The organism is Acinetobacter pullicarnis (genome assembly GCF_006352475.1).
GTDB lineage: Bacteria > Pseudomonadota > Gammaproteobacteria > Pseudomonadales > Moraxellaceae > Acinetobacter > Acinetobacter pullicarnis.
The window spans coordinates 1,557,129-1,614,799 of sequence record NZ_VCMZ01000001.1 but is presented as its reverse complement, the minus strand read 5'-3'; the positions used below and the strand labels follow the sequence as shown (position 1 = coordinate 1,614,799).

53 protein-coding genes and 1 pseudogene (2 of these 54 cut by a window edge) are annotated in these 57,671 nt (G+C 42.3%); 12 read left to right on the top strand and 42 right to left on the bottom strand.

The annotated features are described in order from the left end of the window. A protein-coding gene (gene mdlC, locus FD716_RS07130; protein WP_139851648.1) for a benzoylformate decarboxylase crosses the window boundary here: on the top strand, positions 1-1,351 show its 3' portion. Its footprint begins 278 nt before the window's first position; 1,351 of the gene's 1,629 nt are visible here — the last part of the coding sequence; its start codon lies off the left edge, out of view; its stop codon occupies positions 1,349-1,351. Positions 1,352-1,499: 148 nt separating this feature from the next. Here the strand turns inward: mdlC and FD716_RS07125 are convergent. Next, positions 1,500-1,637: pseudogene (locus FD716_RS07125) on the bottom strand (transcriptional regulator); the annotation flags it as partial. Between the two features lie 211 nt (positions 1,638-1,848). On the opposite strand from FD716_RS07125, the gene alr reads away from it, so the two are divergent. Beyond that, positions 1,849-2,913, top strand: coding sequence for an alanine racemase (gene alr, locus FD716_RS07120; protein ID WP_139851646.1), 1,065 nt, complete (start codon positions 1,849-1,851; stop codon positions 2,911-2,913). Between the two features lie 240 nt (positions 2,914-3,153). Further along, on the top strand, positions 3,154-4,149 hold the full coding sequence (locus FD716_RS07115; RefSeq protein WP_139851645.1) for a helix-turn-helix transcriptional regulator: 996 nt from the start codon (positions 3,154-3,156) through the stop codon (positions 4,147-4,149). A 496-nt stretch (positions 4,150-4,645) separates the two neighbouring features. Here the strand turns inward: FD716_RS07115 and FD716_RS07110 are convergent, their stop codons facing one another. From FD716_RS07110 to FD716_RS07085, 6 genes are all read right to left on the bottom strand, one after another. Further along, the gene (locus FD716_RS07110) at positions 4,646-7,717 is read right to left on the bottom strand and encodes a MexW/MexI family multidrug efflux RND transporter permease subunit (protein ID WP_139851644.1); all 3,072 of its coding nucleotides are present in this window, start codon (positions 7,715-7,717) and stop codon (positions 4,646-4,648) included. Further along, positions 7,714-8,838, bottom strand: coding sequence for an efflux RND transporter periplasmic adaptor subunit (locus FD716_RS07105; RefSeq protein ID WP_139851643.1), 1,125 nt, complete (start codon positions 8,836-8,838; stop codon positions 7,714-7,716). The genes FD716_RS07110 and FD716_RS07105 overlap by 4 nt, the downstream gene beginning before the upstream one ends. Continuing rightward, positions 8,838-9,272, bottom strand: a complete 435-nt coding sequence (locus FD716_RS07100) for a DoxX family membrane protein (protein ID WP_139851642.1) — start codon at positions 9,270-9,272, stop codon at positions 8,838-8,840. Before FD716_RS07100 ends, FD716_RS07105 begins: the two co-directional genes overlap by 1 nt. A gap of 240 nt (positions 9,273-9,512) precedes the next feature. Next, a complete protein-coding gene (locus FD716_RS07095; RefSeq protein WP_139851641.1) occupies positions 9,513-11,678 on the bottom strand; it encodes a malate synthase G in 2,166 nt (721 codons plus the stop codon). 299 nt (positions 11,679-11,977) lie between these two features. Then, positions 11,978-13,126 (bottom strand): cell division protein ZapE, encoded by a 1,149-nt coding sequence (gene zapE, locus FD716_RS07090; protein WP_139851640.1) that lies wholly within the window; start codon positions 13,124-13,126, stop codon positions 11,978-11,980. Positions 13,127-13,227: 101 nt separating this feature from the next. Continuing rightward, the gene (locus tag FD716_RS07085) at positions 13,228-14,235 is read right to left on the bottom strand and encodes a helix-turn-helix transcriptional regulator (RefSeq protein WP_139853634.1); all 1,008 of its coding nucleotides are present in this window, start codon (positions 14,233-14,235) and stop codon (positions 13,228-13,230) included. 155 nt (positions 14,236-14,390) lie between these two features. Between FD716_RS07085 and FD716_RS07080 the strand changes: the two genes are divergently transcribed. Together FD716_RS07080 and FD716_RS07075 are read left to right on the top strand one after the other, a co-directional pair. Continuing rightward, on the top strand, positions 14,391-15,905 hold the full coding sequence (locus FD716_RS07080; protein ID WP_139851639.1) for a flavin-containing monooxygenase: 1,515 nt from the start codon (positions 14,391-14,393) through the stop codon (positions 15,903-15,905). A gap of 48 nt (positions 15,906-15,953) precedes the next feature. After that, positions 15,954-16,862, top strand: coding sequence for a lysine exporter LysO family protein (locus FD716_RS07075; protein WP_139851638.1), 909 nt, complete (start codon positions 15,954-15,956; stop codon positions 16,860-16,862). 101 nt (positions 16,863-16,963) lie between these two features. On the opposite strand, the gene pyrF is transcribed toward FD716_RS07075, so the two are convergent. From pyrF to FD716_RS06940, 27 genes are all read right to left on the bottom strand, one after another. After that, on the bottom strand, positions 16,964-17,644 hold the full coding sequence (gene pyrF, locus FD716_RS07070; RefSeq protein ID WP_139851637.1) for an orotidine-5'-phosphate decarboxylase: 681 nt from the start codon (positions 17,642-17,644) through the stop codon (positions 16,964-16,966). A gap of 98 nt (positions 17,645-17,742) precedes the next feature. After that, positions 17,743-18,096 carry a hypothetical protein gene (locus FD716_RS07065; protein ID WP_139851636.1) on the bottom strand — a complete coding sequence of 118 codons (354 nt, stop codon included), beginning with the start codon at positions 18,094-18,096 and terminating at the stop codon, positions 17,743-17,745. 312 nt (positions 18,097-18,408) lie between these two features. Then, entirely contained in the window at positions 18,409-18,771 is a 363-nt protein-coding gene (locus tag FD716_RS07060) for a lipopolysaccharide assembly protein LapA domain-containing protein (protein ID WP_139851635.1), read from the bottom strand. Between the two features lie 22 nt (positions 18,772-18,793). Next, a complete protein-coding gene (locus FD716_RS07055; protein WP_139851634.1) occupies positions 18,794-19,099 on the bottom strand; it encodes an integration host factor subunit beta in 306 nt (101 codons plus the stop codon). Between the two features lie 162 nt (positions 19,100-19,261). Further along, entirely contained in the window at positions 19,262-20,938 is a 1,677-nt protein-coding gene (gene rpsA, locus FD716_RS07050) for a 30S ribosomal protein S1 (RefSeq protein ID WP_139851633.1), read from the bottom strand. A 106-nt stretch (positions 20,939-21,044) separates the two neighbouring features. Continuing rightward, a complete protein-coding gene (gene cmk / locus FD716_RS07045; protein ID WP_139851632.1) occupies positions 21,045-21,737 on the bottom strand; it encodes a (d)CMP kinase in 693 nt (230 codons plus the stop codon). A 12-nt stretch (positions 21,738-21,749) separates the two neighbouring features. Further along, the gene (locus FD716_RS07040; RefSeq protein ID WP_139851631.1) at positions 21,750-22,184 is read right to left on the bottom strand and encodes an SRPBCC family protein; all 435 of its coding nucleotides are present in this window, start codon (positions 22,182-22,184) and stop codon (positions 21,750-21,752) included. Positions 22,185-22,254: 70 nt separating this feature from the next. Then, positions 22,255-22,812 carry a tRNA adenosine(34) deaminase TadA gene (gene tadA / locus FD716_RS07035; protein ID WP_139851630.1) on the bottom strand — a complete coding sequence of 186 codons (558 nt, stop codon included), beginning with the start codon at positions 22,810-22,812 and terminating at the stop codon, positions 22,255-22,257. Positions 22,813-22,818: 6 nt separating this feature from the next. Next, a complete protein-coding gene (locus tag FD716_RS07030; protein WP_139851629.1) occupies positions 22,819-23,940 on the bottom strand; it encodes an enoyl-CoA hydratase/isomerase family protein in 1,122 nt (373 codons plus the stop codon). Then, a complete protein-coding gene (gene ung, locus FD716_RS07025; RefSeq protein ID WP_139851628.1) occupies positions 23,937-24,650 on the bottom strand; it encodes a uracil-DNA glycosylase in 714 nt (237 codons plus the stop codon). The genes FD716_RS07030 and ung overlap by 4 nt, the downstream gene beginning before the upstream one ends. 45 nt (positions 24,651-24,695) lie before the next feature. Continuing rightward, on the bottom strand, positions 24,696-25,292 hold the full coding sequence (locus FD716_RS07020) for a 6-pyruvoyl trahydropterin synthase family protein (protein WP_139851627.1): 597 nt from the start codon (positions 25,290-25,292) through the stop codon (positions 24,696-24,698). Between the two features lie 152 nt (positions 25,293-25,444). Then, on the bottom strand, positions 25,445-26,392 hold the full coding sequence (gene gspK / locus FD716_RS07015) for a type II secretion system minor pseudopilin GspK (protein WP_139851626.1): 948 nt from the start codon (positions 26,390-26,392) through the stop codon (positions 25,445-25,447). Positions 26,393-26,424: 32 nt separating this feature from the next. Beyond that, positions 26,425-27,057 carry a type II secretion system minor pseudopilin GspJ gene (gspJ, locus tag FD716_RS07010; RefSeq protein ID WP_139851625.1) on the bottom strand — a complete coding sequence of 211 codons (633 nt, stop codon included), beginning with the start codon at positions 27,055-27,057 and terminating at the stop codon, positions 26,425-26,427. Then, on the bottom strand, positions 27,054-27,443 hold the full coding sequence (gene gspI / locus FD716_RS07005) for a type II secretion system minor pseudopilin GspI (RefSeq protein ID WP_139851624.1): 390 nt from the start codon (positions 27,441-27,443) through the stop codon (positions 27,054-27,056). The genes gspJ and gspI overlap by 4 nt, the downstream gene beginning before the upstream one ends. Beyond that, a complete protein-coding gene (locus FD716_RS07000) occupies positions 27,430-28,008 on the bottom strand; it encodes a prepilin-type N-terminal cleavage/methylation domain-containing protein (RefSeq protein ID WP_139851623.1) in 579 nt (192 codons plus the stop codon). Before FD716_RS07000 ends, gspI begins: the two co-directional genes overlap by 14 nt. Positions 28,009-28,018: 10 nt before the next feature. Next, a complete protein-coding gene (locus FD716_RS06995; RefSeq protein WP_139851622.1) occupies positions 28,019-28,633 on the bottom strand; it encodes a TetR/AcrR family transcriptional regulator in 615 nt (204 codons plus the stop codon). Positions 28,634-28,677: 44 nt separating this feature from the next. Beyond that, positions 28,678-29,451, bottom strand: a complete 774-nt coding sequence (locus FD716_RS06990; RefSeq protein WP_139851621.1) for a TatD family hydrolase — start codon at positions 29,449-29,451, stop codon at positions 28,678-28,680. 24 nt (positions 29,452-29,475) lie between these two features. Beyond that, the gene (locus tag FD716_RS06985) at positions 29,476-29,820 is read right to left on the bottom strand and encodes a PilZ domain-containing protein (protein WP_407641924.1); all 345 of its coding nucleotides are present in this window, start codon (positions 29,818-29,820) and stop codon (positions 29,476-29,478) included. Between the two features lie 12 nt (positions 29,821-29,832). Further along, positions 29,833-30,813 carry a DNA polymerase III subunit delta' gene (locus FD716_RS06980; protein ID WP_139851620.1) on the bottom strand — a complete coding sequence of 327 codons (981 nt, stop codon included), beginning with the start codon at positions 30,811-30,813 and terminating at the stop codon, positions 29,833-29,835. 21 nt (positions 30,814-30,834) lie between these two features. Continuing rightward, entirely contained in the window at positions 30,835-31,596 is a 762-nt protein-coding gene (kdsB, locus tag FD716_RS06975) for a 3-deoxy-manno-octulosonate cytidylyltransferase (RefSeq protein ID WP_139851619.1), read from the bottom strand. Between the two features lie 84 nt (positions 31,597-31,680). Beyond that, positions 31,681-32,691, bottom strand: coding sequence for a tetraacyldisaccharide 4'-kinase (lpxK, locus tag FD716_RS06970; RefSeq protein WP_139851618.1), 1,011 nt, complete (start codon positions 32,689-32,691; stop codon positions 31,681-31,683). Between the two features lie 3 nt (positions 32,692-32,694). Beyond that, positions 32,695-34,425: a lipid A export permease/ATP-binding protein MsbA gene (msbA, locus tag FD716_RS06965; protein ID WP_139851617.1), complete on the bottom strand. Its 1,731-nt coding sequence runs from the start codon at positions 34,423-34,425 to the stop codon at positions 32,695-32,697. 254 nt (positions 34,426-34,679) lie between these two features. Then, positions 34,680-35,570: a ParB/RepB/Spo0J family partition protein gene (locus tag FD716_RS06960; protein ID WP_139851616.1), complete on the bottom strand. Its 891-nt coding sequence runs from the start codon at positions 35,568-35,570 to the stop codon at positions 34,680-34,682. 3 nt (positions 35,571-35,573) lie between these two features. After that, positions 35,574-36,347 (bottom strand): ParA family protein, encoded by a 774-nt coding sequence (locus tag FD716_RS06955; RefSeq protein ID WP_139851615.1) that lies wholly within the window; start codon positions 36,345-36,347, stop codon positions 35,574-35,576. Between the two features lie 24 nt (positions 36,348-36,371). After that, positions 36,372-37,004 (bottom strand): 16S rRNA (guanine(527)-N(7))-methyltransferase RsmG, encoded by a 633-nt coding sequence (gene rsmG / locus FD716_RS06950; protein ID WP_139851614.1) that lies wholly within the window; start codon positions 37,002-37,004, stop codon positions 36,372-36,374. A gap of 91 nt (positions 37,005-37,095) precedes the next feature. Continuing rightward, positions 37,096-37,779 (bottom strand): N-acetylmuramate alpha-1-phosphate uridylyltransferase MurU, encoded by a 684-nt coding sequence (gene murU, locus FD716_RS06945; protein ID WP_139851613.1) that lies wholly within the window; start codon positions 37,777-37,779, stop codon positions 37,096-37,098. Next, entirely contained in the window at positions 37,776-38,792 is a 1,017-nt protein-coding gene (locus tag FD716_RS06940) for an aminoglycoside phosphotransferase family protein (RefSeq protein WP_139851612.1), read from the bottom strand. Before FD716_RS06940 ends, murU begins: the two co-directional genes overlap by 4 nt. A 119-nt stretch (positions 38,793-38,911) precedes the next feature. On the opposite strand from FD716_RS06940, the gene FD716_RS06935 reads away from it, so the two are divergent. Both FD716_RS06935 and FD716_RS06930 read left to right on the top strand, forming a co-directional pair. Beyond that, positions 38,912-41,371 (top strand): LPS-assembly protein LptD, encoded by a 2,460-nt coding sequence (locus FD716_RS06935; protein ID WP_139851611.1) that lies wholly within the window; start codon positions 38,912-38,914, stop codon positions 41,369-41,371. Continuing rightward, on the top strand, positions 41,371-42,690 hold the full coding sequence (locus tag FD716_RS06930) for a peptidylprolyl isomerase (protein ID WP_139851610.1): 1,320 nt from the start codon (positions 41,371-41,373) through the stop codon (positions 42,688-42,690). The genes FD716_RS06935 and FD716_RS06930 overlap by 1 nt, the downstream gene beginning before the upstream one ends. 101 nt (positions 42,691-42,791) lie before the next feature. Here FD716_RS06930 and FD716_RS06925 read toward each other — a convergent pair whose 3' ends face one another. Both FD716_RS06925 and sppA read right to left on the bottom strand, forming a co-directional pair. Then, positions 42,792-43,622 carry an alpha/beta fold hydrolase gene (locus tag FD716_RS06925; protein WP_139851609.1) on the bottom strand — a complete coding sequence of 277 codons (831 nt, stop codon included), beginning with the start codon at positions 43,620-43,622 and terminating at the stop codon, positions 42,792-42,794. Between the two features lie 22 nt (positions 43,623-43,644). Next, on the bottom strand, positions 43,645-44,661 hold the full coding sequence (gene sppA, locus FD716_RS06920) for a signal peptide peptidase SppA (RefSeq protein WP_139851608.1): 1,017 nt from the start codon (positions 44,659-44,661) through the stop codon (positions 43,645-43,647). A gap of 135 nt (positions 44,662-44,796) precedes the next feature. Here sppA and FD716_RS06915 point away from each other — a divergent pair, with 135 nt between their 5' ends. Beyond that, complete coding sequence (locus FD716_RS06915) at positions 44,797-45,825, top strand: lysophospholipid acyltransferase family protein (protein ID WP_139851607.1); 1,029 nt, start codon at positions 44,797-44,799, stop codon at positions 45,823-45,825. Positions 45,826-45,871: 46 nt separating this feature from the next. Here FD716_RS06915 and FD716_RS06910 read toward each other — a convergent pair whose 3' ends face one another. The 5 genes from FD716_RS06910 to FD716_RS06890 form a co-directional block, all read right to left on the bottom strand. Further along, positions 45,872-48,253, bottom strand: coding sequence for a DNA internalization-related competence protein ComEC/Rec2 (locus tag FD716_RS06910; protein WP_323808199.1), 2,382 nt, complete (start codon positions 48,251-48,253; stop codon positions 45,872-45,874). A 258-nt stretch (positions 48,254-48,511) separates the two neighbouring features. Continuing rightward, complete coding sequence (gene lolD, locus FD716_RS06905; RefSeq protein ID WP_139851605.1) at positions 48,512-49,195, bottom strand: lipoprotein-releasing ABC transporter ATP-binding protein LolD; 684 nt, start codon at positions 49,193-49,195, stop codon at positions 48,512-48,514. After that, a complete protein-coding gene (locus FD716_RS06900) occupies positions 49,188-50,423 on the bottom strand; it encodes a lipoprotein-releasing ABC transporter permease subunit (RefSeq protein ID WP_139851604.1) in 1,236 nt (411 codons plus the stop codon). Before FD716_RS06900 ends, lolD begins: the two co-directional genes overlap by 8 nt. Before the next feature lie 275 nt (positions 50,424-50,698). Next, complete coding sequence (locus FD716_RS06895; protein WP_139851603.1) at positions 50,699-51,613, bottom strand: DMT family transporter; 915 nt, start codon at positions 51,611-51,613, stop codon at positions 50,699-50,701. Positions 51,614-51,646: 33 nt separating this feature from the next. Further along, positions 51,647-52,117, bottom strand: a complete 471-nt coding sequence (locus FD716_RS06890) for a YaiI/YqxD family protein (protein WP_139851602.1) — start codon at positions 52,115-52,117, stop codon at positions 51,647-51,649. 131 nt (positions 52,118-52,248) lie between these two features. Between FD716_RS06890 and FD716_RS06885 the strand changes: the two genes are divergently transcribed. After that, a complete protein-coding gene (locus FD716_RS06885; protein ID WP_139851601.1) occupies positions 52,249-53,187 on the top strand; it encodes a hypothetical protein in 939 nt (312 codons plus the stop codon). A 744-nt stretch (positions 53,188-53,931) separates the two neighbouring features. Continuing rightward, entirely contained in the window at positions 53,932-54,084 is a 153-nt protein-coding gene (locus tag FD716_RS18845; protein ID WP_171477000.1) for a hypothetical protein, read from the top strand. A gap of 111 nt (positions 54,085-54,195) precedes the next feature. Here FD716_RS18845 and serC read toward each other — a convergent pair whose 3' ends face one another. Continuing rightward, positions 54,196-55,275, bottom strand: a complete 1,080-nt coding sequence (serC, locus tag FD716_RS06880; RefSeq protein WP_139851600.1) for a 3-phosphoserine/phosphohydroxythreonine transaminase — start codon at positions 55,273-55,275, stop codon at positions 54,196-54,198. Positions 55,276-55,722: 447 nt separating this feature from the next. Here serC and FD716_RS06875 point away from each other — a divergent pair, with 447 nt between their 5' ends. Next, entirely contained in the window at positions 55,723-57,219 is a 1,497-nt protein-coding gene (locus FD716_RS06875) for a TolC family protein (RefSeq protein WP_139851599.1), read from the top strand. 18 nt (positions 57,220-57,237) lie between these two features. Continuing rightward, positions 57,238-57,671: the 5' end (the start) of an HlyD family secretion protein gene (locus FD716_RS06870; protein WP_139851598.1), read on the top strand. Its footprint extends 769 nt past the window's final position; the window shows 434 of its 1,203 coding nt (coding positions 1-434); the start codon lies at positions 57,238-57,240; the stop codon falls past the right edge of the window.

The window sequence follows — 57,671 nt, the reverse complement described above, 5'->3', positions numbered from 1 at the left end:
CATCACTGCGGGTAACCAAACCCGTGAAATGTTATTGATGGAGCCTTGGTTAACCAACACGCATCCAGAAGAACTGCCTAAACCCTTTGTAAAGTGGAGCTATGAACCCAAACGTGCGGAAGATGTACCGGCGGCCTTTATGCGCGCCTATGCAATGGCAATCCAAGAACCTGCTGGACCCGTCTTTTTATCAATTCCTTTAGATGATTGGAATCAAGAATTTACAGGTGAATTAGTGGTACGTAGCGTTGCTCATAAAGTTGCAGCCGACCCTGAACGCCTCAAACAGTTTGCAGACAAATTATCTCAAGCGAAAAACCCAGTGTTGATTTATGGCGCTGACATTAGCAAGCACGATGGCTGGAAAGAAGCAATTGCGCTGGCGGAAAAAATGCAAGTTCCAGTATGGGCTGCACCCGCTTCAGAAAGAACCCCTTTTCCTGAGAACCATCCACTTTATGCTGGTGGATTACCCTTTGCCACGCAGCCATTATCAGAAAAACTTCAAGGCCATGATGTGGCTTTAATCATTGGGGCACCTGTCTTTAGATATTACCCTTATGTTGCTGGTGACTATTTACCCGAAGGTTTAGCCTTATTACATATTACCAATGACCCAGCAGAAGCGGCACGCGCACCTGTAGGAGATAGTCTAATCAGTAATCCGGTTTTGGCATTATCATCTTTAATTGAAATGGTCACCGTACCTGAAAACCGTCAACAACCCGCTATTCATAAACTACCACATCATATGGCACCCCATGCTGTCGCAGAAAATACCCAAACGACGGATACGGTATTAACCGCTTTGGATGTTTTTAAAACAGTCCGAAAAGCGGTACCAGAAAATGCAATTTTAATGGAAGAGTCGCCATCTAATATTGCCGAGCTACATACCGCATGGCCTGTTACGTTTCATGATGGCTTTTATACGGCCGCAAGTGGTTCATTAGGTTGGAATGTCCCGGCTGCAGTAGGGATCGCTTTGGCTGAACGCGATAATGGAAAAAATCGTCCAGTGGTCGCGATGATTGGTGATGGTTCATTACAATATGCCATTCAAGGCATGTGGACCGCGAACCAACAACGTTTACCCATTATTTATATTGTTCCGGTGAACCGAGAATATGCCATTTTAAAAGCATTTTCAGAATGCCAAGACACACCGAATGTGCCTGGCTTAGATATTCCAGATTTAGATATTGTGTCTTTGGCCAAAGGTTATGGTTGTATTGGCAAGCGTGCAGAAACCACGGATCAATTATTTAATTTCTGTCTAGAAGCACTCAAACAAAATCGACCGACAGTGATTGAAGTCCCCATTAGCAAAGTGATTCCCTCACTGATCTAAGTGGGATCGCGCTAAAGCGAGTTTCAAGCCATTAAGTTTAATTTAAAACGCCTGATGCACTGCATTGGGCGTTTTGCTCAGATAGCGCTTTGCACATATAAAACCCCCTTATTTAAAAGAAGCGATATGACGAGGATATGTGCCGCTCTCAAACCTTAAAGCCAATATGTTTTCCTGTGGGAAGTTCAACATCAATGCGGAGTTCTCCTCCCATTGCTTCAACATATTTTTTCATCGTTGATATTTTCAGATCATTGCAACGACGCTCAATTGCTGAAAGTGAGGGCAGCCCCCATCGCCCACTTTTCAAATAAACCCCATCCTCCAATGTTCATTTCTACATGATGGGTCTACAATAGTGCTGTTTCCAAAAACATGTATAAATTCAAGCTTAGATCCGCATTTTAAGCAGGCATTTGGTACTTTGAATTTAGCATTCATCTTGGGAATCGTTCTATTTTTTAGGTTAATTTATTATTCTCTAAGGAGTCGTCAGGGTGCGCCAAGCAACAGTGTCTATTGATCGTGAAGCACTGCAATCGAATCTCAACCGTGTCAAACAACTTGCCCCACAAGCTAAAATCGTCAGCATGGTGAAAGCCAATGCCTATGGACACGGGCTGCATGACTGCCTCGCAGCCTTAAATGCAACCGATGCCTTTGGTGTCGCCTGCTTAGCCGAAGCCTTGCAAATTCGCGACGTTGGCGATCAACACGATGTCACCTTAATTGAAGGTGTATTTGCGCTAGACGAAATGCCAATTGCCATTGCCAATCGCTTTGAAGTTGTGATTCATCAGCAACAACAATTAGATTGGTTAATCCAGCACCAAGACGCCTATCAGGCACAAGGGCTTAAAGTTTGGGTCAAGCTCAACAGTGGGATGAATCGCTTAGGTTTCAAACATCTTGAAATTATCGCGATTATTCAAGATCTGCAAAGCCGCGGCTTTAACTGTGTACTGACCATGCATTTTGCCAATGCTGATCGTGATTACCCACTCAATGATCTGCAAGTCCAACAGTTCTTAGAGGTTAAAACAGCTTGTGCCCCGATTTTAGCTTCGTGCTGTAACTCTGCCGCGATTTATAAATGGCCAGAATTACATTTTGATTATGTCCGCCCTGGCATTATGTTATACGGCGCTTCGCCTTTTGCGGATCAATCGGTAGATCAATTAAAACTCACCCCGGTGATGAGTTTTAATGCAGCGATTATTGCCACCAATCAAATTCAAGCCGGTGAATATGTCGGCTATGGTTCAACCTTTCAAGCTGAACATGATATGCAAATTGCCATTGTTTCGATTGGCTATGGCGATGGTTATCCACGGGCCTATTCCAAACAAAACTATGTCAGTATCAATGGCCAAGCCGTTGCACTGGTGGGTCGCGTTTCCATGGATATGATCGCCATTGATATTACGGGCTTAAACGTTGAGATTGGACAGCCAGTTGAATTGTGGGGTAAACAGCGTTTGGTTGATGATGTTGCTGCAGCCAATGGAACGATTGGCTATGAATTACTGTGTAGACTCAGCCAGCGCCCACAGCGTTATTAAAATAGATCCGCTGCCTATAAATGAATAAAAATCTAATCAGATTAAAATTATTCAACTTAAATCTATTCTTCCATCATTGGCCAATTGCATTTGGCCAATGATGCTGATTCAATTTCAATGGCTTTATTTAAATCCTCAAAAAGCTTTTTAAGGATAACCCTTGCTAAAATAGCGGATATTTTCTATTGTATCGCTGTAGATCTCACCCCTCCCTTTTTGATTAATTAATTTAGTTTTATTATGTCTTCACAAGAAAAAGAAACCTCGAACAGTTTATATCGCCAGTGGCAAATCCTTTCTCGACTTGGTACGGGAAAATGGTTAGGCACGCGTGAAATACAAGAAACCTTGCAACGTGAAGGCATTGATATTAGCCTGCGCACGATTCAACGTGATTTAAATCAAATTTCACAGCGTTTTCCAATTGAAAATAATAAAGCAGTTCCCCAAGGTTGGCGCTGGCAGTCCGATGCGCCAATTCAAAGTTTGCCACATATGACCAGTTCGCAAGCCGTCACCTTTATGATGGTTGAAGAACACTTAAAACATTTATTACCGCCAAGTTTGGTCGAGGAAATGAATCCTTGGTTTGATTTGGCACGTCGCAATCTTTCAACTCACAATAATGTTCGCCAATGGATTAATCGGGTTCGTATCGTGCCTGCTACTCAACCTCTGATTCCACCTACCGTTGAGCGTGATGCACAGCAAGCCATTTATGAAGGACTCCTTCAGGACAAACAAATTGAATGTAGCTATCGCTCTCGCGGTGCGCACGGCGAAGACCGCCAATACACGCTCAATCCACTGGCCTTGGTTCAAAAAGGTCCGATTATTTATTTGATCTGTACCCGTCATGACAAATCAGATGTACAAACCTTTGCACTACATCGTTTTAAATCCGCCAAAGTTTTAGAATTACGCGCCATGCACCCTGTCGATTTTGAAATTGATGAATATATCGATTCTGGGGCACTTGGTTTTAGAGTTGACTTTAATCAGCCCACCCGCAATATCGATCTACAGCTGTATATGCAAGAAGCGGATGCTTTATATTTTAGTGAAAGCCAACTAAGCAAAGAGCAAACCATCGAAAAGATCAGTGAGGATTTATATAAAGTTAGCGCCACCGTACCATTCACCTCACAGTTGATTTGGTGGTTACGCAGTTTTGGTAAAAAGATGATCCGAATTGAACCGATTGAAGTCTTTAATGCAGTGCATGAAATCGAATAAATACGATTTCACCAATCCAATCTAAGTCAGCGCTTTAGGCTACGCAACTCAGCAGCCTAAAGCCTAACCTGCAATACAAAAAAGAGAGCCCGCAGGCTCCCATCATCTTGTTGTTTTCAATATCGTTTAATATTGTGTATTTGTCTTTTTAATCTTCATCCTATATCGCTCCAATATATAGAATGAAGGCTTTGGAGTAGATGCCACGTTTACTGACAATAAGTGCGGTCAACACCATTATCATTCATCATTTTCATCGTCATTGTTTTACCTCTGCTATAGAACATGCACTCAATATAACCCACCACTATTCATTTAATTAATAATTAGAATTGCAGAGAACTGCGAAAATTAAACTAAGTCAAATTTATGCAAAGCTCTTCAAATCAGCTTGAATTTTAAGCTTTAAATCACAACCAACAATGCTGCAATCTAAAAAGTCAGCAACATCACCACGATGTTACTGACTTTATACCTTCATCTCAAGCAAGCCAGATCAATCGAGCTTCGCCAGTTCCTTATAGCGTTTGGTTTCTGACAAAGCCGCATGTTGTCTGGCCAATACGCTATAAATGGTCGGTAATATAAATAAAGTGAATAATGTCCCAATCAACATGCCGCAAACAATCACCACACCCAGCCCAAAACGACTATTCGCACCGGCACCCGTGGCAAATAACAATGGAATTAAACCAAAGACCATTGCGGCGGTGGTCATCAAAATTGGACGTAACCGAATTTTTGCTGCTTGCAAAATAGCTTCACGGCGGTCTAAGTGATCGCTGACTTGTAGTTCATTGGCAAACTCAACCATCAAAATACCATGTTTACTAATCAGCCCGATCAAGGTCACCAAACCAATTTGGGTATAGATATTCACACTAGAAAGATCAAATACCAAGGGAATCAGTGCCCCACAAATCGACAATGGCACAGTAATTAAAATAATCAGTGGATCGAGCAGACTTTCATACTGCGCTGCCAAGACCAAATAAATCACCACCAGTGCTGCGAGAAATGCCAGCATCAGACTATTGCCTTCTTGCATATACTGTCTGGCATCGGCTTGCCAATCAAAGCTAAAGCCCGCGGGTAAATCTGCAATCGCCTGTTCTAAAAAGCTGAGCGCTTCACCCAGCGAGACACCCGGTGCCGGAATGGCTTGAAAGGTTGCTGCATTTTGCTGATTAAACTGTGTCAGTTTATTCGGTTCAACCTGCATCGACATCGAGACCACAGTCGACAATGGAATCAATTGTCCTGCTTCAGTCCGTACAAACTGCTGGGCCAATGCCTCAGGACTCATCCGTTGTTTTTGAATACTTTGTGGAATCACATCATAGGCTCGGCCTTGCATCGCAAAACGATTGATATAGTTTTCCCCCACCAAGGTCGATAAGGACTCCGCAATATCTTGCATCCGAATACCAAGACTGTTGGCTTTTTCACGATCAACCTTAATCTGTACCACGGGATTGTTATAGTCGAGATCACTATCGACTACGACAAATAAGCCACTTTCACGTGCTTTCTGCTTAATCTCCTCCATGGTCTGATACAGCACCGAATAATCCTGCGAAGTCCGTAGCACCATTTGTACCGGTAAGCCGCCCGTTGAACCGGGCAATGCTGGTAATTGAAAGACAAAAACACTGCTGCCCTCAACCTCTCCCACTTTGGCTTGCAAATCTTGTTGAATCGCAGTGCCATCACGCTCACGTTCGGACCACGCCGTTAAAGTGGTTCCCCCAAAACTAGCAGCGGGTCCATCTGTACCATTAATAATCCACGTATTTGCAGTTTCAGGTAAGGTCCAAAAAATCTGATCTAACTTTAAGCCAAATTTTTCGGCATAGTTGAGATTGGCATGTTGTGGCGATTTAATTGCAGTCAATACACTGGCCTGATCTTCTGCAGGCGACAATTCTTTTTTTGGCATCTGATAGAGAAATGGCAAACTGATTAAAATCACCGCTGCAATCGATCCGCTCATCCAACGATGGTGTAGTGAGTAATTTAGCACCTTGCCATAACTGGTTGTTAAAGCATTGAAGAAACGCTCTGCTAAGCGTGCCATTTTGCCTTCATTTTGCTTGGCATCGAGCAAATAAGAACTCATCACCGGTGATAAGGTTAATGCGACGACTCCTGAAACCACCACTGCACCAGCAAGGGTAAAGGCAAATTCTTTAAATAAAGAACCCGTTAAGCCCCCCATTAAGCCAATCGGTGCATATACCGCAGCTAAGCTAATGGTCATGGCAATCACTGGCCCAGCCACCTCCCTCGCACCAATCAATGCGGCTGCAACCGGTGACTTCCCTGCTTCGATATGTCGGTGTACATTTTCGACCACCACAATGGCATCATCAACCACCAAACCAATCGCCAGAACCATCGCCAACAACGTCAGTAAGTTAATACTAAAACCGAACAGCAGCATCATTCCCATTCCACCCAGCAACGATAGTGGAATCGTCACAATTGGAATAATCACACTGCGGAATGAACCAAGACACAGATAAATCACCAAAACCACAATGATCAAAGCTTCAATAAAGGTATGTACCACTTCATTAATTGAGGCATCAATAAAACGTGCGGTCTCATAAGCCAAATCGACACTGACACCAGGCGGCAAGGTTTTTCTAATTTCAGGTAAATGTTGTTTAATTCCATCCACAATCACCAAGGGATTTCCACGTGGTGTTGCTTGTAAACCCAAGAAAACCGCAGGCTTACCATTCATAATCGCACTGGTTTCTGTGGATGCCGCTCCAAGCTCAACCGTTGCGACATCTTTTAAATGCACGATGCCATTGGCATCATTGCGTATCACCAAGGCTTTAAACTCAGCCACACTGGTCAAATCAGTAGAAACATTAACATTCGACACCACATATTCGCCTTTGACTTGGCCCGGTGCCGCTTGATAGTTATTGCTTTGAATTGCTTGCGCAATATCGGCAGCATTGATGCCACGTCCTGCCATCCGATCGGCATCTAGCCAAATGCGCATTGACAGGCGTTGCGCACCATAGCTTTGTACTTTGGCCACCCCCTCAATGCTCGATAACATTGGCTCGACCACGCGTGATAAATAATCGGTCAGCTCAGCCAAACTAGCGGTTTCACTGGAAAAACCAATATAGGCCACATCGGTAGATTCACCTGAGGAGCGCTCAATCACTGGGTCAAAAGCACGCTGTGGAAGCTTATATCGGACTTGATTGACCTTGGCCATCACTTCGGTCAGTGCCTGCGTTGAATCACGATTCAACTCCATACGCAGCGTTACCGTACTGCGACCTTGTACTGTAGATGAAGATAAATAATCCACCCCTTCTACCGCTGAAACCGCTTGTGCAATCGGTTGTGTCACAAAGCCTTGCATTAATTCTGCACTGGCACCTGGATATTCAGTACTGATGCGAATGGTTGAGCTTTCAAGTAAGGGATATTGCCGAATCGGTAATTTATCAAACGCATAAAATCCAAACAGTAAAATTAAAGTACTGACTACCAAGGCCAATACAGGTCGCCTTACAAATAAATCGGTGAACCTCATACATTCGGCTCCTGTATCGGTGCAGCTTTTGCAGTCTGATTTAAAGTATCCGTCGCCAACGCCTCGATTGGCATCTGATCACTCAGTTTTAACTGCCCAGAAGTAATGACTTTATCGCCTTGTTTCAGACCCTGCTTAATTTCTACCCAACCATCTGCACGTTCTCCAACTTTCACGGCAATCTTATGTGCAAGCAATTTGCCATCGGTCATTGTGGCAACAAAGACCGTCTCACCATAAGCGGTATAGGTTACTGCCGTTTCAGGAATCATCAGCGCCGTTTCGGCCTGATCTTGATTTAAGATGACGCTGGCAAACATACCGGCTTTAAAACGGTTTTCACTATTTGGCAATTGCGCTTGAATCTGTACCGTTCTGGATTTTGAAATGAGTGGATCAATGGCCGTCACATGCGCATTAAACGACTGATTCGGAAAGGCATCTAGCGCTACTTTTAATGCTTGCCCTTGGCGTATTTGTGGTGCAATTCGCTCATCTAAATTGAAGTTGACCAACAAGTTTTGCGTGTCGACCAGACTGACGATCGGCTCGCCAATATTGATGTACTGCCCTTGATGGACTTTGCGAATCCCGATCATTCCTGCAAATGGTGCGCGAATTACTTTTTGCTGAATTTTGGCATTTAACTGTTTAATCTGCCCCAAAGTCACATCACGATTCGACAAGGCATTTTCAACTTCTTCTTTGGCCACGGCATTCATCTCAGCCAATTCGTGCCCGCGCTTATAGATGGCTTGGTGCAGTTTCAATTTGGCCTTCAGTTGCTCAATTTCACCTTGTTCAACCGCATCATTGAGCTTTAAAAGTATTTGCCCAGCATGAACATATTGTCCCGATTGAAAATAGATTTTTTCTACACGTCCAGATGCTTCAGATGCGACTTGAATTTGACGCACTGCTTCCAGCTCCCCCACAGCGGTCAAACTGCGTGGTGCTTCACGGGATTCAACCGTGGCAACCGCTACTTTAACCGGTGGGTATGCATAGGCCGCAACCGCTGGCTGATCCGGCTTGAAAAAGAAATAGAGCAGCAGCGCACTCAATAATAATCCGCTGAGAATGAGGGCAATATTGCGTTTTTTTCGAGTGATCATGTTCATTAGGCAATCACTCCTGTCTCAAGTTGCTGCAAAAGTTTGCGAGAATGACTGAGCATGGCTGCCATAATTAAGCCTGCAATCACAGCCAGATGCTCTAAGGCGAAGTACAACGAGATCACCGCCTGCATCCCCGACATCTCCCAAAAACGATGCACAATGACAATGGTCAGCAATAAAAATACAGACAGTAGTCCAGCACCGAACCAGACTGCTTTGTTGAACAAGATAAAATAACTACCTGATAATAAAATTAATGCACTGGCGTAGTTAAACAGCCATGCCGGTGACAAGCCGACCGCTTGCATTTCTGCAAAGCTTGCTTCGACGTTAATCACTTTGGCAAAACCAGAAAAAAGGAATAACAAAGCCATTAAGCAACGGCAAAATAACCATAACTTGGAGCTTTGCAGCAGTGTCTGAACAAAAAGTGGCATGATAATTCCCAATATGACGTTGACGCTTCACCTGATTTTTTTACTGACTATTTCAATAAAAATGAGGTGGGCAACAGCAAGTGGCACCACTATAAAACCTCAGGTTAACCTTAGGTCAAGCTGAAATATTCAAATAAAATTTATATTTTTTAGCTGCTTAATCAGTGGATCACATTTATTTTTGGACATAAAAAAGGCCTCTCATCTAGAGAAGCCCTTTTTAGAATACATGCTTAAAGCTTAGTCACCTTGATAGCCTTTCAGTTTTAAACGTGCAGCATGTAACAACGGCTCTGTATAACCAGAAGGTTGTTCAGCACCTTTAAAAATCAAGTCTGAAGCAGCTTGGAAAGCAATGTTGTTGTCAAAATCAAGTGACATTGCGGTATACAGCGGATCGTTGGCATTTTGCTGATCAACAATTTTCGCCATACGCTGCATCACTTGCTCAACTTGTTCACGGCTTACGATGCCATGACGTAACCAGTTGGCAACGTGCTGAGAAGAAATACGTAAGGTTGCACGGTCTTCCATCAAACCAACATCGTTGATATCGGGTACTTTAGAACAACCAACGCCCAAGTCGACCCAACGAACCACATAACCCAAGATTCCTTGGCAGTTATTTTCAAGTTCTTTGGTTTTCTCTTCTTCAGTCCAGTTGGTATTTGCTGCCAATGGTGGCGTTAACAAATCATCCAAAGGAAGTGCTTTGGTGTTTAACAACTCTTGCTGACGCTGCGCCACATTAATTTGGTGATAATGAATCGCGTGAATCACCGCACCTGCTGGTGAAGGTACCCATGCACAGCTTGCGCCTGCATCAGGATGTTCAGTTTTGCTGTTATACATGTCAAGTAACATATCTGGTTTTGGCCACATGCCTTTACCAATCTGTGCTTTACCACGTAGACCTGCTTGTAGACCAACCATCACGTTACGGTTCTCATATGCTGGGAACCAAATTTGTGCTTTGACTTCACCTTTACGAACAAATGGACCTGCTTCCATAAAGGTATGAATTTCATCACCCGTACGATCCATAAAGCCAGTATTGATGAAAATGGTACGATCTTTGGCTTGCGCAATACAGTTTTTCAAGTTCACAGAAGTACGGCGTTCTTCGTCCATGATCCCGATTTTCAAGGTTTTGGCTGGAAGATTTAACGCTTGTTCTGCACGCTCAAAAAGTTCAACCGCAAATGCCACTTCTTCTGGACCATGCATTTTTGGCTTAACGATATACATCGAACCCGTACGCGAGTTCTTCACTTGGTTTTGACCTTTAATGTCGGCAAAAGCCAACAATGGTGTGATCAATGCATCCATGATGCCTTCATAGATTTCAGCACCATCAACCAAGATTGCAGGATTGGTCATCAAGTGGCCAACGTTACGCAGTAACATCAATGAACGACCATGAATAGAGGTTTCACCACCATCCAAGTTTTTGTGTGTGCGATCTTTGTTTAAGGTACGTGTGACTGTTTTGCCATTTTTCTCGATACTTTCTTCGAGCGTCCCTTGCATCAGACCCAGCCAGTTACGGTAGCCTTCGACTTTCTCTTCTGCATCAACCGCAGCAATCGAGTCTTCTAAATCTTGAATCGTGGTAACAGCAGCTTCAAGTACTAAATCTTTTACGCCTGCTGCATCTGTTTTACCGATTGGGCTGTTGGCATCGATTTCAACAATAACGTGCAAACCATTATTTTTGAACACAAGCTCAGTTGGATTTGCAGCCTCACCGTTATAACCCACAAATTTGGCTGTATCTGCAACAGTCGTGGTTGAACCATCTTTTAGCGTTACAACAAGTTGATTGCCATCGACTGCGTATTTGCTCACATCAGCATGTGAACCTTGCGCAAGTGGGAATGTCTCATTTAAGAAATTCTTTGCAAATGCAATAACTTTAGCGCCACGTGCAGGGTTATAACCCTTGCCTTTCTCTGCGCCACCTTCATCTGAAATGACGTCAAAGCCATAAAGTGCGTCGTATAAAGAGCCCCAACGTGCATTGGCTGCGTTGATACAGTAACGTGCGTTACGTACAGGAACAACCAATTGAGGGCCAGCCAGTAATGCGATCTCTTCATCTACATTTTCTGTGCTGATTGTGAAATCTTCTACTTCTGGTAATAAGTAACCAATTTCTTGAAGGAAAGCTTTATAAGCTCCGAGTTCGAATGTGTTATTGCGGTGCCACTCATCAACTTGAGCCTGAATTTTTTCACGCTTAGCCAGCAATGCCTTGTTCTTGGGGCTAAGATCAACAACAACTTGCTCAAAGTTTTTCCAGTATGTCTCACTGTCTAAACCAGAACCAAGGAGCGCTTCGTTCTCGATGAAATCGTAGAGTTCTTTAGCAATCGCTAACTTACCTTTTTGAATACGTGCAGTCATTGTCTTTCCTGATATGGCTATTTTTTATAACAAGAGATCTCAGTATACCTATTTATCCTATGCTGAATAGTACTATCACAATCCTAAATAGTAAGCATTTTCTAATAAACTTTGCTTGACAAATTGGCTTTAAATCATTTGTGATACTTTGATATTCAACAAGATATGGCGACCAACTCCATCAGTGTATAAGCTTCCGAAAATCTAAAAATTAGACCAAAGTTGACATCCACAGATAAAACGCACCAAGAAATAAAAAAGCACGCCGAAGCGTGCTAGACAAAATCATCTCATTTCATTTATTCAACGTGCAATTCACTGGCATTAATTTGACGATGCGCAGCCTGTAGGTATTCATCTGACTGCATTTCAAGTAAACGTGAACGCGTTCGTTCAATTTCAAATGCCAATTTCTGACCTTGGTAAATCTCGATAATATTGTCTTCGGAAGTTAACAGTAATTTGACGCCTCGGTCATAAAACTCATCGACCAAATAAACAAAACGACGCGTTCCTTCCGATAAGTGATCGGTTAAATGCGGAACATTACTCACCAGCACCGTATTATAAATATTGGCAATTTGAATAAAATCAGCAGGGCTACGTGGCTTTAAACACAACTCAGAGAATTCGCACCACAACACATCTTCAGTATGACCAAGCGTTTCCACAATACGATTATTAATAATAATCGATTGTTCCGATACCGTTTGAGATTGGGTCAATGCAGTAAAACGATCAGTGATCCAGAGATTATGCTCATGGGTTAATGGCGTTTTAAATAACTGTGCTTGTTTTAACACCCGTAAGCGATAATCTACACCAGCATCTACGTTGAGCACCACGCAGTGTTGTTTCACTGCCTCAATGGTGGGTATAAAACGATCACGATGAATTCCATCGCGATATAGTCCATCTGGTGCAATATTCGATGTTGCCACCAAAGTAATCCCGCGCTGGAATAACTTTTGAAATAGATCACTTAAAATCATGGCATCTGTGACGTTCGATACAAAGAACTCATCAAAACAAATGATGACTGCCTCTTTATAGATTTGATCAGCAACGAGATCTAAGGGATTACGTTGACCCGAGAGTTTATTCAGCTCTTTGTGCACAAACTGCATAAAGTGATGAAAATGCATACGAGTTTTACGTCGAAATGGAATTGATTCATAAAACTGATCCATTAACCACGTTTTACCGCGACCTACGCCACCCCACATGTATACCCCGCGTGGCGATGTTTGACGACGAAAACGTCTAAATGCTTTTTTTGATGCTTTATAGCGATTTAACAGTTCTTGCCATACACGCTCTAACTCTCGCACGGCTTCAGCTTGCGCCTCATCAGGTAAAAATTTTCCTGTAGAAATGGCTTGTGCGTAGCGCTCAGCAGGTGAAGACGGTAAATAAGCAGTATTTAATGCGGATTTCTGATCTAACATAGCGTTGCTGTACTTTTATAGGCTAGTGGAAGTATAGCGAAATATTCGCCGGATTGATGGAACTTTAACATATAGGCTGCGGACAGCCGATTGAGCTTAGGCTATTCCCGATACTGACTCGGGCTTGCCCCAAACCAACGTTTAAAGGCATGGTTAAATGCCGCAGTTTCGGAATACCCCAGTCTTACCGCAATTTCAGCCATCGGATATGATCCTTCGCGAATCAAAACCAAGGCTTTACGCTGTATCAACTGTTCACGTATCTGCTTATAGCTGGTTTGCAATTGACGCAATTGATGGCGCAAAGTTCGTTCAGGTAAGTTCAATGCCTGTGCGGTTTGCACCATACTTGGCAAAATGCCAACTTGTAAATCTAAAAAATCTCGAATGTGATCAACCAAAGTTTCTGGCTGAGCAAGACCGGTTAATCGTGCGATTTCTGCAATACATTTTCGCTCATACAGTCTGCAAGTACTTGCATCTGCGGATGGAATATGAAAACTCAAGGCCCGACGATCTATCGAAAATTGAGCACTTGCTGCATCAAACTGAACATCATGTCCATAATAATCTTGGTATTGTTCAAGTTGTAGCATATGTTCTGGCTGAGGAAATGGCAAACTGACCTGAATCACGGGGATAGCCAAATTCATCATTTTATAAATATCTTGTATAAATTTAAAGGTGGCTGCAATTTCACATTGTGCACGGAATCGCCCAATTTCAGTAAATTGATCTATGGCTTGATAATTCAATTGCATACTTGAAGCCGTTGTTTCAAGCCATAAACTGCCATATAAATGGGTTAATTGCTGAAACTTAACCACCTGATGCAGAGCCTCTTCAACACGATCACAATTGAGCAGCAGCATCAATAAAGGGCCATAGCCCGCCAAGGTATAATGTTGTCCGACCTGCAACCCAAGTTCAGGTGCAACGCGCTGTGCAATAATATTTTGAATATTCCATTCAATACTCGAATGCAAAATTGCACTCGGATCCAGTGCATCGACTGAAATACCAATACGGGCTAAACGTGCGTCAACCTCAATACCTGCTTGACGCATCCCTTTGATTAAATAGATTAAACTAAGAATAGAACGCTTCATCATTAAATCATCAATCTGAATACAAAGCCTACTGCCCGATCATTCATTTTCCGATTTGCCGAACTCATCCAATAATGCGTTGCATTGATCATATCCATTGATTTATAAACCACTTATGCTTAAACACATTAAAATAAATAGAAGGATAATAAAACATGACTCAGCGCATATCTCAATCGCAAAACTTGACAAAAACCCGAATTGTCATCATCGGTGCAGGCTTTGGCGGCCTCAGTATGGCGATTCGCCTTCAACAATCCCAATTCAATGATTTTATTATCTTAGAAAAAGCCAATGCTGTTGGGGGGACTTGGCGTGAAAATCAGTATCCAGGTGCAGCCTGTGATGTACAGTCACATCTCTATTCTCTGTCCTTTGCAGCAAAACCCGACTGGAGTAAACGCTATGCGGAGGCATCTGAAATATTTGATTATATACAAGATTTAGTCGAACGATATCAGTTAAAACAGTACATTCAATTCAATAAAGAAGTTTGCAGTGCCCACTATGATGAACAGCGCTTTCGCTGGAGTCTATTACTCAAAAATGGGGAATGTATTGAAAGTCAGTACGTTATTTTTGCATCGGGGCCTTTGCATGTGCCACAAATCCCAAAAATCAAAGGCATTGAAAAATTTAAAGGCCAAGTCTTCCACTCCTCACAATGGAAGCATGACTACAACCTTGATGATAAAACCATCGCTTCAATTGGAACCGGTGGAAGCGCCATTCAATACATTCCAGAAATTGCGAAACAAGCCCAACAACTCTATGTATTTCAAAGAACTGCGGCATGGGTAATCCCACGAGATGAGCGAAGCTATAGTCGATTAGAGCAGTATTTATTTAAGCATCTCGACTGGTTTCGCAAGTTTCATCGGGCACGTCTCTACTGGTCGAATGAAGTCCGTGTTGTGCCCATTGTCCAACCAAAACTGATGAAATATGGGCAAAAATTGGCAGAAATGTTTATTCGCTATCAAGTCAAGGATCAGAACATTGCAAAAAAGCTAACCCCTGACTATGTATTGGGTTGTAAACGGATCTTAATTTCCAACCAGTACTACCCCACTTTTAATCGTGGCAATGTTGAATTAATTTGTGAGGCTATTCAAGAAGTCACCGAAGACAGTATTGTCACCGCAGATGGAATATCCCGCCCAATGGATTGCCTCATCTATGGCACAGGCTTTATCACCGATCCACGGATTTACCTCAAATCCTTTGAATGCTTTGGCCTTGGCGGCCTAGAACTGAAACAGGCGTGGAAAGCTGGCTCAGAAAGCTTTTATGGCATTATGACCAAACAATTTCCCAATTTATTTCAATTGCTTGGCCCCAACACCCTGCTTGGTCACAACTCCGTGATTTTTATGATTGAAGCGCAAGTCGATTATATTTTACAACTGATTGAAATGGTCGATAAAAATGCCGCGCAAGCGGTGGTGGTGCGCGATGAAACACAAAACCAATTTAATCAGCGTCTGCAAAAACAATTTCAACATACCGTTTGGCAGTCTGGCTGTGTCAGTTGGTATCAACAACAGGATGGGAAGAATTTTGCACTGTGGCCTAGCTATACCTGGAAATACTGGCGTGCAACACAGCATTTAAATCCCAAAAACTATCACTTACTCGGCCTCCTAACTGCACAAAATAGCGCAGCCTAAGTACTTCTTGGCTTATAATCAGCAGCAGTTTTCTGCTGATTATAAGTTATGCAATCGCTTTGGTTAATTTTCCAACTTTTATTCTGTTTATTCCTCGGTTTTGTTCTCGCTAAAAAAATCCCGACGCCCATTGAGCGATTTGGTTTTAAGATTTTACCGTACTTTACTTATATTCTGCTGATTGCAATTTCGATGGAATTTGCACAAACTTTGCAAGCACTGAAAAATCCAAATCAAATTTTATCTACTGCACTCATTCTGTCATTCAGTACATCGCTTGGGGCTTTTTTCTGTTGCTATCTGCTTTTTAAACTGATTGGCTATCAGCCAATGCAAGGTAAAATTTCATCTGCACTCATGTTTAAGTCATTACTCAATATCAGTTATGCCTTTGTCGCGCTACTCATAGGTTATGTGCTAGCACAGCTGTTTAGTCATTTTAATATCAATCTTCATATTGGTACTTGGCAACTGCTTTTGCTCTTTATGTTCCTGATCGGACTTGACCTGGCCTATACTCCGCTTGATCGTTCTTGGTTAAATTGGAAGATTTTATTGGTTCCAGTTGCCTGTATTATTGGTTCATTATTGGGGGCTTTGGCCAGCGCACTCATCATCAAACACGTCCTGTTAAAAGACCTGATTATGCTGTCACAAGGCTATGGTTTCTATTCGATGACCGGTATTGTGGTGACCGAACTTAAAAATGCACAACTCGGCAGTATTGCCTTGATGAATGATTTATTTAGAGAAATTTTTGCGATTTTGTTTATGTATATGATTGGCTGGCGTTATCCACGTTCTGCTATTTCATCTGCGGGTGCAACTGCGATGGATGTCACTTTACCGATGGTCAAACAGGCCTGTGGCAATGACTTTATACCGCATGCCATGGTCAGTGGCTTTGTACTTTCAATATTGGCCCCAATTGCCGTCAGCATCCTCGCAGCGCTTTAAAATACAAGCTTAGCGCAGCAACTCACCACTTCCGTGTAATACCCATAAAAAAAACCAGTCGATCAACAGACTGGTTTTTTACATTTTGCTAAGGTCAAAGTCTATAGCGTGGCTAAAATATCTTTGAGCGTCTGGCTTGGGTTTTTTGACTGGGTAATTGGACGACCAATCACCAAATGGGTTGAACCATCTAGCATGGCTTGCTGTGGGGTCACAATGCGTTTTTGATCATCCGCATTCGATCCAGCTGGACGAATACCCGGTGTGACTAAAGAAAAATCCTGACCCAAATCCTGACGTAGCATTTTGGCTTCTTGTGCTGAACAAACCACACCATCTAAACCCGATTCTTTGGTGAGCTTGGCTAGGCGGCGAACCTGTTCAGAAGGCTCGATATCTAAGCCGATATCACGTAAATCTTCACGCCCCATTGAGGTTAAGACCGTTACTGCAATCAGTTGGGTCTTGTAATTGCCAGCTTTCAGGCGCTCCACGCAGGTTTCCATCATTTTACGGCCACCAGAGGCATGTACATTGACCATCCACACCCCCAAATCTGCAGCAGCACAAACCGCTTGTGCGGTCGTATTTGGAATATCGTGGAACTTTAGGTCTAGAAATACATCAAAACCTTTCTGCTGTAATGCTTTGACAACGGAAGGACCAACATGGGTAAAAATTTCTTTGCCTAATTTAACGCGGCATAGTGATGGATCTAATTGATCTGCAATGGTTAAAGCGTCATATTGGCTTTGTACATCTAGGGCAACAATGATACTCAAGAGTCTTTACATCCATCACACAAAAAAAGTAGATGCATTATAAAGGGCTTTGTCGCGTACTGTAAAACCATCAATACCGTTAAAGTTGAAAATTTCGCCTATTTGCTTTTTTTATAACGGATGTAGCCCAGACACAACAACAGCATCCCCAACATAACCACGATACACAGCACGGTTTTAAAGCGGTCTCGTCCATTGTCTGCTAAGAAATAAATGACTGTAGCAGCTAAAATAAAAATACCACCAGCAAGTAACTTAATCAGATCCCAATGATTACGGTCCTGAATATAAGGTTGCATATTCTGATCATTGATTAAATGTGGATGGTTTTGCTCGACAAAATTACGAATCTTTAAAACATCATCTCTGGTTAATTCTCTAGGAACGATCAATCCATCTGTCACCGCAATCAAAATATGCTGCCCCTTGAATCCAATACTTTGAATCTGCACAAATTGAAATGTTTTCTTATAATGGAGTGGATTTAAAGCATAGCCCTTATATTCGCTTGATTCTGCATGGATACAGGTTAAATACTGATTATTTAAAATAAAAACTTCATCATTTTTTGTGCACTGTATTTTAGGCGACTATTTTCAATTCGTATTTCCATGAATTCTCAACGCAGTACTGACAGCTTTAGCCATAAATGGAATCATTCAAACTAAATCAAACTCAAAACTCAGTCCCCAAAAAATCAAAAGCTCCTCACTGAATACACAGTAAAGAGCGTTGATCACCAAAAGACTTAATCAATATAATAATTAAGTGAGTGAGGTTTTATCCTCTGGGTGAATATCTAAAACAGTTTTTTCATGTTTTATATTTGCCGCAGCTTCCGCCGCCGCAAGTTGTGCAGTGTGGATTTGTTCTTTGCGTAAATAATCAATATCTTTGCGAAGACGTTTAATTTCCCAGCTATTTTGGAATACTCTGAAAATTTGCACTCCAATTAACAGACCAAGCACAATGCCAATAGCCAAGGTTAATAAGAGTAATAAGCCTAAACGCATTGCTGGGATCTGAGCAAATAACAAATCGACCGGAAGCTCAGTACCATTTTGCAAAACAAGCGCTAAAGCATAGCCAAATATCACAATAAGTAAAAAAACCAGAATATAACGCATACGCACCTCTTGTTATTAAGTTTTATAAGTTAGCAGACTCATTAACCGCATCACGCAATGCTTTACCTGGTTTAAAATGTGGAACTGATTTCGCTGAAACTTCAACCGACTTACCTGTTTTAGGATTACGCCCAACACGAGGATCACGGTGATGCAGTGCGAAACTACCAAATCCACGAATTTCAATTCGATCATCAGCTGAAAGTGATGCAATCATTTGATCAATCATGATTTTAACAGCTTCTTCAACCAAAGGCTCTGCTAAATGTGGGTTTTTGATAGCGATTCTTTCTATTAAATCAGACTTATTTAATGCTTCAGTAGTCATCTACGACCTCTCTAATTATCATACTGCTTGAGCAATAAAATAAATAATAACCTGTTTAAATACAAAAAGGTAGCGTGGTGTTTAAATACCACGCTACCTTTAACAGTATTCGTATAAAAAGTATTATTTAATTACATTTAACAATACTTCTCTTACATCAACTTAGTTACCCATTTGCGCTTTGATCAAGTCACCAATAGTCTTAGGACCATTTTCTTGAGTTGTCGTAGTTTGACGCAAATTAGCAACTGCTTCTTTCTCTTCAGCTTCGTCTTTCGCTTTGATCGACAAGTTGATTGCGCGAGATTTACGATCAACGTTAATGATCTTCGCTTCAACTTCTTGACCAACTTCTAAGAACTTAGTTGCATCTTCAACACGGTCACGATTGATTTCAGAAGCTTTCAATTGAGCTTCTACTTCGTCTGCTAATTTAACAGTAGCACCACGAGCATCAACAGCAGTCACAGTACCTTTAACCAAAGCACCGCGTTCATTTGTTGCTAAGAAATCATTGAACGGATCGTTGTTCAATTGCTTGATACCGAGGCTGATACGGTTACCTTCTGCATCTACAGAAAGGATAACGGCTTCAACAGTATCGCCTTTCTTGAAGCGACGGATCGCTTCTTCACCTTGTTCGTTCCAAGAAATATCAGACAAGTGTACTAGACCGTCGATACCACCTGGTAAACCGATGAAGATACCAAAATCAGTAATTGATTTGATCGTACCAGAAACTTTTTCGCCTTTCTCATGCGCTTTAGCAAACTCTTCCCATGGGTTAGCACGAGTTTGTTTGATACCGAGAGAGATACGACGACGTTCTTCATCAACTTCAAGAACCATAACATCAACTTCATCACCAATCTGAACAACTTTAGATGGGTGGATGTTTTTGTTCGTGTGATCCATTTCTGAAACGTGTACTAGACCTTCTACGCCTTCAGCAATTTCTGCGAAGCAACCGTAGTCAGTTAAGTTAGTTACACGTGCTTTAACGATAGAACCTTTAGGATAACGGTTCATGATCGCTAACCATGGATCTTCGCCAAGTTGTTTAAGACCGAGTGAAACACGGTTACGTTCTTTGTCAAATTTAAGAACTTTAACAGTAACTTCTTGACCAACTTCTACAACTTCAGAAGGATGCTTGATACGTTTCCAAGCCATATCTGTAATGTGAAGTAGACCATCAATACCGCCTAAATCAACGAACGCGCCGTAATCGGTAAGGTTCTTGATTGTACCAGTAACTGTTTGGCCTTCTTCGAGTTGAGAAAGAAGTGCTTCACGGTCAGCAGAAGATTCAGCTTCCATCACAGCACGACGTGAAACAACAACGTTGTTACGCTTAGCATCAAGTTTAATAACTTTAAACTCAAGCTCTTTGCCTTCAAGATGTGTAGTGTCACGGATTGGACGAGTGTCTACCAAAGAACCTGGTAAGAACGCACGAACTGGACCGATGTCAACAGTGAAACCGCCTTTAACCTTACCAGAAATAATACCGGTAACGATTTCGCCGTCTTCAAAGATTTTTTCAAGTTTAGTCCAAGTTTCAGCACGTTTCGCTTTTTCACGTGAAAGAACTGTTTGACCCATACCGTTGTCAAGTGCTTCAACAACAACGTCTACAGTATCGCCAACTTGAACTTCAAGTTCGCGTTGTTCATTTAAAAATTCAGAACGTGAAACAACACCTTCTGATTTTAGTCCTGTATCTACGGTTACCCAATCAGAGTCGATGCTAACAACGATCCCTTGGATGACTGCACCCTTTTCAACGTTGAGGTTTAATTCACTTTCTTCAAAGAGGGCTGCAAAAGATTCGGTCATGATATACCTAGAAAAGTCAGCGGTCTTGGATCAGACAAGGCCGGTTCAGTTAAGCATTTACATAGTCCATATAAGACTGATCAAGCTATGCATTTGCTGATAATATTTAAGGTTTGGCTAATTGCTCATCAACAAAACCAGTCATGAGCTTAAAGACTTCTTCAATGTTGAGTTGAGAACTATCAATGATATAAGCATCAGATGCTGGTTTAAGCGGCGCTACAGTTCTTTCCGTATCGCGCTGATCACGAGCTTGGATATTACCCAAAATGTCGCTCATTTTAACATCGAGACCCATAGCCTGCAACTGTTTTACTCTGCGTTCTGCACGAGACTCTGCGGAAGCGGTCAAGTAAATCTTGGCAATCGCCTCTGGGAAAATGGTTGTTGCCATATCTCGACCATCTGCAACAAGGCCCGGCGCTTGTGCAAAATCACGTTGGCGTTGGAACAAAGCAGCTCTAAGTTCAGGAATTGCCGCAACTTTTGATGCAAACGCGCCAACTTCTTCGGTACGAATTTGTTGGCTGACATCGTGTCCTTCCAATACTATTTTTGTTTGTGCTGCTTGGCTTTGAAATTGGATATCTAAATTCGTAGCAATTGTAACGCTTTGTTTAAGCACATCTTCATCTTGGATGTTGACCAATAAACCTTTTTGCTGCAATGACAAGCCCAATAATCGATATAACGCACCTGAATCCAACAAGTGATACTGATAATGCACCGCAAGTTTCGCTGCCAAAGTTCCTTTGCCAGAACCACTTGGGCCATCAATGGTAATAATATGCGTTGTCATTGTATCCCCTGTTTAGACGAAGGATTTCGCCAATTTAGTAAGGCCTAGTTTAATCGCCTGTTTCAGCTGTGCAAGGATCATTTTCCCCACAAAAGGCAAACGTGTTTGTAATTCAATCGTATAAGTCACCAAAGTGCGATTTTCAGCGATCTTTTGAAATTCAATAATCCCCAAATGATGCTTAATTAAGGGGCTCTTTACGATTTTATATTCAATGCGTTGATTAACGTCTAATCGGGTAATTTCTTCTTGAAGTAACTTGATCGGCCCCAATCCAACTCGGCGAATCGAACCTAGGCCATCTGGGCGTTCTGGATCGCTTGAATCTTTAATACGACGCAATTGCACTGGTGCGAAAACCAGATTATAAGTTGCATGCTTCGCGAGTAATTCAAATACTTGATCGATAGGTGCATTAAATTCTTTTTTAATTTGAATGGATTCCATAACTTTCCCAGTGAGCTTGATTTTTTTGACAACACCAATTGTCAATATTTGATTCACAAAGTAAAGCCTTTTATTTTACTGCCGAGGCGTTTTTCTCTGCCAAACGTTGTTGTTTTTTTTGTGCTCGTCGCATTTTAAAAAATGTAGAAAGTTGTGTGGCGCATTGCTGCTGTAAACAGCCGCCTTGAAACGCAAAACTATGATTATAATAACCACTCTCTAATAACTGCCGACTACTGACCAGCGCACCAGCCTTCGGTTCTGTGGTGGCAAATACCACCCGCGTCACTCGCGCATGAATCAAAGCGCCAACACACATGGTGCATGGCTCTAAAGTTACATAAAGGGTTGTATCCAGTGGCAGTCTATAATTTTGACCGACTAAGCAGGCTTGGCGCAGTGCTTGTATTTCAGCATGTGCCGTTGGATCATGCCGTTCAATTGGACAATTATAGCCCAGTCCAATCACTTGGCCTTGGCTCACTAAAACCGCACCAACAGGAACCTCATCTTGTGCAGCAGCCAATGCAGCTTGCTCATATGCAAGCTGCATCCACTGCTCATCGATACGTGTTGACTCATCATCTGCATCAATGTCATCTGCTAAGTTTTTTAACGTATCAACCATTACAATTTAGATCACGTGATAAAGTTTGAGTAAATCATTCCAACTCTCGATATTCGTGACGGGCGGATTTTTCGCCAAAATACCAGGTAATGTCATCGATTCAACTTCCTCCCATTCTGGAGACAAGTCTTTATCAACTAAACGTGCACGCACACCCTCTACAAAATCGGGATGGCGTAATTTCCAATTGGAAATTTGTTCTTCAAGCGCAAAAACTTCTTGCCATGGATGCACCTGTCTGCCCCACTGCCACAACAACCAAGTAATTGCAGCTGTGCTTGGTGAACCTTTTTGCAAGTTTTCACTGGCTTGACGCAACCAATCACTGCGCGCATCACTTAAGCCAATGATCGCATTGTAGTCTTGTTCGAAATCCACACCGCGACAAACACTGTGAATGACATCAAGTGAGTTTTGTAATGGACCAGGTGGTACTGGGCGATGCATACCATTTAAGGTATCGTCCAAGGCACGAAAATCCCCTGCTGGATAATGTTCCCAGTCGATATCAACCAGTTTCTGCAAAACCACATCACGTTGTGCATCGCAAATATGTGTCGCCCAACCAATCCCGTATGCACCCGCAGCCGTCATGATTGAACCCGTCAAGCCGGTAAACAAGCCGATTGGACCGCGGTCTGCCAAAAAGCGGCTACCGCCCACATCTGGATAAAGTCCAATATTCACTTCTGGCATCGCCAAACGTGAAAATGGGGTCACTAAGCGGAATGGTGCTGCCATAAACAGGCCTAAACCACCGCCCATGACATAACCTTCACCCCAAACAACCACAGGTTTAGCATAGTTGTGTAAGAGTAAATCCAGCGAGTATTCTTGCTCAAAAAAACGATTTGCAGCATCGACTTCGTCATTAATGACCAATTGTCTTAATTTACGAACATCACCACCTGCACAGAAGGCTTTTGGTGTCGTCGAATCTAACCAAATCGCTTTAACACTGTCATCTTGATGAAAATCTTCAAATAGTTTTAACAATGCAGTCGCAATTGATTCATCCAATGCATGAAGTGATTTCGGACGATTCAGCCGAATAATGCGCCAACCATTGCGGGCTTCTTCAATGATCAAATCAGGATGATAATTATTGCTTTGAAGTAAATTTGTCATGCGTCCAGCTGCCAGTCTATTGGCTCAATGCCATTTTGTTTCAGATAATGATTTGTTTTAGAAAAAGCTTTACAACCAAAAAAGCCACCACGGTTTGCGGCTAAGGGAGATGGATGTACTGCTTTTAAGATCAGATGCTTGCTCTGATCGATACGTTGTCCTTTTCGTTGTGCGTACGCGCCCCAAAGAATAAAGACAATGTTTTCACGCTGTTGATTTAACACATCAATTACAGTGTCGGTAAAATCTTCCCAGCCTTGTTTTTGGTGTGAGGTTGGTTGTCCTGCTTCAACGGTCAGCACACTATTAAGCAGCAAAACACCTTGTTCAGCCCATTTGCTTAAATTGCCGTGTTTTGCAATTGGAATAGCGAGATCACTTTGCAGTTCATGGAAAATATTACGTAAAGAAGGCGGTACCGCAACCCCTCTTTGTACCGAGAAACTCAACCCATGCGCTTGATCAGGTCCATGATATGGGTCTTGCCCAATAATCACAGCTTTGACTTGATTCAATGGCGTGCTATCCAAAGCGTTGAAAATCATTGTGCTTGGCGGGTATATGGTTTTATTTTCGGATATTTCTTGACGAAGAAATTCACGCAAATGATCCATTTTTTCACTTAACAAAAATTCCGTTAAAGCCGCCTTCCAACTTTGATCTAACCGAACTTGACTCAGTTTTATTTGTTCCTGCTCAGTTAAGCTCATTTTAATAACATCCTAAATCCATGGTTGTGTTGTCCAGGCCAGTGCCTAGACTTTCACCTGTAAATCAACTTCTGGATTAATAAATTTAATCCCTTGCTTCAATTTCTCATACATCTCTGGGTCAGACCATTCTGCAACCACTTGATCTGAGAAAACAATTTGATCCAGACGAAGTAAGCCCATTTGCTCATTTTCAATATCTTCCTGAAAACTTTGCGCATAGCCTGTATCTGTTTCGTGCACAATTACCGAATAAACTTCGACGTCGCCCTCACCATTTTGAGTAACCGTCGACTTCATAATTTCTTGTGCAAGAAAAAAGAAGATTCGTGAAAATTGTTCAGCGGATGGCGATACAGGTAAAGCGACCCAACGTGCACTAAATGTTTTACACGCCTCAATATAGGCTGAATCATCATGCTGCCAAAAACAAATTGCATGATCAAAGCTATCAAAAATGTCTTTGATCATCCCTTTTAGCAAACCAAAGTCGTACACCATTTGGCCATGATCGAGCTTAGAAGCTTTAAGTAATAATTCAACTTTATAGCTATGCCCATGGATAGAGCGCTTACACCGATCAGAGCTGCAATTGCGTACAATATGTGCGTTTTCGAACTTAAATAACTTACGAATTAACATGTGCCAATTATATCAACAAAACGTTAAAAATTGATTATAGAACAAATTCACCAAGATTCGAATTAAATTTAATTCTGCTGTCAATTAAGCCAAAGTATAACAGGCTTACAACACCATTTCATGCAGATATGAGTAGTTAATCATAGGATTAGCTAAAACGGTGCCAGGCTCCGTGAATAGACCTGCACTCGCTTATCTTTACGAATAAGATGACTACTCAATTGTCGTCTCCGCTGATTCAGCAGCACTTCGATATTGGCCTTAAAAAACGCTGACTTTACATCGAGTACATTATTGGCCAATGTTTTTGCAGCAGCATCCAGTTGATTAAATGCAGGTGTTTCCAGTAGGTCACTGACTTTCGCAAAATGTGCCTGTTTGGCTTGCTGCTGACTTAGGGTGTCAGCAACACGATTGACCTCTAGTTTTTCATCAATACTCGCCAGCAACAATGCTGGTGCGGTGTTGATATTAATTTTTGTCTCAACATCGGGCAAAGCCGACAAATAAGGTGCGATCAAATCAAAGTTCTTTGCTTCAAAACCACGCACCAAACGCAGCTCTTCAACACTTTGAAATGGGCGATTGGCCGCCAAATAAGGCTTGGTTAAACCTTGATAATATTGACTTTCAGCCCCCATCGGCCCAATGCTCAAATCATCAGCATCCTGCCAATCCATTACCGCTTGGCTCAGCGTTGCTGGTAGTCCCACACGTTGTAACAGTTGCTCAAATACTTTTTGCATCTGCGGATTGGGGCTGCCATCTGCTTTCAGCAAACTATTTAAATTAAACTTGCCAGACTCATCTTCAAGCTGCCCAGAAACGATCCCATCTTCGACTGGAAATGGTGGCATCGGTTGTGCCCAAGATTCTTGTAAGAAATCTGCTTCCGCACTGGTTTCGCTATCGAGCACTAAAAGCTCTGAATAAAATGCCTCAGCAGCTTTAGCATAGTGTAAAGATTGATTTTGACGCATTAAGTAAGCTGTGCTTTCAAGCGTATATTGTTGGCGCTTTGCAATCGTCGCAGCAATAATCGTCGCCAAAGCCACCATGACCAAGATCGTAATTAATGCAATACCCTTTTGCTGCTTCATGCACTTTTCTCAACATGTGTTTTATTCATGCTTTACGGTCCAGTTTTGCTGATAAAACTCGTATTCAACAGGCTAAATATCCATTCATATTCAACCTCGTTCACACTCATTTTTATTTTTAAGCCGCGCGGTAATTTTACAGAAGCGCGATTGTCATTTAAATTCACTACGGACTCAGGCCAGCGACTTAATTCATTCGGATCAAGCAAGGTAATTTCATATTGCTCAACATTCTTGAGTAGCACACTTGACAACGGTTGCTCCGCAGCAGTGCGGTCTAAATGTGTATATTTAAGGCGATAAATGGTTTTTTGCTCGGCATTATACTGATACTCAATCCGCTCATCTGGTGCTAACCCCTGTTTTAAGGGATCCGTCACTCCTGTTTTGCTAAAGCTTAGCAATTGATTATCAAGCTGCAATGCAGGTTTCAAACTACCATCAACATTGGCACCAACGGCAATTATTTGCAGCATATCGCGTTGGATCTGTTGGTAGGCTTCTTGAATTTGTGACAAATGCTCTTCATGTATGCTGTTGCGTGCTTTGGTTTGTCCTAAATAGTCAAAGACTTTCCATCCAAGTGCCGAAAGAATGGCAAAAATAGCAATCGCAACCAACAACTCAACCAAAGTAAAAGCGGCTTGGGATTTTTTTATTTTCATAGGCTTTTATCTTTTTCTGGATAATTAAAAAATACCAGATGCGTAATTCCAGTGCCGACCTTGTCTGCTTCCGTATCAAATAAACTCACTTGCACTTCAATTTTTTGCACATTAGGGCTAATGGTCGATTCAGATTTCTTATCGATTTGCCAGCTCTCCCCTTGCGCAGTCACTTGCTTAGACTGGGTGCCTGTTAGCCACTCGCGTTTAATTTGCATACTGGCAATTTCATTTTGCGCAACAAACTGCGCTTTGGTTCTAAGTATTGCATTAGAGGTGGACTGCGTATATTGCATGCCCACTTTGGTCAATGCCATTGCTGCAATTGCAAAAATCGCCAAAGCAACCACCACCTCAAGCAGGGTAAAACCCTTAGGATTGCGCATCTACTTTACCCAAATGATCTATTGTGATTGGTTCACCAATCGGTCTTTGTGCATAATACACTTGGATCATGACAGGTTTAGCTTCGCCATTTCCAAACCAAATCAACGTTGGGGCATCTTGTCTGAGTAATTCAGTTTGGCTGTTCTCGGCATAATGGGGTTGTTGTGCTTCAATCACAAAGGATACTTGTTCGGGGAGTTGTCGTACGGGGAACTCCGTTGCATCTTGCCATTGATAAAGACTCAACATTGGCCGCGCTTGTATGCTAGAAGATGCTTTTGGCGCATTTTGTTTTTGATATTCAAGTAGACGGTATTGAAAAGGACTGACATTGCTCGCAGCCTGCGTTTGCATTGCATACACACGGGCTTGATCGTTGGCTTCGCGATTAATTTTTTTCAGATCCAATACCAGTAACTCTCTGGCCTGCATGGCTTTACGTTGATCAACCCCATCAATATTGAGGGTGATCAACGAAGCTAAAATACCCACAATCACAATCACAACCATGACTTCGATCAGGGTAAAACCGGCTTGTTTGTGTAACATTGGTCGGTTATTCATAAGTCTCTGACTAAGCAGGTTGATGTTCTGGAGAGATCAGGTTTGGAACAGCCAGTGCTTGATCAATCAGTGCAATACGCAAGGTATCTCGTGCACCCAAATAACGCTGATAAAAACTTGAATTTAAAATAGCAGCACCACCATGGGTAATCGACCAGATCGTGGCCAAATAATCACGTACTGACATCACACTTTCTTGCGATGCTAAATAGTTTTCAGTCAAGCCAATGATCAGGCGTAGACGTTGTTTACGCACTTGATAGAGTTGATAGAATAAATCTTGAATGCCTTGCGCTGTGATCGACAAGCGTTCTTCGATTTGATGGAACAACACCGTTCGCTCAGGATGATGTAAATGATGCAACATAAAAAAAGCCAAATGCTCTGGGAAAGCTTTTCCTGCATCATGGATCATTTCAAGTAGCATCTGCTCATTGCGAATAATCAGCAACATATACAGCTCATCTTTACTTTGAAAATGCTTATACAGCGTCCCTTTGGCAAGATCAAGTTCAGCAGCGAGCGCATCAAGCGTCATCCCCGATTCGCCATTTTCCAACAGCAATTGTTCTGCAACTTGAAATATTAATGCTTCTCGTGCTCTAAACTGAGCCTGTCGATCCATCTTCACCGGCTTACTCACTTTTAACGGTCATGCGCTTAACAGCATTATTTAAAATTTAGAAGATTATCAAAGTTTTGGGTAGTGATAAACCCAATCTCCTCAGGTGTCATATCATATACATCAGCAAGCGCTTTCGCTACAAAAGGGACATATTTTGGTTCATTACTTTTGCCACGATACGGTACAGGTGCCAAATAAGGGCTATCTGTCTCAATCAGAATACGATCCAAAGGCACTTGTTTTGCCACATCTCGTAAGTCTTGCGCACTTTTAAACGAGATAATACCTGAAAAAGAAATATAGTAACCATAATCAAGGACGGCTTTTGCAGTTTCCCAGTCTTCAGTAAAACAGTGCAAAATCCCATGCGTCGACTGCTCAGCCCGAATCACATCAATCGTGTCATGTTTGGCCGAACGAGTATGGACCACCACTGGTTTCTTTACTTGCTTGGATGCCTGTATATGTCTTGAAAAACATTTTTTCTGTTCGGCAATATATTCTGTGCTATGAAAATAATCTAAACCCGTTTCCCCCAAAGCCCAGACCTTGTCCGACTGTGCCAGTTCCACCAAACGCGCTACGCTCGCCTGTTGCATCACAGCGACATCTTCACAGGGATGCACACCCACACTGTAGCCAACATCGGAATGACGTGCTGCAATTTCTGCAAGTGCGATATGGTCATCCAAACCCACTGAAATCCCCATAAATCTGGACACACCATTTTCACGGGCTTGTGCTAGCGCGGCATCTAAGCTGCCGTCATAAGCCTCTAAATTGAGCATGGTTAAGTGGCAATGTGTATCTACAAACACGCTAAGTACCTATATATTTAATGGTTATAATGTAAAACTTGGACGATCTGATAAATGAGCGACACCCAGTATTTTTTCGATTTCAAGCCGATAAAACTCAGACTTCTCACCACCCAACTGAATTGCAAAGCCTTTAGGTTTAAGACCTGTGGCCTTATGTGAAATCCAAATAACCTTGCCAGCAAGCTGAACCAGCTGTGTTTGCCCCGGCAAAGTGGTACTCACGACAATGTGCTCACCCATTTTAACGCTTTGTTGCGATGGAATAAACAAACCGCCCCGCTGCACAAAAGGCATATAACATGCATGTAGCATGGCAGTGTCTCGAAGATTAAGTTGCGTTAGATCGGCCATCCCACTTTGCATCATCATTCCCTAATTCTATGAAACATTCATTAAACGTATAAACAAATCATCCATTAAAAGATTACTTTGTACGTTTTGCTGTAATTTACGCTTGGCTTGCTGCAATTCATCGTAGAGATTGAACAAACTCTCCAATGCATAATATTCAGCAAGTGGCCGCAGATCTATATCGCTATTGTTGGTGACATGATTGAGTTTTAATGCCATTAAATCTGCCAACAAATATTCAAACATTTGTATAAAGTCTGCGAAATTTAGCTCTTTGTTCCACTTAGTGGCATAAAACAGCGGCATATTTTTTTCAGCCACCAATTTCTGCCAGTCTTGTGCAAACTCATGACGACGTGCCAACCATGCTGCGTTATGACGTTCTATCGCCAACAAGGGCATTTGATTGGACAAATTTAACAATAACTTGGCTTGATCATTTGGCAAATCAGGCAAATGTGCATGTAAGTATTGCTGTGCCTGATCAGGTTCAATTCGATCTAAGGCAAAATGCTGCAAACGACTGCGAATCGTGGCAGGTAATTTCAAAAAATGCTCTGCCAATAGAATAATCATCACCCGATCGCCAGGCTCTTCCAACGTTTTAAGCAAAGCATTAGACGATGCGATATTCAAGGCTTCAGCAGGATCAATCACGATCACGCGCCAACCATCTACGGTCTGCTGCACAAAGGGCAATAAATCACGAATTTTATCAATTCTAATTTTGGCATTGGCTTTTTTATTGTCATCATCGGTTGAAAGATAGACATAGTTAGGATGAGTATCCGACTTAATCCAAAGACAACTGCTGCACTCACCACAAGCACCTTCAGGCTGTTTGTTCAGACACAGCAACCACGTCAGAAAGTATTGGGCAAAAGCATGCTTGCCACAGCCCTTTTTACCATAAAACAATAGCCCATGACCCACATTTGGAAAACGCCCAGTAAGCGTTTTCCAAACCTGTTGTTGCCATGGGTACACTTGTGAATTATTACTATCCAAGAGGAGTCTCTTCGCTTTGGTTTAGTTAAAGTGACTGAAATGCATTGCATTTAATCGATCAAGATCGGCCTGTGTATCGACACCCGGTGGCAAGCTGAATTGTGCCACATCAATTGCAATACGATGGCCATTTTCCAAGACGCGCAATTGCTCTAGATTCTCTAGACGCTCTAATGCACCCTGCTCCCAAGTCACATATTGTTGTAATAGACCAACGCGATAAGCATAAAGCCCCAAATGACGATAGGCTTGCTGATGTAATGTTGCTGCTGCCTGTAGATGTGCATCTCGCTCAAAAGGAATTGCTGCACGACTAAAATACAGTGCCTCATTAAACTTCGACATCACCACTTTAACAATACTATCGCGCTGAAACTCATCTAAGTGCTGAATCGGTTCACACAGGGTAGACATTGAGCAATGCGGCTGATTGGTCAACAAATCAGCCACCTGACGCACCAATGCAGCAGGAATTAAGGGCTCATCTCCTTGCACATTGACGATAATATCTTCTGCATCCCAACCTTTAATTGCCGCCACTTCACTTAAGCGATCTGTGCCAGAAGGATGAGTGGCACTGGTTAAGACCACATCTACACCTTCGGCTTGGCATACTTCAAAAATTTGTGGATGATCCGTTGCAACACATAAATCATCAAAACCTTCAACTTTTTTCGCTTGATCAACCACACGCAAAATCATCGGTCTACCGTGGATTAACAACAAGGGTTTAGCCGGTAAACGTGAACTTTGATAACGTGCAGGAATAACGATGTGTTTCATGCGAAAACCTTTAAAAATATAATTCAAAAATTCGAGTTAAAGACAATATTAAAGTACGCGTTAAAATATAATGCGCAAATCTACTTAATCAATCCCTATGCCCAATTGCTGTAACTGTTGATTTAACAACATATAACAGGCATCAGACAAGACTGCTGTCACAGGCACCACCCAAATTGGGCGCTTAAAATCTGGATAATGTTGTAATAGCGCTTTGAGTTTCACTGCATCTTTTTCAGTGGTGATGATCTGTAGCCCAGTCGCAAAATCTAAATCTTCAAGCACATACTCATGATGGTCTGGAAATTCATGTGGCTGAAATTGACTCACCCCCATCTGCCGCAACGTTTGATAAAAACGTTGCGGAAAACCAATCCCCACCAAAGCACAATAATGCAATGTGGCATCGAACTGGGCGGGTTGATTGGGGATGGTCTGCAAAAGATAGGGTGCTGCAACGGCCAAATGCATATTGAGCGCTTGTGTAGGCGCCTGTGCATGCTCAATTACAGTACTGTGTTGCAAACGCGAAGGCGGTTCACGCAAATAGCCTTCAGGTAATAATTTTTGATTGCCTAAACCACGCTGATTATCCAACACAATCCATTCAAGCTGGCGTTGTAAGGCCCAATGCTGTAAGCCATCATCGCTGATAATCAGATCATACGTACCGTGTTGTAACAACAGCTCAATATTGGCTTGGCGATTGGGACCAACAGCCATCGCTACAGCTGTTGCTTGTACAATTTGACAAGGTTCATCCCCTACAATTTCCGGTAATGAATCTGACTGAAGTAAAACAGGAAAAGGCCCTCGACCACCATAACCACGACTAATTACAGCGACTCGAATCTGTTTTGCTTGCAGATATTTTACCAATTGAATCAGTAATGGGGTTTTCCCACTGCCACCCACGGTGATATTACCAATCACCATCACAGGCACTGGTGCGAGATAACTTTTTTTAAGACCCAACTGATAACGTTGCTGGTTGAGCAGAAAACCAAAACGGTATAAGCATGACAAAGGACGCAGCACAATCAACCACTTGGCTTGACGTTGCCAAGCATTTTGCAAATGCTGCGCAATGCTCATCACTTATTCCTCAAAATTTCTTTGATGCAATTGATAATATGCACCTTTTTGAGTTAAGAGTTGTTGATGTGTACCCTGCTCTACAATTTGTCCTTTGTCCATTACCACAATCAAGTCCGCATTTTCGATGGTTGAAAGTCGATGAGCAATCACTAAGGTGGTCCGATTTTGATCATGCATCGCGGCATCAAAAGCTTTTTGAATAAAGTGTTCTGACTCATTGTCCAAGGCACTGGTGGCTTCGTCTAGAATTAAAATCGGGGCATTTTTCAAAATCGCACGTGCAATTGCAACACGTTGACGTTGACCACCCGATAAAGACAGACCTTGTGCACCTAACTGAGTATCATAACCTTGTGGCAGAGCCATAATGAAATCATGTGCATAGGCTGCTTTTGCTGCTGCAACAATAGCCTCATCACTGGCACCTTCAAGCTGCCCGTAGGCAATATTTTCACGTACTGTTCGGTCGAAGAGCACCACTTGCTGATTAACCATCGCAACTTGAGAACGCAAGCATTCTAATTCAATCTCTTGAATCGGGGTTTGATCCAAATAGATCTGCCCTGTGCTGATTTCTTGAAAACGAGTCAGCATATTCACCAATGAGGTTTTACCTGCACCTGAGCGCCCCACTAAAGCCACGGTTTGTCCCGCTTGAATATTCAGTGAGAAATCACGAATCGCATGAATATCACCACGATAAGTTAGGTTGACCTGCTCAAATTTAATGTCACCACGTAATTTCGGTGTTTGTGTCCCAGTATTTTTCTCTTCCGGCAAATCAAGCAGCTCAAACACTGAATGTGCAGCAGCAAGACCACGTTGTAGTTTTTCATTGACGTCTGTCAAACTTTTAATCGGCTTACCCAATAAACCGGCAGCGGTAATATATGCAACAAACTCACCGGCAGTGGTATCACCAAAAATCTGTGGGCGCAGCGCAATCCAAACAATCAAGCTCATGGCAATTGAAATCACCAATTGCACCACGGGACTGTTGAGGTTTTGCACCACCACCATTTTCAAACTGCGTTTTAAGTTTTGTTCAGAATGGTGGAAAAAGCGTTTTTGCTCGCTGGCTTCACCAATAAAGCTTTTCACGACAGCTTGCCCATTGATGCTTTCTTGTACCACATGGTTAACGTCACCCATGGTATCTTGCACTTCAATCGACAGCTTACGCATACGCTTACCCGCTTTGCGTACCAGCAAACCAATAATCGGCAAGAAAATAAAAATACAAATAGTTAAACGCCAATTGCTATAAAACAAGTAACCCAGCAAGCCCACGGTAATCAAACCATCTTTGACAATCGCCTTTAATGATTCTGACGAGGCAGCAGTCACTTGCTCCACGTTATACATAATTTTGGCGGTAATATGACCGGAAGAGTTATCGAGATAATATTGATTCGGGAGTCTTAAAAGCTTGGCATAGACCTCTTGACGCATCTGAAACACCAGACTTCTGGAGATCACGGCGGTAAAATAGCCCCCCATGAACAATCCCACGCCACGGATAAACATCAATAAAACGATTAATGCAGGAAACCAGTCCAGATTTTCACGGTTACCGTTTTGAATGGCATCGATAATGAATTGTAATAACTTGGCAACAGATACTTCTGTTGCTGCATTCATCCCAAAACCAAGCAGAATCAGCAGTGCTACTCCCCAATACTGCTTTAAATAAGCCAGTAGGCGAATATAAACCTTAAAATCTTGTTTCACTCGTTAATAACCTCGAGAAGGAACTTCGGTACACAGATTAATAATAAATCAGTAGCATCTTGAATCGATAGCAATTGCAAATGCGTTCGCAATACCCTGCCGAGTTTATCACGACTTTAATTGCGTGCAATCTTGTGATCATATTGTTTTATTGCTCACCCTTGCTTATCAATAGCTGTGCAAAGGTGATTGTAATATCGCATTTTTCTGTTATGACCACCGGCTTTAGAGACATCTAAAGTCGGTGGTTACTTTTATTTTTCAGGCAAACAGATGTTTAAAATTCCATCTAACTCATCCAAAGAATGATAATGGATGACCAACTTCCCCTTACCTTGCTTGTTGTGATCAATTTTAACACTGGCACTAAAGCGCTCTGAAAGCTGTTGAGTCAGTTGCTCCAAGTCACTCGACAATGATGCTTTGGCAGCAGGTTGCTTAGGCGCATTCCATTCGCGCACCAATTGCTCGGTTTGACGCACAGAAAGCGATTTTTCAATCACAATCTGCGCAATTTTCATTTGTGCCTCTGCTTTTAAGCTCAGAATGGCCCGTGCATGCCCCATATCCAGCTGGCCTTCTTGCATCAACTGTTTGATATCATCATTTAAACTGAGTAATCGCAACAAGTTACTGATGGTGGTTCTGGCTTTTCCCACGGTATCGGCAATTTCTTGATGGCTTAAACCAAACTCTTCATGAAAGCGCTGTAATGCCATGGCTTGATCAATCGGGTTTAAATCTTGACGCTGGATATTCTCAATCAGCGCCAATGCAATCGCCACCTGATCGGTGAGGTCACGCACAATCGCAGGCACTTGTTTTAGCCCAGCCAATTGTGCCGCACGCCAACGACGCTCACCGGCAATAATTTCAAAAGGATGCTCTGCATCATCGACGGGTCGAATCACGATGGGTTGCATCACACCATGTTTTTCAATCGATGCGGCTAATTCTTGCAAATCTGCTTCGTGAATAAAGCGACGGGGTTGATAGGCACCACGTTTTAACTGACCAACATCAATTTGTTTTAATTGACCATGATCAACGCCTTGTGCTTCAAGCTGAAGTTTTTCTTTTTGGATCGAACCCAGTAATGCATCTAAACCACGACCTTTTGCCAAACCGCGTTTTTTAATGGTCATGTTTTACTTCCTTTTCACTGTGGTTTTTTTCAAAATTTCTGCTGCCAAATTTAAATAGGCAATCGCCCCTTTCGAGCTTTTTTCAAAATAGATAATCGGCAAGCCATGTGCGGGTGCTTCAGCCAAACGTACGTTACGTGGTACGACGGTATCATAAAGCTTTTGACCAAAATACTGCTCCAACTCGGCAGAAACATCACGAGTCAGTGCATTTCGCGCATCATACATGGTGCGCACCACCCCTACGATTTCCAGTGCAGGATTTAAGGCCTGTTGGATCTTATCGATGGTTTGAGTTAAATCAGCCAAGCCTTCCAATGCATAATATTCACATTGCATTGGAATAATCACACCTTGGACTGCAGCCAAAGCATTCACGGTGATCAAACTTAAACTCGGTGCACAATCCACTAAAATATAGTCAAAGTTTTTTTCAACTTCTTTCAGCGCTTCACGTAAAATAAATTCACGGCCTTCTTGCTCAGCGATTACAAGTTCCACACCGGCCAAATCACGGTTAGAACCCAGAACTTTATAACCCACTTCAGACTGATAGATTGCCGTACTCAGTGGCACTTCACCCAGCATCACATCGGTAATTGAATACAGCAGATCATTTTTTTGAATGCCTGAACCCATGGTCGCATTCCCTTGGGAATCCATATCGACCAGTAAAACTCGTTTTTTCAATACAGCCAACGAAGCTGCCAAGTTAACCGCTGTCGTAGTTTTACCAACGCCACCTTTCTGGTTGGCGATTGCTATAATTTGAGCCATGCGAATCCCAATCCTAATTAAGTCTTAAATTTGTTTTAAAATCAGTAAATGTCGTTGTTCGTCTAAATGCGGGACCGTCAATGCGATGGTTTCACATTGCCATTGTCCAGCTAAGGCGTCAATTTCTTCTTGTGGTACCAGACCTTTCATGGCTGCAATCTGACTGTTTGCATGCATATACGGTTTTGAGGCATCGACAAAATCAGTCAATGATGCAAAAGCACGACTGGTAATAACATCAAATTGACCGAGGCTTTGAATGCTCTCTACATTTTCAACCCGGGTTTGTACTGCCGTTACATTTTTTAATTTTAAATCGGCGATAAACTGAGTAAGAAAACGAATTTTCTTCCCATTTGAATCAAGTAGCACACATTCGCGTTCAGGTTGCGTCAACGCAACGATCATGCCCGGCATACCACCACCGGTTCCAATATCGAGCAAACGTCCAGCAGGCAAAGCTTTTAAGATACTTAGACTATCGAGTAAATGTTTAACTAACATTTCCTTCGGCTGACGTATTGCGGTCAAATTATAGGCTTTGTTCCACAAAAGCAAAGCGTCTTGATACTGGAGTAAAGCTTGCAGTGCTTCATCGCTTAGCTGTAGGCCAAGCTTTTGACTGTCTTGCTTTAGAGCTTGAAAGAAAGGATGCATAAATACGCAACATTTATAAGAATTAGTTCGAAGTATACCGATTTCTATCGCGTGGAACACCCTTCAATGATGAGTAATTATGCATTTGACCTTATATGCTGGCAGAAAGTTGCTGATCTAGCTCAGCTAAACGCGCTGGCGTCCCCACATCAACCCATCTTGCTTGCATTTTTTCAGCACTGACTTGCTTATTTTGCATGGCCTGTTTGAAGATCGGCAGCATCGCACGCTTACCAGCGTCTAAACCTTTGAATAATTGTGGAGAATAAACCGCAATACCGCTATAGGTTAAATGCTCACCGGGTTGTTGCTGCTCAAACAAATAAGCGCGATTTTGGCTGAGACAAAAATCACCATCGGGATGCTGTGCGGGATTATCGACCAAGACCAAATGTGCCAAGTTATCGGCTAACTCAACCTCAAGCAATCCGCTAAAATCCATATCGGTCCAAACATCACCATTTAGCAAAATAAACGGTGCATCACCCAGCAAAGGCAAGGCATTAATAATACCGCCTGCCGTTTCAAGCCCTTCGCCTTCATGTGACCAATAAATCTGCACCCCAAACTGCGAACCATCACCCAATGCTTCAAGCAGTTTTTCACCAAGCCAGGCCGTATTAATCACGATCTCGGTCACACCAATCGCTTTTAGTTTTTCAATATGCCAAACAATTAATGGCTTATTTCCAACTGGGAGCAAGGGCTTGGGCGTATGTAAAGTCAGCGGACGCATACGGTTGCCCATACCCGCCGCTAAAATCATCGCTTTCATACACTCACCATTTGATACTTGCCATATTTTTGTTCAAATGCGGGCATCACCCGTGCTTGCATAAATCCAATAAACGCTTGTAATTCAGCAATCTCTTGCGTTTCTTGCAGTAAATACCACATCACCCGTGGTAGATCATTTAAATAACCCGATTTGCCATCACGCTCAAAAAGACGCACAAAAATACCGAGGATTTTAATGTGGCGCTGCACTGCCATTAGATCTGCATCGCGTTTAAACTGAATAAAGTCACGACCTTGTTTTGCCGATGCAGGTAACAAGTCATAAAATTCATTAAACCAACGATAAACGCGCGCAGGCTCCCATTGCACATAGGCATCGCGGGTCAATGAGATTAAGTCATAGGTATCTGCACCAATCACCGCATCTTGAAAATCAATCACCCCCAATTCATCTTGGTCGGCGAGTTTCATCAAATTACGGCTATGGAAGTCACGATGTACAATCACCTGTGGCTGAGCCAACGCAGCATTCGCTAGAAAATCAAAGGCCTGTTCAATCACCTGTGTTTCTTCAGCAGTGGGTAATACGTGCAAGGCAGGCAATAGCCATTCCGTCAGCAAATGCATTTCACTGCATAATTTCTCATACGAATACGCTGGGAAATCGGCATGGTTTTGAATCGCCTGCAATTGGACCAACTGTTTAAAACATTGCTGATAATAACGATCTACAGTTTCTGCATTGAGCAGACTACTCAGCAAGACATCGCCAAAGTCTTCAAGTAATAAAAAACCCAACTGTAAATCTTTGGCGATAATATGCGGAACACGCACACCATGCAGATCAAAAAATTCATCAATTTTCACAAAGGGTGCACAATCTTCTTTTTCAGGGGGTGCATCCATGAGCATAAATGTTTTATTATTCAGTTGGATTCGTGCGTAACGGCGAAAACTTGCATCGCCAGCTAAAAAACTGATTTGGTATTGATCTGAATCGAGTACAGATGCCACCCATTGTTCGATTAAATGTTCGCGTTGTGTATTCATTTACGATTAAATCTAATTCAGGCTGATTTTTTGAAGTGCTAAGTGTAGCTACTTATCTACTTTTTCTCTATGATGCGAGAACAATTAATTGCGATTTGCATACTTGGTTAATGAGACAAATGAAGCACCAGTTTAAATTTAATCCTTTAGCGACTGCTATTTTGACCCTACTTTGCGGTAGTTCTTTGTCAAGCTATGCTGAATCTAACCCAGAAGATTTGCACCCTGATAATCAACAGCTCAAAGCAGCAATCAAAGAAAGCTACCCCGGCCAAGATTTCTACGCGCAATATTATGTCGACAAAAATTCCGCGCAGGCACAGATTCGTGAGTCAAGCACGGGGAATAGCCGTTGGTGTCAAAACACTTGGGTCACCCCTTTTAGCTTAGAAAGTGAAACTGTTGCTGCCAGCGACGGTAGTTCAGTGATTACTGCCGACAATGCCTATTACAACCCAAACGGTGATTCCGTTCTTGAAGGTAATGTCATTATCGACCAACAAGGTCGAATGATTCGTGCCAATGCAATCACCATTGATCAAACCCAAACCTTTGCCAATGCCAAAGGTAATGTACAGCTGGCACAAGGTGGCCTGATTGCGCAAAGCGATCAAATTGCTTACAACTTAAAAGATCAAACGGGTCAATTAAAAAATAGTTTTTATATTTCGGAACAAACCCAAGCACATGGTCAGGCTGCAAATATTTCACGCGTCTCACCCAGTGTTGTGGTGTTAGATGATGCTAGCTATACCACCTGCCCGCCAGATGAAAAGCCGACATGGAAAATTCAAGCCAAAAAAATTGAGCTGAATGAAGAAACTGGCCGTGGTACCACAAAAAACACCAAACTTTATATTAAAGACATCCCCGTTCTTGCGATTCCATATTTCAACTTCCCGATTGATGATCGCAGAACCACTGGACTACTCAGTCCTTCCTTCGGTTATAGCAATGAGGGGGGGTTCCAAGTTGGGGCACCGGTTTATTTAAACTTAGCGTCTAACTATGATGCGACCATTACACCTCTGCTGTATTCTAGCCGTGGGGTAATGCTAAATGGTGAGTTCCGCTATTTAACTGAAAACTTTGGTACAGGTCGAATTTGGGGTGGATATCTCCCTTCAGACCGTGATTATAACGATAACGACCGTAAAGATTTACATGTCTTGCACTATTGGAAAATCAATAACCAATGGTCGAGTAATATCGAATACAACTACGTTTCTGATAAAGATTTCTTCACCGACTTAGACAACAATCCAAACTCAAAAACAGAATTAAACCAACGTCGTGCTTGGGAACTCAACTATGGCAATGGAATTCCTGGCCTAAATGCCAAACTTCGAGTTGAAGACTTCCAAACCTTAGATAAAAGCATTCCCCAAATTGACCGTCCATATGCACGTCTTCCACAGTTGCTGGTCAATTATGTCACGGGCAATCCTTTGGGCTTTGAATATGAGTTTAATAACGACACGGCCTACTTTAGAAAGAATATTAATCCAGACAGCTCAAATGGTCTAAATACAAACAATCAGGTTCAACCCAATGGTACACGGTTATATAACCAATTTGCGGCACGTTATAATTTCCGCAACACCTGGGCCTTTGCAATCCCGGAAGTTTCGGTCAGAACCTTAAATACTTTCTATGACCAAGAAACTAAGGAAAACACCAGCTTTACTTCTGATTCAGAAAATAAATCGGTGGTGGTGCCGCAATTCACCTTGGATACTGGTTTGACCTTTGAACGTGAAGGGAATTTCTTACAAACCATTACTCCACGTGCATTTTACGCCTATTCACAATATAAAAATCAGGATGGCTATCCAAATTTTGACTCAACCACCGCGTCAATGAATTATGATCAGCTGTTTAATCCTTATCGTTTTTATGGCCATGACCGACTAGAAGACAATAACTTCTTGTCACTGGGGATCAGTTATAGTTTATTTGACCCCGTTGGCCTAGAAAGATTACGAGCCAGTATTGGTCAAAGTCATTATTTTTCAGATCGTAAAGTCACGCTGAACAAAGGTGATAAATTTGACACTGAAAAACGCACGGGCCCAATCTTAAGTCTCTCAAGCCAATTGTCAACCCACTATAGTGTTTCAGCCAATGCTGCATGGCTATCGAATGGGAATAACGCACAGCGCGATTTCCAAGTGTATTATACCGGTGATCAAGGTAATCTCTATAACATCGGTTATTTCTATCGGGACAACCTACCCGGCCATCAACTGGCCTATGACCAAGTGATGGCTTCATTCATACAGCCAATTAAAAATAACTGGCGTATTATGGGGAACCTGCAATACGATATAGAGAACAATGTTGCTCGTGAATATCTACTCGGTGTAAATTATGAATCGTGTTGTTGGGGCGTTTCTGTTTATGGGCGTTCATATTATAACGATTTAGATAACGTTAATGACCCAAATGTTAAACCAAAACGCGCAATTATGGCCGAATTTACATTAAAAGGACTCGGGAACTTAAACAACAAACTAAGCTCTCTCATGGAAAATCGGATTCTCGGCTACGATAAAGTAAATCAATCTTGGACACATTAATGAAGACGCACAATTTAAAAAAACTCTTTAAAGCAACCACTTTGGCCTTTGTCATTGCTGCAGCAATGCCAGTTTTTGCCCAACCTAGCGACCAAGTCATTGCCATTGTTGGTGACAGTGCAATTTTAGAAAGTGATTTAGAGCAAGGCGTCGCTGAAGCGATTTATCAGCTTAATGCGCAAAACAAACAAATCCCAGATGAGCAGATTTTACGTAGCCAAATTTTAAACCAGTTGGTATTACAACACTCACAACTTGAGCAAGTAAAACGCTACGGTATTAAAGTTGATGAAAATGCACTCAATGATGCTGTGCTTAAAATTGCGGCTCAATCAGGCAGTAACAGTTTAAGCGCTTTTCAACAAAAATTAGATACTGTTGCACCAGGTACTTATGCCGTATTACGTGAGCGTGTTGCTACCGATATGCAAATTCAGCGCTTACGCCAACAACAAGTCATGTCACGGATTAAAATCAGTGATCAAGATGTAGAAAACTACTTAAAATCGCCTGAAGGCCAAGCAGTAACTGGCGGTCAAGTACATGTCCTACATTTCCGAGTCTCGGGTGATGCGACCCCTGCTGAATTAAAAAAAGCAGCACTTACGGTTAAAGCGGCATTAAATGAAAGCAATGACTTTGATGCGATTAGCAAAAAATACAGTACTGGAAACATCAAGGTTGAAGCGGCGGATATGGGCTTTAGACCTTTATCGAATATTCCTCCTGAGCTAGCTGCACGCGTGACGCCATTGAATCCTGGTCAAACCAGCGAACTCATTCAAGTACAAGATGGCACTCACATCCTAAAATTACTTGAGCGTAAGAGCAACGATCAGAAAGCCTTGGTACCACAGTTCCAAGCCCGCCATATCCTGATCAAAACCTCTGAGGTGGTGACACCTGAGAATGCCAAACAAATGATCGAAAGCATTTATAACCGTATTAATGCTGGAGATGATTTTGCGACTTTGGCTGCAACCTATTCGAATGATCCAGGTTCTGCACGCGATGGTGGTAGCCTCGGCTGGGTTAGCCCAGGCATGATGGTGCCTGAATTTGACGAAACCATGCAAAAAATTCCTGTGGGTCAAGTCAGTCAGCCTTTCGAAACACAATTTGGCTGGCATATTCTTCAAGTGACCGATACTCGCCAACAAGATATGACCAAAGAATATCAACAACGTATGGCACGCCAAGCACTGGGTGAACGCCAGTTTGATTCTGAATTAGACGGGTGGCTTCGTGAGCTTCGTGCCAATACCTATGTTGAAATTAAAGATCCAAGTCTCGATCCTAAAGCCAAAGCAAAAAAATAAGCCATTCGGCTTGTCTGCGGCAAGATCTGATCTGCCCCATTAAAAAACCCTCATTGCGTGCAATGAGGGTTTTTACTTTATTAGCTTAGCGCTATTGAGGCTTAGGACACTTCGTTTGCAGTCGTTGCTTGCTGCTGAATCAAGCTTTTCAGTAACGCCACGACTTCGGTTGGATGCTCAAGTGGGAACATATGTCCACCTTCGGTCACACGAAATGGAATGCCGAGTTTGCGTTGAGTCAGTTGCGGAAAGCCACGTTTATAAAATGCGCTGTTCTGCCCCACCAGCAAATGCACGGGCATTTTAGGCTTCGGTGTCGGCAACCACCACAAGGAGGGATTGGTTCTAAAAATAGCAACTTCATCGGCTTTAGGAATGGTTAGTGTTACCCCACCACGCAGAGGATCTTCTGTTAAAGCAAAATCGATATAGGCTTGGAAGCAGTCTGGATCAAAGTCTTTATAGAAACCTTTAGGACGTAATGATTCACTGGCTTGCTCACGAGAATCCCAATGATCACGGCGTCGTACCGAAAGTCCAGCAGGGGTTAATTTATCCACTGTTTTAGGATGGAATAACTTTGCCATATGAAAAGCAAAAGCATGCCGCCCCACAATTAAAGGCGGATCAAGCATAATCACTTGTGAAAACAAGTCAGGACGTTTATAAGACGCCATTAAAGTTAAGACCGATCCCAGAGAGTGGCCTAAACCAATCACTGGCTGACCTTTACCCTGCTGAACCATGCTATCAATAATCTGATCCACCAAATGTGGCCATTGATTGGTAATCGGATAACGTTTATCTGGCCCAATCAATGGTACATATACGACCTCATATTGATCACTCAATTGATCAAATAACTTTTGATAGACCTTGGATGGCACGCCGTTGGCGTGCGCAAAATGAATCACGGGTTTTGTACTATTCATTATTTTCATCTACAACTTTGACTTATTGCAATTTGGCTTCTTGCTGTGTCTCAAGGCGTTGCATTACTGACTCACCGAGACTCTGCCCCATTTCTGATCCTACACGACCTAAGATCGAATCGAATGGACTACGTTCGACTGTATAGTTCACAGTTTTTGCAACTTTCAGTTCACGCTTTAAGCTTTCAATGTTGCCAGGCTTATCTGCAAGGCCCAATTTAATCGCTTGTTCACCAGTCCAAAATAAGCCAGAAAAAATATTTGGATCATCTGATTGCAGTTTTTTACCACGACCTGCTTTTACGGCAGCAATAAAATGTGAATGCACATTATCTAACAAGGCTTGAATATGTTGTTTTTGCTCCGCTGGAATAGGCTTAGTCATGCTCAGCATATCTTTGTTACTGCCAGCAGTCATCGTACGATCTTCAATACCCAGCTTTTGCGTTAAAGCAGAAATACCGTAATTGGGCATAATCACCCCAATTGATCCCACTAAACTTGAAGGATTCACCCAGATTTCATCGGCAGCGGAAGCAATATAATACGCACCGGATGCACCCATATCACCAATCACAGCATAAACTTTCTTATCTGGATTTTGTGTTTTCAAATAAGTGATCTCTTGCCAAATATCATCGGACTGTACTGGTGAGCCACCTGGAGAGTTAATATTCAGCACAACAGCCTTACTGCTGCTCGCTTCAAAGGCACGTTTTAATGATTTAATGGTGTCTGTACTATTAACGGATTGTTTACCCGAATCGATGGTACCCACAATATTAACCACGGCTAAATGCGCATCTGAACTGGACATGGCCGTTTCATCTACCGTGGACATACTGCAAGCTTTAATCATAAACACCAGTACAATCAAAATATAAGTAAAGGTGATGAATTTAAAAAATATGCCCCACCGACGACTGCGGCGTTGTTCCTCGACTGAAGCGAGAACGGCTTTTTCTAAAATTTGCCATTCTTCTCCAGCACTTGGGGTTTTGCTCTTTTCATTCTGTGTTTGTGGTGGCCAATCGGACATAAGGACAATCCAAATAAGAGTTAAGCCGACATTATATACAAGCTTTCTCTCTAAACTGTTTAATCCATACGATTTAACTTATAATATCCGGATATTCACCATATTATTTTCTTTAGAAATAAGTTTTGATTCTCAATGACTATAAAACAATCAAATACAACCAGACGACTTCTTCACTTTTTTAGTCGCCGATCAATTTTATTTTCACGCCTGTTTGCGCGTGTATTGGCTGCTATTGTCAATTTACTGCATATTACAAAAACCTCGCAAACCATTCGCCTCAACATCGAAATTTGTTTACATCAACTCAATCACGAACAGCGCGAATATGTTACCCGTACTGCGATCCGCAATGAGCTGCAATCATATATGGAGTTTTTTAGTATTTGGGGCAGCAGCAATGAAAAAAATATTGCCCGAATCGCAAAAGTTGAAGGTGAGCATTATCTGCATGCAGCGCTTGCGGAAGCCAAAGGCTTGGTGTTGATTGTGCCGCATTTTGGAACTTGGGAAGTGATGAATGCTTGGCTAGCACAATATAGTCAAATGACGATTATGTATAAACCCATTAAAAATGAAGAGGCCGATCAATTTGTACGTGCGGCCAGAAGCCGTGAACGTGCCACTCTCGTGCCAACCGATGATTCTGGGGTACGTCAAATTTTCAAGGCACTCAAACAAGGTGGCACCACTGCAATTTTGCCAGACCATACCCCAAATGTCGGTGGAGAGATGATCGATTACTTTGGTGTTCCCTTGGCATCAAGTAGTTTAAGTGCCAAGCTTATTCAAAAAACCAAAGCCCGTGCTTTGCTCATCTATGCAATACGCAATGAAAGCTCAGATTTTCATATGTATATTGAGCCAATTGACGAAAATATCTATCAGGTCAACGCCCAAGCGGGTACAGCCATTATTCATCACAGCTTAGAACAGTTGATCCAACGCTATCCTGAACATTATCACTGGAGCTATAAACGCTTCAAAGCCAATCCAAGCCTAGGCAATATTTATCAACTGCCCAAAGCAGAAGCCATTGCCAAGGTCGCTCAAGTCCGTGCCGAGCATGCCGAACAACAACATTTAGCCCTACTCGCCCTCGCACAGCAAGCAATCGATACCACCGTAGCCGACATTGAAACGACCGCATCATTGGAGCGTTAAACGTAAGATCAAAACCGTATGTTGATCTCTATAGCAACAATGCATTTCAGCGTTGCTGCTTGAGCCAACGCCGTTGATCGCGATATACACGCCACTTCATCTGCTGCCGATCCAAGTAAAATTGAACAGAACCGTATTCAATGGTGCTCAATACAGGAATTGACAGCTCTTTTAAACGCGCCAATACCATTGGATTCGGATGCCCATAACGGTTGTCCTTGCCAGCACTAACTACGGCCCACTTGGGCTGCAACTGTTTTAAAAAGGCATAAGAAGAACTGTGCCGACTACCATGATGACCCAGCACTAAGATATCGACTTTTAAATCGGGATATTGCTGTAACAGTTGATATTCTGTTTTCCAACCAGCATCGCCCATAATCAAAAAATTCTGAAATGGTGTTGCTTGCGGTACCTGTATATAAATCACACATGAATGTTCATTTTTATCTTGATGCGCTTGCTGCAATTGATCTTGCTGTGGTGAAAGCACGCTTATCTTGATTTGCCCATAATGCCATTGCTGCCCTGCATAACAATAATTAAAATCTATGCCTTCAAAGCGTGGATCATCTTCACTTGAATACAGTTTTTGCACTGGAATAACTTGGCGAATATAATCAAAAGCACCGCTATGGTCTTGATCCAGATGTGACAAAATCACAAGATCTAAACTCGAAATCCCTTGATCCATTAAATAGGGAACAATCACCTGTTGACCAATACCCCATTGCTGTTCGTTATATTTACCCCCCACATCAATCATCATCTGCTGCTTCGGCAAAGCCAAAAAGATCGCCTGTCCTTGGCCGACATCTAAAATATTCAATTCAAATTCGGACCGTGATTTATGTGAAAATGCCAAGGCCAGCGCACCGAGGCCAATCCATGCACGTGGCAATAGCCCTTGTGGTAGCAACAGCATCGCCACAACAATGCTTAAACCTATGATTTGCCAAGTACTAAAGGCAAAATATTGCTGCCCTATCTGCGCATAACGATCGAGAAACAAAAGCCCCTGCAACAACGCCTGTAACAGCCAATCGGCAAGATGAAATCCATACACAGCCAACCGAGGGAAATACAGGCTTATACTGGCTGCCAAGACCTCAATCGGTACAATTAAACTGCCAATCATCGGTACTGCGATAAAATTGGCAATCGGTGCAAGCCAAGAAATTTGATGGAACATCAAAATAATCAACGGTGCTAACGCAATAAAAATTTTCCATTGCGACAGGGTCATCAGATACAAAAATGAGCAAAATGACTGCCATGTCGTGTGTGCAGGTTGCTTTCTGGTACGCTGAATTTGCAAAGACTGATAGACCCGCAGCAAAATAAAACAAGCCCCGTACGACAGCCAAAATGCAGCAGACAACACACTAAAGGGGTCAAATAACAATAAAAGACTGGCACTGATCAGCAAAATCTTGAGCGGTGCTAGGGCCTGCTTCATCAGCAAAAATCCACTGATCAACAGCACACTGACTAAGGTGCGTAAGGCTGGAATTTCAAAACCGACCAATGCAGCATAGAACCAAACACACAGTAAGAATGGCAACACCAATAAATAAGGTCGGGCGATCCGCAGTAAAAGTAATGGACAAAGCCAATGAAGCAATCGCATAAACACAAAGCAGAAGAGCATGGCAAAGATCAATACATGTGGCCCTGAAATGGCCAACAGATGTGAAATACCCAGCCTTTGAAATAATTGCTGTGTATCTGCTGCAAGTAAGCTCTCATCCCCTGTCAACAAAGCCAGCAATAACCCTGAATTTTGGAATGGATGTGTCGCAATAAAATCTCTAAAACTCAGTCGCTGTACTGCAACCTGCAAAGCCATTCGTGCAAATAAGGACTGCTGTTGATGCACAAAGTCCCGATAACCCAATGCTGCGACTTGTTCAGGGCTCAACCATTGAATGGTCTCTACCTGCAAGCTCCCCATAATATTCTGTTGCAACCACCAGCGCTCTTGATCAAACACCCCAGCGATTGCATAGCTGTGTGCCGCTTTGACTTGACCCGTCACCCGATAATACTGGCCAAGCAGTGGCGTTTGTTGTGCCTTGGCTGGATAATTGATCCGCCAATGTACCGGCACACGCTGTTGATTGAGTACCCAAACCAGATGTTGCCAACGATTGGGATCGGCTTGGGCATTTTGTGCAATCGCATCCACATAGATAATCGCAGTCACGGGTTGCTGTGTAAGATGACGCAGCGCCAAACGCTTGGTTAAGGCTTGATCTGCATAGACCGCACCAAGCAAAGCCATACTCAGCATCCAAGTACATAAACGGATAGATCGCCAGAGCGGGCTGTGCATCCTTCGCAAATCAAACCGAGGCAATATGCTTAACATCAAACTGATTCCAAGCATCGCGAACATTATCGGTTGGAGCTGGCTGACCCAAGACATGCCCATGCTACTGATCCCAGCAATCCAGCTTATTAGCAGCATGAACAGAGCTGTCATCTTAAGGCTGACCACGCAAACACACTTGAGTCGTGTGCGTCATATATAGAGTCGATCAGTGCGTCTTTTTATAATTGCCATGTTGAGCCGCAATGTTTTTTTGATGCAAAAAATTAAAGCCCATTTACATGGGCTTTCATATCAATTTGATCGGTTTCTATTGGATATCAGATGATATCCGTCAGACCTTGTTAACGCAGCCTAGTGCTCAACCCACAGACCATCTTCCATATGTAAAGTACGATCAGCCGATTTTGCCAACTGCTCATCGTGGGTCACAATCAGCATCGCCATATTTAGCTCTTGCTGTAACTCAGTCAACAATTCAAAGATATTGGCTGCCGTCTTACGATCTAGATTCCCAGTCGGTTCATCTGCCATCATCAATTTCGGTTCAGTGACGAGAGCGCGGGCTAAAGCAACGCGCTGCCGCTCTCCTCCGGATAACTCACCTGGTTGATGGGTCAAACGATGTGACAAACCTACTCGTTCTAACAAATGTTCAGCGCGTTGCTTTGCCTGCTTAAAGTTGACGTTTTTACGTAACATCAATGGCATCGCAACGTTTTCTAGCGCAGTAAATTCGGGTAACAAATGATGGAACTGATAAACAAAGCCTAAATGTTCGTTGCGTAGAAAACCACGCTCTGCTTCATTGAGGCTATCAAACCGTTGACCATTCAACATCACCAAACCTTCAGTTGGGCGATCGAGGCCACCTAGAATGTGCAACAAAGTACTTTTACCAGAGCCACTGGCACCAACAATCGAAACAAACTCCCCGGCATGCACTTGAATCGATAAGCCTTTGATCACTTCAACCGTCGACTTTCCATCAGTAAAGTGTTTTGCAATATTCTTTGCTTCTAATACCACCTTATTCATAACGCAATGCCTCCGCAGGTTGAATTTTGGCAGCACGTAAGGCTGGATAAATCGTCGCAAGAAAACTAAGCACCAATGAAACACAGACGATCAGTGTGACATCTTGCCATCGGAGATAGGACGGTAAATAGTTAATAAAGTAAGCATCAAACAAGTGCCAACCGAAGGCATTATTGAGCCACTCGATCAGACCACTAATACTTGATGCAAATGCAATCCCTAAGATTGCACCAGCAACAGTACCCACCACCCCAATTACTGTGCCTTGCACCATAAAGATTTTGGTAATGGTGGCAGGCGATGCACCCAGAGTTCTTAAAATCGCAATATCAGATTTTTTGTCCGTCACCACCATCACCAAGGAAGATACGATATTAAATGCAGCCACCAACACAATCAGGAACAGCAACAGGCTGACCATGGCTTTTTCCATTTGAATCGCACTAAACAAATTACCGTGGGTATAGGTCCAGTCCGTTGCATAGAAGTTTGGTGGTAGATCTTTCACGATGTCACGGCTGACTTGCGGTGCCAAGAAAATATCATCCAACTTCATCCGAATCCCTTGCGCGCCATCGGGCAGACGCAATAGGGTCGCAGCATCATTTAAGGCGATATAACCCAAAGTTGATTCAACTTCCGCACCAATACTGTAAATACCGACAATTTTAAAACGTTTAAAACGTGGCACAACCCCAGCTGGAGATGGGGTTGCTTCTGGCAGTACCAAGGTCACATTGTCATTCAGGCTGAGGCCCAATGAGTCTGCCATTTGTTTGCCGAGAACAATCCCAAACTCACCTTTTTTCAGTTTTTCTAGACTCCCCTCAACCATATTTTCATGGATAATGGAAACCTGTTTTTCATATTCTGGTTCGATCCCCGTGACCATGATGCCAGACACTTGACCTTGTGCGGTCAACATCCCCTGCATTTGGGTAAATGGGGCAACGCCTGCAACATGTTCATGCTGTTTGATTTTATTCGCAAGCACTGGCCAATCGGTTAAGATCGCGGTCGAAGAAACAGTCGCTTGAGGAACCATCCCCAGCACCCTGTTTTTCAATTCACGGTCAAAGCCATTCATCACAGATAAAACGGTAATCAACACCGCCACGCCCAAAGTCAACCCGATCATTGAAACCAAGGCAATAAAAGAAATAAAGTGATTGCTACGCCGTGCGCGAGTATATCTCAACCCAATATACAGCGAGATAGGTTTAAACATACCAATCTAGTCCGAGGTGTTTTTATGAAAATATCACAACATCAATCGAGTACGACGCAAGGTCAGTGCTCTGTGCTATTGATGTTGCCTTGAGGATTGATGCAGAGATCATTGCAGATGCGCTTGCGCTACATGATCTTGCAGATCCGTTTTTTACTGCCACGCTATTTTCTACTAGTTGTTGAATTAGATCAATTTGATCCGGCCTTAGAATACGAATTAGAACAATTTAATCTGTAGGATCAATAAATTGCCAAAATACGCGCTGCAACAAGTTAAATCTTTGCCTTGAGGCGATGCGCACGTTTACGGCTGGCGACGATATCTTGATAAAAATACAGTACCAAGCCACTAATCAGCACTGCTGCCCCCAAAAACACCCAAGCCGTTGGATATTCATGATTAAAAATCGCCCCAAACAACATGGCCAACATCGGGGTCATCACAGTGGTCAATGACAATGACGTGGCTTTGATATTTTGAACCAGTTTGAAATAACAGAACATTGCAATCAACGATGCCATCACCACTGCATACAGTAGCGCTAAGCTCGATTTGAGTGAAGGAAAATGATCGGGCGCATGTTGCCAAATAAACGGTAAAATCATCAAGGCAACCAAGGTCGACACAAAAATTGAGCCGGTTGCTTGCGCGACGGGTTCAATATCCGCATTGACTTTTTTAACCCAGTAAATCGAGAGCGCATAATTAAATACACTGATCAACATCAACAAAATGCCCAATGGATGCACTTGTTGACTTTGATCGCTGCCCAAACAAATAATGCCCAAGCCAGACACCGCCACCAACATTCCCAACCATTGCAGACGTTGCAAACGCAGTCCAAAGCCAAAACGTCCAATCAAGCCCGCCATAATCGGGGCCAAACCAAACATCAAGGCCAACATGCCCGAACTGAGATATTGTGCGGCGGCATAGGTAAAGGCCTGTGATCCCATCAAACTAAAAGCACCTGCCACATAACTGTGCCAAGCGGTACGATCCAGCGGAAATTTTACTTTTAACACGATCAATAATAGCCCAGCCAGTGGCAAGGCAATAAAAAAGCGCAGTAATAAGGCCCACATCACATGTAGGTCGCTCACACTCCAAACAATCGCCAATGGCGTCGTCGACCAAATGAAAACCAATAATCCATAGGTCAACATAATGTTTGTCTGAGAAGGCATGCGTTGGTATCCAGAGACGTATAGAAAAGCGCTTTAGCTTTGTGTTTTACGCTTTTGTTTAAGAATGGTTTGGTCTAAATGGCTAGAAAATTCACGTTTATCACGTTCTGAAATTGGTGGTGGTCCACCAGTCTGCACCCCTGCACCACGCAAAGTATCCATAAAATCACGTAGATGCAAACGTGCTTTAATATTGGCTTCGGTATAGACCTCACCACGTGGATTAATTGCAACACCGCCTTTTTCAATCACCTGTGCCGCCAGTGGAATATCTTGGGTAATCACAATGTCGTGTTGCTGCATACGCTCAACGATTTCCTGATCAGCGCGGTCTGCTCCACTCAATACTTGAATAAAGTTGATTCTAACCGACGGCCGAATCCCGATATCTTGATTTGCGACAAAATTGACTTGCAAATGATAACGGTCCGAAGCGCGTAAAATAATTTCTCTCAATATTTTAGGCAATGCGTCAGCATCAACCCAGAGTTTAAAATGCAGCACAAATGGTTCCTAAAACGGTCAGCATAATGCTAGTTTAGCAAATACCTTGGCTAAATTGCGTTTGTAGACTTGAAATCAGTAAATTACCCTCGATTTAATATAATAATTCACTCAATTTTTAAATCGAGCATATGAACAATCAAAATAGACCAGAAACTATACTTATAGAAGATCAGAACTTTGGCAGCCATATTGAACATTGGACGCTACTGACTTCGCAAGCCAGCACTGAAGTACCGAAATGGTTAGGTCTAAGTCTCGATTCGCCCATCTCTCCAATGGGTCTATGCCGAAAAGAATGTGAAATGAATGAGGATCTGTGGCTGATCCAAGGTCCTGCGGGAATGGATATTCAAGTCAATCAAGTGATTGCGGTTGAATCGCAAAAGCCGAAAGCGGTCAAGACCGCTTTTCCGAGCTTCACCAGTCCCTATGCCCTCAATGCGCAAGTGACTCGAATTATTCGTTGTCAATCAAACACCCAAGCGGTGCTACAACTACAACTCAATGATCAAAGTACCGTCTATGCTTTTGACACCCTGTATAGCGTGAATCAAGCCCACTATAAAAAAGATCAAAACTATCAAGTACAACTCAATGCTTGGGCCTATCAACTTGAAAAAGTAGCAGATCACGATCAAATCATCGTGGATGACCCCGCTTCAATTAAGCATCATCGTGCCTTAAATCAAATTCTGGCCGAAAATGACGGTGTTGCCCCCCCAAATCTGCAAGAACAAATTGATGCTTGGCAAGCAAAAACACCGGAAGATGAAGAACCCGTAACCGTTGATTTTTCTAAAATGGTGGCCTATCTCTATGGTGAAACCATGGGACAAGAAGATGAAGCCTGGTTTCAAGGGAAAATTGTTGGTAAAAGCCATACCGAGTTTATGCAACAAAAATATATACTCTACGATGTAACTTTAATCTTAGATGAAAATCATCCGGCGACATTAATTCGAATTGCAACCCAACAATCCGATCAACATGATTTTGAAATCAACCAATACATCCGCGGTAATATTTGGATTCAAGCACATTTATTTGCTGAAGCAGCCGCAGTTTAACTGGCCGTAGGCCGTATTAATAATTTTAGTAGCGCTGAAGTAATGTAGGAATAGCGCTCTTTTAACAATATGCAAAGCCTTTTTATTTTTCAACTTTTGCTAGAAAAACAAAAAGGCTTTGCAAACGCTCTTATTGCCAATCAGTCATTACTGCCTTCTGGTTTAAATCGAGTTTATTTTGAGCCTCGCCAATATCGAATAACCTGTGTTTAACCGATGTTTATACATGCCCGCATTTCTATCCTGCATACATTCGCTATAATAATTTTTTTCAACAGTCATGCAACAACATTCAAAACATTAATGCCTACACGTGGAAGTACATAATTTTTTATGCTTTAAAACAATGCTTGGATTAAGTACAGCCCCAATCATTCTGGAAAAATGCTTAAGCCCAATATTATTTTTAAATTCAAAAAATTCAGCAACCCAGCAAAGATGGAATTGATATAGTGGAATTTATAAGATTAAATTCAAACACTTAAATATTAGTAAACTATGATTTTATTTTGAGCTGTGGATATTTTAATCGGCAGAGTTATATATTATAAAAGTTATCCACATATTTTATTCAAAGTTGCTATTTTAAATTCAAATTTTTGTTTTGATTAAGGCATAATAAATCTAGATATTTGGCTAATTTTTAATATATTTAAAATTTTGCTTTATCTAAAGCTTCAAATATGTTAAAAAATAACCAAACCAAGTTACATTTAACAATAATTTTATAATCTAGGCTCTGAGATGAAAATTATACCAGAACATTCAACCAGTCTAATTCAACAAGACCGCCGTTATCATATGCGTGTAGACAAAGCTGCCTGCTGTTTTTTTGTACTCGGCATGTTTCTCTCAGCAATGATCATTCACTTTTTAGGTTTGTTTCCAACCAGTTAATCGCAGCAACCCATTAAACCAAATTGAGCAGTACTGACGACAGTCGTGCATGTATAAAAAAAGCCCTCATGTGAATGAACTGAGGGCTTTTTTATCGCGAGCGCTTAAGTTCTAAGCATTACGCTTTGCAAAGTCATCCATGAAGTTGACCAAGGCTTGAACAGCTTCAAGCGGCACCGCATTATAAATACTGGCACGCATACCACCGACTGAACGATGGCCAGCGAGATTTAACAAATGGTTTGCTTCAGCTTCTTTTACGAATAATTTCTCTAAATCCGAATTTGCAACCGTAAAGGGCACATTCATAATGGAACGATTTGGAATCGCAATCGGGTTTTGATAAAAATCACTTGAATCAATATAGCCATACAGCAGTTTAGCTTTTTCAAGATTGATTTTATGGATCGCATCAACCCCGCCCTGTTCAAGCAACCATTCAAAAACCAAACCTGAAAGATACCAAGCATACGTCGATGGAGTATTTACCATCGAATCATTTTTCGCTTGTGCTGCATATTTTAAAATTGATGGAATTTCTGGATTGGCTTGATCGAGTAAATCTTCACGCACGATCACTAAAGTAAGACCCGCTGGCCCAATATTCTTTTGCGCACCCGCATAAATTAAACCAAACTTTGAAACATCAAGTGGCGCGGACAAAATGCTTGAAGACAAGTCTGAAACCAAAGGAAGATGCGTCTCTGGCACATAATCAAACTGTAAACCACCAATGGTTTCATTTTCAGCATAATGCAAATAAGCAGCATCATTTGAGAACTGCAATTCGCTTTGCGCTTTAATAGCAAGTTTGCCATCGACTTGCGTACCGGCTTCAATCACATGAATATCACCGTAACGCTGCGCTTCTTTGAGTGCTTTTTCAGACCAAATACCAGTATGGATATAATCCGCTTTTTTATTTTTACCCAACAAATTCAGTGGAATTGCTGAAAACTGTAAAGAAGCACCACCTTGTAAAAACAGCACTTTATAATTTTCAGGAATATTCATTAATTTGCGTAAGTCTGCCTCAGCCTTTTCAGCCACAGCAACATAATCGGCACTACGGTGGCTCATTTCCATGATGGATAAGCCTTTACCATGCCAATCCAACATTTCTTGTTGAGCTCTTTCTAAAACGGCAGTAGGTAGTGAAGCAGGACCAGCACAGAAATTGTACGCGCGCATGATTTTTCCCTTTATAACGATGGACAAAATGAAAGACTGCATTTAACCATAAATTGCACGGCGTTACATTAGGTTTACTGGATTATTCGCAGTTGTTATATCAATCTTGTTTGGCATTTAAATTCATTAAATCAATTACCTTGCTTGATCTTTTTAGTATTTCCGCAGCATTCCTGCATTTAAAATTATTTTTTTGCCTTATCTTTCAAGGATCAAGTTTCTATATAGCAGACAACTGGCGGATAATTCCTCGTTAACAGCGATCTCCGTAATCAAGTATAGAGTAAATATACTAACTTTGATTCAGAATGGCATTCTATGCTATTGTTTATGCTAGAAAATTTCGAAGCAACACATTTAAATAACACTTTGATTAATTAACTTTTTTTCAACGGCTGGGTTCAGCTTAAACAAAGAGCAGCACTATTGCGTAGGATCTTGAAGTCAATGCCAATAAAAATTCATCCTGCATTCGATAAAAATGCATTATTTCAATGGTGTACCCTACAGCGTAGCCTTGTCGCTGCGCTTGGTTTGGCAGTCTGTGCATTTACACATGCTGAAGACTTAAGTTATGCCCAAGCAGAACAAAGTTTTCTCACTCAATCTTTTAGCTCTCAAGCCAGTGAAGCCCTACAACAAGCAGCACAACTTGAGGCACAGGCAGTGAAAGGTTTAGGGCTACCACGTGTTGACCTCAATGTTCGCGCCTATGCTTTTCACAGCCAAGTCGATGTCCCGCTCGAAAAATTTAAAAATAATTTAGACAACAATTTGTCTCAGAATATAAATAACCAAATTGATCAATCGGGAAATATTCCAAATGATATTCAAGGCCCGATCAAAGCGGGTATCGGTCAAGCCATTCATGATGGCGTGGGCATGATTCCCAACAAAGCCAATATTTCACTTGAAGATCAAGTGATACGGCCAACCGTTTCAGTGATGATGCCGATCTATACGGGCGGAATCACCAGCACCACCAAAGAAATGGCAAATATTCGAGCCCAACGCAGTCAACTGAGTACCCAACAACAGCAAGACCTGCAACGCTTTGAGCTGATCCAAGCCTACTTTAATGTACAACTTCAACAAAAATTAATGCAATCAAGTCGTTTTAACTTTGATGCCGTGCAGCGTCATTATGACAATGCGCTGAAATTAGAACGTCAGGGCTTTATTAATAAAGGCCAACGCATGCAGTTTGAAGTTGCCAAAAACAATGCCGAACGTTTGCTGCAAAATACAGATTCCACCTTAAGATCGAGTCTGTTTCAACTAAATAACCTCTTACAAACCCAGCAAGTCGGTCGTTTAACCACGCCACTCTTTGTAAATTCCACCCAAAATCAAAGTTTGATGAGCTTACTCAAAAGCTATCAAGAACAGTCTGCACTGATTCGAAAAATGCAGATGGATACCCAACTGGCCAATAGCAATATCAAAATTCAGAGTGCCGCCAAAAAACCCAGTATTTTTGCTTTCGGTGAATATAGTCTAGATGACAAGAACAATTGGATTGTTGGGGTGATGGCGCGCTACAACTTGTTTTCTGGAATTGACTCCAATAAAAATATCCAAGCTGCCGAATTACAACGTTATGCCTCGGAATTGCTAACCGAACGCGCCAAACAAGAAATTGAAAATATCATTTACCGATCGTATAACGAAGCCCACACCGCACAAGCCACCCATCTCTTATTGCAACGCAATATCAAAGCTGCCCAAGAAAACTTGCGCATCCAAGAATTGTCTTATAAAGAAAGTATGGGGACTGCGACTGAAGTGATTGATGCACAAAATATGTTAAATGCATTAGACAGTGAGATGGCACTAAATGCCTATCGTTATGTGATGTCTTTGGCAACCTTGTTGCAGAGCCATGGTTCGATTGCTTCATTTCAAAGCTATGTAAATCAGCCCAATACTCACTTTATTCGTTAAGATTGCGAGGAAAAATAGATGACTCAGCCACATGATGACCAGAATAAAACGAATAACAGTGACAACAATCTCAACGCAGATCACACAGATCACAAGACAGATCAGCCGTCAGCGCAGCCACAAGTGACCGAGAAACAGCCGGCCAGTGATGCAGCTGAAACGGTTGCACCAGCAGCTGCGCAAAAAACAGCGCCAGCAGATGAAACCAAGCAAGATGACACGCCTCCCAATCAGAAAAAAGCCAAGCTCAAACTGTTCATCTTATTGCTGTTGATCTGTATTTTAGGCTTTATCGCCTATGGCTTATGGAAAGGTTATCAACCGAAAGTGATCGAAATTCAAGGACGTGTAGAAACTGAAACCATTCATATCAGCACCAAAGTCCCAAGTCGTATCGATGAGATTTATGTGCATGAAGGGCAAAAAGTCAAAAAAGGACAATTGCTGGTTCG

Bases quoted from the DNA above. Each gene is read 5' to 3' on its own strand.
- FD716_RS07055 (WP_139851634.1), bottom strand. From the start codon at position 19,099: ATGACTACTGAAGCATTAAATAAGTCTGATTTAATAGAAAGAATCGCT.
- FD716_RS07110 (WP_139851644.1), bottom strand. From the start codon at position 7,717: ATGAGGTTCACCGATTTATTTGTAAGGCGACCTGTATTGGCCTTGGTA.
- FD716_RS07060 (WP_139851635.1), bottom strand. From the start codon at position 18,771: ATGCGTTATATTCTGGTTTTTTTACTTATTGTGATATTTGGCTATGCT.
- FD716_RS07095 (WP_139851641.1), bottom strand. From the start codon at position 11,678: ATGACTGCACGTATTCAAAAAGGTAAGTTAGCGATTGCTAAAGAACTC.
- FD716_RS06935 (WP_139851611.1), top strand. From the start codon at position 38,912: ATGAAGCACCAGTTTAAATTTAATCCTTTAGCGACTGCTATTTTGACC.
- zapE (WP_139851640.1), bottom strand. From the start codon at position 13,126: ATGTTAGATCAGAAATCCGCATTAAATACTGCTTATTTACCGTCTTCA.
- gspK (WP_139851626.1), bottom strand. From the start codon at position 26,392: ATGAAGCAGCAAAAGGGTATTGCATTAATTACGATCTTGGTCATGGTG.
- FD716_RS07020 (WP_139851627.1), bottom strand. From the start codon at position 25,292: ATGTTAATTCGTAAGTTATTTAAGTTCGAAAACGCACATATTGTACGC.
- kdsB (WP_139851619.1), bottom strand. From the start codon at position 31,596: ATGAAACACATCGTTATTCCTGCACGTTATCAAAGTTCACGTTTACCG.
- rpsA (WP_139851633.1), bottom strand. From the start codon at position 20,938: ATGACCGAATCTTTTGCAGCCCTCTTTGAAGAAAGTGAATTAAACCTC.
- FD716_RS18845 (WP_171477000.1), top strand. From the start codon at position 53,932: ATGAAAATTATACCAGAACATTCAACCAGTCTAATTCAACAAGACCGC.
- murU (WP_139851613.1), bottom strand. From the start codon at position 37,779: ATGAAAGCGATGATTTTAGCGGCGGGTATGGGCAACCGTATGCGTCCG.
- FD716_RS06940 (WP_139851612.1), bottom strand. From the start codon at position 38,792: ATGAATACACAACGCGAACATTTAATCGAACAATGGGTGGCATCTGTA.
- FD716_RS06910 (WP_323808199.1), bottom strand. From the start codon at position 48,253: ATGTCTTGGGTCAGCCAGCTCCAACCGATAATGTTCGCGATGCTTGGA.
- FD716_RS06875 (WP_139851599.1), top strand. From the start codon at position 55,723: ATGCCAATAAAAATTCATCCTGCATTCGATAAAAATGCATTATTTCAA.
- ung (WP_139851628.1), bottom strand. From the start codon at position 24,650: ATGAGCTTAACTGAGCAGGAACAAATAAAACTGAGTCAAGTTCGGTTA.
- FD716_RS07030 (WP_139851629.1), bottom strand. From the start codon at position 23,940: ATGACAAATTTACTTCAAAGCAATAATTATCATCCTGATTTGATCATT.
- FD716_RS07100 (WP_139851642.1), bottom strand. From the start codon at position 9,272: ATGCCACTTTTTGTTCAGACACTGCTGCAAAGCTCCAAGTTATGGTTA.
- tadA (WP_139851630.1), bottom strand. From the start codon at position 22,812: ATGGTTGATACGTTAAAAAACTTAGCAGATGACATTGATGCAGATGAT.
- FD716_RS06955 (WP_139851615.1), bottom strand. From the start codon at position 36,347: ATGGCTCAAATTATAGCAATCGCCAACCAGAAAGGTGGCGTTGGTAAA.
- FD716_RS06895 (WP_139851603.1), bottom strand. From the start codon at position 51,613: ATGCCTTCTCAGACAAACATTATGTTGACCTATGGATTATTGGTTTTC.
- FD716_RS06925 (WP_139851609.1), bottom strand. From the start codon at position 43,622: ATGAATAGTACAAAACCCGTGATTCATTTTGCGCACGCCAACGGCGTG.
- FD716_RS07040 (WP_139851631.1), bottom strand. From the start codon at position 22,184: ATGGAATCCATTCAAATTAAAAAAGAATTTAATGCACCTATCGATCAA.
- FD716_RS06885 (WP_139851601.1), top strand. From the start codon at position 52,249: ATGAACAATCAAAATAGACCAGAAACTATACTTATAGAAGATCAGAAC.
- FD716_RS06915 (WP_139851607.1), top strand. From the start codon at position 44,797: ATGACTATAAAACAATCAAATACAACCAGACGACTTCTTCACTTTTTT.
- gspI (WP_139851624.1), bottom strand. From the start codon at position 27,443: ATGCGCAATCCTAAGGGTTTTACCCTGCTTGAGGTGGTGGTTGCTTTG.
- lpxK (WP_139851618.1), bottom strand. From the start codon at position 32,691: ATGAGCATTGCGCAGCATTTGCAAAATGCTTGGCAACGTCAAGCCAAG.
- FD716_RS07105 (WP_139851643.1), bottom strand. From the start codon at position 8,838: ATGAACATGATCACTCGAAAAAAACGCAATATTGCCCTCATTCTCAGC.
- FD716_RS06900 (WP_139851604.1), bottom strand. From the start codon at position 50,423: ATGTTTAAACCTATCTCGCTGTATATTGGGTTGAGATATACTCGCGCA.
- gspJ (WP_139851625.1), bottom strand. From the start codon at position 27,057: ATGAAAATAAAAAAATCCCAAGCCGCTTTTACTTTGGTTGAGTTGTTG.
- serC (WP_139851600.1), bottom strand. From the start codon at position 55,275: ATGCGCGCGTACAATTTCTGTGCTGGTCCTGCTTCACTACCTACTGCC.
- sppA (WP_139851608.1), bottom strand. From the start codon at position 44,661: ATGTCCGATTGGCCACCACAAACACAGAATGAAAAGAGCAAAACCCCA.
- FD716_RS06960 (WP_139851616.1), bottom strand. From the start codon at position 35,570: ATGACCATTAAAAAACGCGGTTTGGCAAAAGGTCGTGGTTTAGATGCA.
- cmk (WP_139851632.1), bottom strand. From the start codon at position 21,737: ATGACAACGCATATTATTACCATTGATGGCCCAAGTGGTTCTGGCAAA.
- FD716_RS06930 (WP_139851610.1), top strand. From the start codon at position 41,371: ATGAAGACGCACAATTTAAAAAAACTCTTTAAAGCAACCACTTTGGCC.
- FD716_RS07000 (WP_139851623.1), bottom strand. From the start codon at position 28,008: ATGAATAACCGACCAATGTTACACAAACAAGCCGGTTTTACCCTGATC.
- FD716_RS07085 (WP_139853634.1), bottom strand. From the start codon at position 14,235: ATGAAGCGTTCTATTCTTAGTTTAATCTATTTAATCAAAGGGATGCGT.
- lolD (WP_139851605.1), bottom strand. From the start codon at position 49,195: ATGAATAAGGTGGTATTAGAAGCAAAGAATATTGCAAAACACTTTACT.
- FD716_RS07115 (WP_139851645.1), top strand. From the start codon at position 3,154: ATGTCTTCACAAGAAAAAGAAACCTCGAACAGTTTATATCGCCAGTGG.
- FD716_RS07080 (WP_139851639.1), top strand. From the start codon at position 14,391: ATGACTCAGCGCATATCTCAATCGCAAAACTTGACAAAAACCCGAATT.
- FD716_RS06995 (WP_139851622.1), bottom strand. From the start codon at position 28,633: ATGGATCGACAGGCTCAGTTTAGAGCACGAGAAGCATTAATATTTCAA.
- FD716_RS06985 (WP_407641924.1), bottom strand. From the start codon at position 29,820: ATGATGCAAAGTGGGATGGCCGATCTAACGCAACTTAATCTTCGAGAC.
- FD716_RS07075 (WP_139851638.1), top strand. From the start codon at position 15,954: ATGCAATCGCTTTGGTTAATTTTCCAACTTTTATTCTGTTTATTCCTC.
- rsmG (WP_139851614.1), bottom strand. From the start codon at position 37,004: ATGCATCCTTTCTTTCAAGCTCTAAAGCAAGACAGTCAAAAGCTTGGC.